Origin of the sequence: Achromobacter dolens, from assembly GCF_902859745.1 — a bacterium.
GTDB classification, from domain to species: domain Bacteria; phylum Pseudomonadota; class Gammaproteobacteria; order Burkholderiales; family Burkholderiaceae_B; genus Achromobacter; species Achromobacter dolens.
Genome location: NZ_CADIJW010000017.1, coordinates 57,061 through 102,365 on the forward strand (window position 1 = coordinate 57,061; position 45,305 = coordinate 102,365).

General features: G+C 68.7%; 46 protein-coding genes (1 of these 46 running past the window's edge). 25 read left to right on the forward strand and 21 right to left on the reverse strand.

The features are described from left to right. A protein-coding gene (gene prpR / locus HV783_RS14580) for a propionate catabolism operon regulatory protein PrpR (protein WP_082401928.1) crosses the window boundary here: on the forward strand, positions 1–158 show its 3' end. Its footprint begins 1,789 nt before the window's first position; 158 of the gene's 1,947 nt are visible here — the last part of the coding sequence; the start codon falls outside the window, past its left edge; the stop codon is at positions 156–158. A 1-nt stretch (position 159) separates the two neighbouring features. On the opposite strand, the gene HV783_RS14585 is transcribed toward prpR, so the two are convergent. Beyond that, positions 160–1,119: a Bug family tripartite tricarboxylate transporter substrate binding protein gene (locus HV783_RS14585; RefSeq protein WP_054502480.1), complete on the reverse strand. Its 960-nt coding sequence runs from the start codon at positions 1,117–1,119 to the stop codon at positions 160–162. A gap of 66 nt (positions 1,120–1,185) precedes the next feature. Then, positions 1,186–1,995: an amidohydrolase family protein gene (locus tag HV783_RS14590; RefSeq protein WP_054502481.1), complete on the reverse strand. Its 810-nt coding sequence runs from the start codon at positions 1,993–1,995 to the stop codon at positions 1,186–1,188. A gap of 72 nt (positions 1,996–2,067) precedes the next feature. Between HV783_RS14590 and HV783_RS14595 the strand changes: the two genes are divergently transcribed. Next, positions 2,068–2,970: a LysR family transcriptional regulator gene (locus tag HV783_RS14595; protein ID WP_081273488.1), complete on the forward strand. Its 903-nt coding sequence runs from the start codon at positions 2,068–2,070 to the stop codon at positions 2,968–2,970. Between the two features lie 151 nt (positions 2,971–3,121). Here the strand turns inward: HV783_RS14595 and HV783_RS14600 are convergent, their stop codons facing one another. The 5 genes from HV783_RS14600 to HV783_RS14620 all read right to left on the reverse strand — a co-directional run bounded on the left by HV783_RS14600 (position 3,122) and on the right by HV783_RS14620 (position 7,580). Further along, positions 3,122–4,258, reverse strand: coding sequence for a hypothetical protein (locus tag HV783_RS14600; RefSeq protein ID WP_175189367.1), 1,137 nt, complete (start codon positions 4,256–4,258; stop codon positions 3,122–3,124). A 231-nt stretch (positions 4,259–4,489) separates the two neighbouring features. Continuing rightward, complete coding sequence (locus tag HV783_RS14605; protein WP_175189368.1) at positions 4,490–4,795, reverse strand: hypothetical protein; 306 nt, start codon at positions 4,793–4,795, stop codon at positions 4,490–4,492. 67 nt (positions 4,796–4,862) lie between these two features. Continuing rightward, entirely contained in the window at positions 4,863–6,089 is a 1,227-nt protein-coding gene (locus tag HV783_RS14610) for a hypothetical protein (RefSeq protein WP_175189369.1), read from the reverse strand. Positions 6,090–6,230: 141 nt separating this feature from the next. After that, positions 6,231–6,860, reverse strand: coding sequence for a glutathione S-transferase family protein (locus tag HV783_RS14615; protein WP_175189370.1), 630 nt, complete (start codon positions 6,858–6,860; stop codon positions 6,231–6,233). Positions 6,861–6,962: 102 nt separating this feature from the next. Next, complete coding sequence (locus HV783_RS14620; RefSeq protein ID WP_064525189.1) at positions 6,963–7,580, reverse strand: TetR/AcrR family transcriptional regulator; 618 nt, start codon at positions 7,578–7,580, stop codon at positions 6,963–6,965. A 134-nt stretch (positions 7,581–7,714) separates the two neighbouring features. Here HV783_RS14620 and HV783_RS14625 point away from each other — a divergent pair, with 134 nt between their 5' ends. The 7 genes from HV783_RS14625 (at position 7,715) to HV783_RS14655 (ending at position 16,373) form a co-directional block, all read left to right on the forward strand. Then, positions 7,715–8,785, forward strand: coding sequence for an MBL fold metallo-hydrolase (locus tag HV783_RS14625; protein ID WP_175189371.1), 1,071 nt, complete (start codon positions 7,715–7,717; stop codon positions 8,783–8,785). Between the two features lie 398 nt (positions 8,786–9,183). Continuing rightward, positions 9,184–10,893, forward strand: coding sequence for a malate dehydrogenase (quinone) (gene mqo / locus HV783_RS14630; protein WP_175142320.1), 1,710 nt, complete (start codon positions 9,184–9,186; stop codon positions 10,891–10,893). Between the two features lie 152 nt (positions 10,894–11,045). Further along, positions 11,046–12,026, forward strand: a complete 981-nt coding sequence (locus tag HV783_RS14635; protein ID WP_244976927.1) for a hypothetical protein — start codon at positions 11,046–11,048, stop codon at positions 12,024–12,026. Positions 12,027–12,276: 250 nt separating this feature from the next. Further along, positions 12,277–13,602 carry an MFS transporter gene (locus HV783_RS14640; protein WP_054502491.1) on the forward strand — a complete coding sequence of 442 codons (1,326 nt, stop codon included), beginning with the start codon at positions 12,277–12,279 and terminating at the stop codon, positions 13,600–13,602. Then, on the forward strand, positions 13,599–14,618 hold the full coding sequence (locus HV783_RS14645; RefSeq protein WP_175189372.1) for a histone deacetylase family protein: 1,020 nt from the start codon (positions 13,599–13,601) through the stop codon (positions 14,616–14,618). Before HV783_RS14640 ends, HV783_RS14645 begins: the two co-directional genes overlap by 4 nt. Positions 14,619–14,682: 64 nt before the next feature. Continuing rightward, positions 14,683–15,654, forward strand: coding sequence for a LysR family transcriptional regulator (locus HV783_RS14650; RefSeq protein WP_054502493.1), 972 nt, complete (start codon positions 14,683–14,685; stop codon positions 15,652–15,654). Between the two features lie 92 nt (positions 15,655–15,746). Further along, positions 15,747–16,373 carry a glutathione S-transferase family protein gene (locus tag HV783_RS14655; RefSeq protein ID WP_054502494.1) on the forward strand — a complete coding sequence of 209 codons (627 nt, stop codon included), beginning with the start codon at positions 15,747–15,749 and terminating at the stop codon, positions 16,371–16,373. A 96-nt stretch (positions 16,374–16,469) separates the two neighbouring features. On the opposite strand, the gene HV783_RS14660 is transcribed toward HV783_RS14655, so the two are convergent. Then, a complete protein-coding gene (locus tag HV783_RS14660; RefSeq protein ID WP_175189373.1) occupies positions 16,470–16,937 on the reverse strand; it encodes a DUF6389 family protein in 468 nt (155 codons plus the stop codon). Positions 16,938–17,015: 78 nt separating this feature from the next. On the opposite strand from HV783_RS14660, the gene HV783_RS14665 reads away from it, so the two are divergent. From HV783_RS14665 to HV783_RS14675, 3 genes are all read left to right on the forward strand, one after another. Beyond that, positions 17,016–17,546: a GbsR/MarR family transcriptional regulator gene (locus HV783_RS14665; protein ID WP_054502496.1), complete on the forward strand. Its 531-nt coding sequence runs from the start codon at positions 17,016–17,018 to the stop codon at positions 17,544–17,546. A 109-nt stretch (positions 17,547–17,655) separates the two neighbouring features. Then, a complete protein-coding gene (locus HV783_RS14670; protein WP_175189374.1) occupies positions 17,656–18,912 on the forward strand; it encodes an SDR family oxidoreductase in 1,257 nt (418 codons plus the stop codon). After that, positions 18,909–19,382, forward strand: coding sequence for a DUF2269 family protein (locus HV783_RS14675; RefSeq protein ID WP_175189375.1), 474 nt, complete (start codon positions 18,909–18,911; stop codon positions 19,380–19,382). The genes HV783_RS14670 and HV783_RS14675 overlap by 4 nt, the downstream gene beginning before the upstream one ends. 89 nt (positions 19,383–19,471) lie before the next feature. Here HV783_RS14675 and HV783_RS14680 read toward each other — a convergent pair whose 3' ends face one another. The 10 genes from HV783_RS14680 to HV783_RS14725 form a co-directional block, all read right to left on the reverse strand. Next, entirely contained in the window at positions 19,472–20,452 is a 981-nt protein-coding gene (locus HV783_RS14680) for a Bug family tripartite tricarboxylate transporter substrate binding protein (RefSeq protein WP_054502498.1), read from the reverse strand. Between the two features lie 99 nt (positions 20,453–20,551). Next, positions 20,552–21,352, reverse strand: coding sequence for a 2-oxo-hept-4-ene-1,7-dioate hydratase (gene hpaH, locus HV783_RS14685; RefSeq protein ID WP_116793495.1), 801 nt, complete (start codon positions 21,350–21,352; stop codon positions 20,552–20,554). 49 nt (positions 21,353–21,401) lie between these two features. After that, positions 21,402–21,809 carry a nuclear transport factor 2 family protein gene (locus tag HV783_RS14690; protein WP_254603903.1) on the reverse strand — a complete coding sequence of 136 codons (408 nt, stop codon included), beginning with the start codon at positions 21,807–21,809 and terminating at the stop codon, positions 21,402–21,404. Between the two features lie 79 nt (positions 21,810–21,888). Then, positions 21,889–23,055 carry an NAD(P)/FAD-dependent oxidoreductase gene (locus HV783_RS14695; RefSeq protein ID WP_175189377.1) on the reverse strand — a complete coding sequence of 389 codons (1,167 nt, stop codon included), beginning with the start codon at positions 23,053–23,055 and terminating at the stop codon, positions 21,889–21,891. Then, positions 23,052–23,372, reverse strand: a complete 321-nt coding sequence (locus tag HV783_RS14700) for a non-heme iron oxygenase ferredoxin subunit (RefSeq protein WP_049073688.1) — start codon at positions 23,370–23,372, stop codon at positions 23,052–23,054. The genes HV783_RS14695 and HV783_RS14700 overlap by 4 nt, the downstream gene beginning before the upstream one ends. A 2-nt stretch (positions 23,373–23,374) precedes the next feature. Then, positions 23,375–24,643: an aromatic ring-hydroxylating dioxygenase subunit alpha gene (locus HV783_RS14705; protein WP_175189378.1), complete on the reverse strand. Its 1,269-nt coding sequence runs from the start codon at positions 24,641–24,643 to the stop codon at positions 23,375–23,377. Positions 24,644–24,665: 22 nt separating this feature from the next. Continuing rightward, positions 24,666–25,157: an aromatic-ring-hydroxylating dioxygenase subunit beta gene (locus HV783_RS14710; RefSeq protein ID WP_054472096.1), complete on the reverse strand. Its 492-nt coding sequence runs from the start codon at positions 25,155–25,157 to the stop codon at positions 24,666–24,668. A gap of 28 nt (positions 25,158–25,185) precedes the next feature. Then, complete coding sequence (locus tag HV783_RS14715) at positions 25,186–26,286, reverse strand: cupin domain-containing protein (protein WP_175189379.1); 1,101 nt, start codon at positions 26,284–26,286, stop codon at positions 25,186–25,188. Positions 26,287–26,353: 67 nt separating this feature from the next. Next, entirely contained in the window at positions 26,354–27,352 is a 999-nt protein-coding gene (locus HV783_RS14720) for an ornithine cyclodeaminase family protein (protein WP_175189380.1), read from the reverse strand. Between the two features lie 16 nt (positions 27,353–27,368). Continuing rightward, positions 27,369–28,220, reverse strand: a complete 852-nt coding sequence (locus HV783_RS14725; RefSeq protein WP_175189381.1) for a fumarylacetoacetate hydrolase family protein — start codon at positions 28,218–28,220, stop codon at positions 27,369–27,371. 217 nt (positions 28,221–28,437) lie between these two features. Here HV783_RS14725 and HV783_RS14730 point away from each other — a divergent pair, with 217 nt between their 5' ends. After that, entirely contained in the window at positions 28,438–29,172 is a 735-nt protein-coding gene (locus HV783_RS14730; RefSeq protein WP_054502507.1) for a GntR family transcriptional regulator, read from the forward strand. Positions 29,173–29,280: 108 nt separating this feature from the next. Here the strand turns inward: HV783_RS14730 and HV783_RS14735 are convergent, their stop codons facing one another. Then, positions 29,281–29,628: a hypothetical protein gene (locus tag HV783_RS14735; RefSeq protein WP_054502508.1), complete on the reverse strand. Its 348-nt coding sequence runs from the start codon at positions 29,626–29,628 to the stop codon at positions 29,281–29,283. 118 nt (positions 29,629–29,746) lie between these two features. Between HV783_RS14735 and HV783_RS14740 the strand changes: the two genes are divergently transcribed. The 12 genes from HV783_RS14740 to HV783_RS14795 all read left to right on the forward strand — a co-directional run bounded on the left by HV783_RS14740 (position 29,747) and on the right by HV783_RS14795 (position 43,132). Further along, positions 29,747–30,892, forward strand: a complete 1,146-nt coding sequence (locus HV783_RS14740) for an NAD(P)/FAD-dependent oxidoreductase (RefSeq protein WP_175189382.1) — start codon at positions 29,747–29,749, stop codon at positions 30,890–30,892. An 11-nt stretch (positions 30,893–30,903) separates the two neighbouring features. After that, on the forward strand, positions 30,904–31,311 hold the full coding sequence (locus HV783_RS14745) for a RidA family protein (RefSeq protein ID WP_175189383.1): 408 nt from the start codon (positions 30,904–30,906) through the stop codon (positions 31,309–31,311). A gap of 50 nt (positions 31,312–31,361) precedes the next feature. After that, positions 31,362–32,807 carry a M81 family metallopeptidase gene (locus tag HV783_RS14750; protein ID WP_175189384.1) on the forward strand — a complete coding sequence of 482 codons (1,446 nt, stop codon included), beginning with the start codon at positions 31,362–31,364 and terminating at the stop codon, positions 32,805–32,807. Positions 32,808–32,856: 49 nt separating this feature from the next. Beyond that, positions 32,857–34,434, forward strand: coding sequence for an ABC transporter substrate-binding protein (locus tag HV783_RS14755; protein ID WP_162876754.1), 1,578 nt, complete (start codon positions 32,857–32,859; stop codon positions 34,432–34,434). A 104-nt stretch (positions 34,435–34,538) separates the two neighbouring features. Further along, a complete protein-coding gene (locus HV783_RS14760; protein ID WP_049073665.1) occupies positions 34,539–35,474 on the forward strand; it encodes an ABC transporter permease in 936 nt (311 codons plus the stop codon). Between the two features lie 13 nt (positions 35,475–35,487). Next, on the forward strand, positions 35,488–36,363 hold the full coding sequence (locus tag HV783_RS14765) for an ABC transporter permease (RefSeq protein ID WP_054502511.1): 876 nt from the start codon (positions 35,488–35,490) through the stop codon (positions 36,361–36,363). Between the two features lie 8 nt (positions 36,364–36,371). Beyond that, complete coding sequence (locus tag HV783_RS14770; protein WP_254603904.1) at positions 36,372–37,385, forward strand: ABC transporter ATP-binding protein; 1,014 nt, start codon at positions 36,372–36,374, stop codon at positions 37,383–37,385. Further along, positions 37,382–38,371 (forward strand): ABC transporter ATP-binding protein, encoded by a 990-nt coding sequence (locus tag HV783_RS14775; RefSeq protein ID WP_054502513.1) that lies wholly within the window; start codon positions 37,382–37,384, stop codon positions 38,369–38,371. Before HV783_RS14770 ends, HV783_RS14775 begins: the two co-directional genes overlap by 4 nt. A gap of 27 nt (positions 38,372–38,398) precedes the next feature. Next, positions 38,399–39,853, forward strand: coding sequence for an N-acyl-D-amino-acid deacylase family protein (locus HV783_RS14780; protein WP_054502514.1), 1,455 nt, complete (start codon positions 38,399–38,401; stop codon positions 39,851–39,853). A 92-nt stretch (positions 39,854–39,945) separates the two neighbouring features. Next, the gene (locus HV783_RS14785) at positions 39,946–40,590 is read left to right on the forward strand and encodes a helix-turn-helix domain-containing protein (protein ID WP_054502515.1); all 645 of its coding nucleotides are present in this window, start codon (positions 39,946–39,948) and stop codon (positions 40,588–40,590) included. 342 nt (positions 40,591–40,932) lie between these two features. After that, positions 40,933–42,240, forward strand: a complete 1,308-nt coding sequence (locus tag HV783_RS14790) for an APC family permease (protein ID WP_064528516.1) — start codon at positions 40,933–40,935, stop codon at positions 42,238–42,240. A gap of 40 nt (positions 42,241–42,280) precedes the next feature. Next, on the forward strand, positions 42,281–43,132 hold the full coding sequence (locus HV783_RS14795; RefSeq protein WP_175189385.1) for an SAM-dependent methyltransferase: 852 nt from the start codon (positions 42,281–42,283) through the stop codon (positions 43,130–43,132). A gap of 31 nt (positions 43,133–43,163) precedes the next feature. Here the strand turns inward: HV783_RS14795 and HV783_RS14800 are convergent, their stop codons facing one another. Further along, entirely contained in the window at positions 43,164–44,312 is a 1,149-nt protein-coding gene (locus tag HV783_RS14800) for a zinc-binding metallopeptidase family protein (RefSeq protein ID WP_064528502.1), read from the reverse strand. A 16-nt stretch (positions 44,313–44,328) separates the two neighbouring features. Beyond that, positions 44,329–45,305 (reverse strand): S66 peptidase family protein (locus tag HV783_RS14805; protein ID WP_254603905.1); only part of this gene is annotated, 977 nt, incomplete at its 5' end.

Below are 45,305 nucleotides of genomic sequence, written 5' to 3' on the forward strand. Positions count from 1 at the left end.
ACTCGGAGCCGGGCGACCTGGCCTCGCACGGCCGGCGCCAGCAGGCGGCGCATGTGCGCGAGGTGCTGACCCGCTGCGGCGGCGACCGGCGCAAGGCCTGCGAACAGTTGGGAATCAGCCCGACCACGCTGTGGCGGTGGTTGCGCACGGGCGCTTGACTCATTTCGACGACAGCTTGAGCCCTTCGGCGACCTTGCCCAGTGCGGCATACTCCCGCTCGATCTGCGCGCGGAAGGCGTCGCCCGTCACGATGGCGATCTGTTCGCCCGCATCCTCGACAAAGCTGCGCGTCGCCGCGGATTGCGCCGCGGCGGTGAATGCCCGCTCCAGCGCCCGCACGCGCTCGGGCGGCGTATTCCTGGGCGCCAGAATGCCGCGCCACAGCAGCGTCTGTTCCTCACCCAGGCCCAGTTCGTTCAGGCTGGTGGCTTGCGGCAGCGCCGCCACTTTGTCGGCCGAGGTCAATTGGAGGCATTTGACCTTGCCGCTCTTCACGTAGGGCAGCACCGGGGGAATGGATCCCACATACATGTCGATGTGCCCGCCCAGCAACGCCAGCAGGGTGTCGCCAGCCCCTTTGTAGGGAATGTCGCGTTGATGGATGTCCTGGCGGTTGAAGATCCGTTGCGCCGCCAACTGTCCCGGGCCGCCCGCGCCATCGGTGCCGAACGTATAGCGATTCGGCGCCTTGCGCAGCAACTGCATCAGTTGCTTGCCGTCGTCCGCGGCGAAGTCGTGCTGCACGCACATGACGTAGGGCGCGCTGGTCAACTGGGCAACGGCAATGTAGTCCTTGGGCGTGTAGGAAACCGGCGTGGTGTGCGGCGCCACCGTCACCGGCCCCAGCCAGACCCCGGCGATCGTGTTGCCGTCGGGCGCGGCGCGCACCATCTGCGTGACGCCGATGCTGCCGCCGGCGCCGCCCACGTTGACCACCACCACCGGCGCGCCCAGATGCGGTTCGGCGTCCTTGGCCAACATGCGGAAGAAGCCGTCGGTGCCGCCTCCCGCCGTGGTGGGAACGATCAGGCGGATCGGCTCGGCGGCAAGGGCGCCGCCCGCGATCAGCGAGCCAAGGGCCAGGGCAAACGCCCGGGCGGTGAAGGAAAAACGGGGCATGGCGGTCTCCTGAGGTGGCGCCGCCTGAAAGCCGGCGCCACGGGTCGTTGATTGTTATGGGAAAAATCAGCCTTCAAAATCGAACAGCAGCTTCGGGGTATCGCGCAGGATGATGTCGCGCGGGCCCGGGTCGGGCAGCCAATCGCCCAGCCAGTCCAGGCAGCGCCCGTAGTCGACCTCGCTCTCGTGCGATACCCACGGCCAATCCGTGCCCCAGAGCAGGCGCTGCGCGCCGGCTTCGCGCAGCAGCAGGGCGCTCAACGCCGCCGCATCCTGGCCCGCCAGACGGTAGGGCGCGGACAGCTTGATCCAGGTCTGGCCTTGGGCAAGCGCTTCGCGCAACAGGCCCAGCGTCGGAAATCCCGGCGTCAGGCCGCCAAAATGGTCCAGGACCAGCCGCACGCCGCTGGCCAGGATCGGAGGGAGCACCGCGGCCAGATGCTCGCCTTCGACATAGACCTCGACGTGCATGCCGCGCTCGCGCAACCTTGGATAAAGGGCGCGGTAGGCGCGGCTGCCGCTGTCTGGCAGGGGCCGGCGGCGCAACCAGTTCAGGCGCACGCCGCGCACGCCATGGGCGTACAGCATGTCCAGCTCCGCGTCGCCGATCTCAGGCTCGACGAGGGCGGTGCCGCGCAGGCGGCCGCCCGCGACCTGCAATGACCGCAGCAACAGGCCGTTGTCGCTGCCGTAGAAGCTGGGCGCGGTCAGGACGCCATAGCGGATGCCGTGGGCGTCCAGGACTCGCAGGTACTCATCGACTTCGGCATTGTGCAAGGGCGCCGAATGGCGGCCGGCAACCAGAGGCAGATCGGTGCGCAGGACGTGGGCGTGGCAGTCCGCGGCGCCAGCGGGAAGATTGAGCGGGGGTGTCATGCACGGCATCCTATCAATAGGATTTACTTTCTTCTAATTAAAGTTCCTGGCGGTTATGTATAAAATTTCCTGATGAGACGATTTTCCATTCCCCAGATGGAGGCCCTGCTGGCGATCGCCCGGCTGGGTTCCTTCCAGGCGGCCGCCGAGCACATGAATGTGACCCAGCCGACCATTTCCCTGCGCATCCGCGAACTGGAATCGGCGCTGGGCGTACGCCTGTTCGAGCGCGAGGGCAGGCGAGCAGTGCTGACAGCGGAAGGGGTGCTGGCGCGGCGCTACGCCGAGCAGGCAGTCGGCGTGCTCGATGAACTGGAAACCCGCCTGCGCACCGGCGACCCCTTACAGGGCCGGCTGCGGGTGGGCGCGTCGGAAACCATGGCGATGGCGTGCCTGCCGGCCATCGTCCGGCAACTCGAACAGCGCTATCCGCGCCTGCAGGTCGAACTGACCATCGCCAACAGTCTGGTGCTCAGCGAGCGCCTGAACACCAACCAGCTCGATATCGCCTTTCTCATCGACGCCGGCGTCAGCCATCATTTGCAGGTTGAACCGCTGGCCTGGGCCGAGGTGGCCTGGATCGGGCTGGACCCGCGCCCGCGGTTGCGGGCAGTGGACCTGGCCGCGCAGAAATTATTCGTGGTGCCGCCGCCGTCCCCGCTGCACCAGGTAGTGGCCGCCTGGTGCAGCCAGGAACGCACGCCATTGCCGGAATTCAGCACCTGCACAAGCGTGGCCATCATCGTCGGACTGATAACCGCCGGCGTCGGCATGAGTGCGCTGCCGGTCAGCGTGATGGCCGATGCGCTGGCCAGAGGCACCGTGGTGCGCTACGAACAGGAGCGGCCGTTCGCTCCGCTGCGATTGTGCGCGGCATATCCGCGGGTGGCCGACATGGCCGGGCTGGACGCCGTGGTTCGTATCGCAAGGCAGGAACTGGCGCAGGCGCCGTATTTTTCGGTGATCGAGGCTTGAAATCGGGAAAGGCGCGGCGGTTGGACGGGATGGGAATGCACGCCGCTGTGGGTCTCGTCGTAATGCGCATAATGTATATTATGTAAAGTAAGATTATCTCCTCGGACCGCCGCGGCAGGAATCGCCGCGCCCCTATTTTGAACTGAGGCGATCACCGTCCCTGCAGCCGGACGAGCGCGGCCGAGAGGTCATCGCTCGCCTGGCCAGGCGCGGCATGGTCGAGCGTCTGCCTCAGCGGCGCGACGGCGGCCTGGCCCGTCCGAAGCAGCATTGCCTGCACGGATGACCGCAGCATCGGATCGTCACTGCGCAGCCGCGCGTCGATCGCCGCCTCGATCACCGCCGATGCAATTTCAGCCGGCAAAGGCCAAGATTCACCCACCACCGCCGCCATCATCGTCGCCTTGTCCACGAGCCGTGTGGCGTCGGCCTCCCCTTTGATCGAGCCCGCAAGATACAGCAGCCCGGCCGGGCCGCTCTGCGCGAGCGTGCGCCACACGACCCTGGAGGACGTGTTGGAGCGCGATACGGCATCGATCATCGCCTGTGCGATGGCGTCATCGGGCTTGGGAAAGCCGCCGAGCGTGACGATGAGGTGTTCACGCGCTTCATCGGAGGGAGCCCTTTCCAGTGCCAAGATCAGCTCGCGCACGATATCGCGATAGCCTGTGGACCCTGGCCCCAGCGTCTGGGCGATCTGGATGCGGACAGCGGGCGATGTTGATGCCGCGCTGGCGGCATCGAGTTTCAGGCGCACGTCGTCCGGCAAGGGCAGGCCTGCGGCGATCTGCGCCAGATCTCCCAGCGTTCTTTCATCCCGCGTGTCGCGGATGGCCTGAAAAACGGTCTCGGACGCGCCTCGAGTCGCGGTCCATAGCGCCGTCCGCGTTGAAGCACGATCCGGCTCCGCCTGCGCCTGCCGCAAATGCGCGAGCAAGGGGCCTGCCATGGCGGCGCGTCCAGGCGCGTCGGCCACGGCGAGAATCCTGGCCACCGCGTTCATGCGCGGCTGCGGGACATTGCCGGCCATGTCCCGCGCCATGGCCTGTATCAACGCGTCGGACAGGCCGACGCCGCCTTGACGGCGTTGCGAGAGAAACGGCGCCGTCCAGAGCTGTTCGGCCAATGCCTGCGCGGCCTGGGTTTTCTCGCCTTCGTCCTGCGCGGCCACATAGCGGCGCGCGATCTCAGCAAACCTGCGCTGGTGCTCCGCCGACAGTTCCTCGCGCGGCGGGGACTGCCGGGGCGGGTCCGGAAGACCGGCCGCGGCGGCTCCGGCGGCCGTCAATCCCAAGATGGCTGACAGCCCGAATGGCCGCAATGCCGGGCCGCATGCCCGCCACGCCGGTCGCCGCACGGCGAGCCTGCGCAGGTTGTGTGCCCATTGCCAAAGCGTGTTGATAGGTCAGGCTCCGTATTCAGGTAAGGACGCTGGTCACGCTTCCGGGTGGATACCCAGTGCGGCGAGAGTCCGTATATTAGCCGGCGCTCCTGGCGGTCGCCGGTCGCGCTACGGCACTCAGCCCGGATGGAACTTGTACAGCGCGCATGCCAGAAAACCCGCTGCCAGCGCGAGATGGATGGCAATCCCCTGCCGGCCTTGCAGGATCGACGCGGGCCGTCTTGCGCGGATCGCCCAGGCGAGCAAGCCGGAATGCGCCAGCAGCAGGCCGACCGGCCACAGCGCCAGGTAAAGCAGCACCCCGAGCGGGTCGGGGCCATAGCCGTCGCCATGGCGCGGCGCTTCATAGACGGCGGCGGCGACTGTCCAAACCGCGAGCGTCAGCAGGCTCACAATGAAACTTATCCGGTAGTACAGAAACAAGGGATCCCCTTTGTTTTTGTGAAAGCGTCATCGCTCCGGTCATCGCGCTCATGCAAGCGTTCTCGACTCAATTTCCCAGCAGCCGCACCGTCTGCGGGTTGTAGCCGGCATAGGCGCCGGCGCCGCAGGCGACGACCGCTCGCGCTTGCGGCGGCACGCCGGTGGCGCGCACGGCCAGCTCGCCGCCACGCAGCCGGAATTCCCGGAACCGCTCCGCGGCCACCGAGCCATCCGGCAGGAAATACAGCCGCACCCGTGGCAGCCCCTTGTCCGGATCCGCCTGGCTCGCGGCGCTGAAAGTGGGCACCACCGCCCTCGCCTCGTGCCAGCGCGAGGGATCTTCCAGCGTCTGCCAGCGCACGCGCAGCGGCTGTTCCAGGTCCAGCATGGCCGGGCTCCCGCCCCGTCCCGGGTCGCAGGGTTCGCCGGCCTGGCTGCGCGCTGCCTGGCCGCCCAGGTCCAGCGTCTGGCCATTGATTTCCAGGCGGGCGATTGCCTGCGTCGTGTAGTTGTCGAGGCTGACTATCGTCAGTCCCGGGGGGCGCGCGGCTGTCATGGCCTCCTCGGTCGTGCCGGCAAAGCGCTCGATGGTCGGCGCGACCTCGACGTGGTCGGCGTAATGGAAGTACTGATAGATCAGCAGCGCCGCCTCGCCGTAGGCGAATGCCGGCAGCAGCTTGTCCAGATCGGGCGCGGGCAGGCGCCGCAGAGGCAGGGAATCGCCGGCATTGCCATCCTGCGAGGAATACGCATAGCGCTCGATGTCTGGCTTCAGGTGCGCGCCGGCGTAGGGAAAGGTGCCAGCCGCCACCAGGTTCGCGCCGGGATAGCGGCGAAAGCGCGAGAACCGGTCGTTTTGCGCCGAAGCGGGTTCCATGTAAGGCGAGCCGCCGCCATCGTTCGAAGATGCGGCGCGATAGTCCAGCCAGAGCGTGCGGCCGCTGAAGTTGACGTGGTTTTCAGTGATGGCCGGGTTGGCATCGCGGAAACGGTCGGCGCCCGCCCGGCGCACGGTGTCGTCCACCGGCACGATCAGCAGCGCCAGCAGCGAGGGCAGGAACAGCAACGCGTGGACCCGGCCGGGCACCTTGCCGCGATCCCGCACCAGGTACGCGACCCAGGTCAGCGCCAATACGATGGCCAGCGGGCCGCCGTACAGAATGCCGTACGACAGCAGCGCCGCCATGCCCCAGCCGAGGTTGTCGCTGAAGACGGCGAGCAGGCCAAGCGAGGCCAGCAGCGTCGCCAGCGCGAACGACACGATGATGCCAAACAGATAGTTCGTGGTCTTCAATCGATCAGGCCTCGTCGGACTGCCCTGGCATGGGCGGCGGGGTCTTGGGGATGCGGCATGGGGATCCGGCCCCGGCAACGATAACAGAGGCCCGGATCTTGCCAGGACGAACCCCTCTAAGGCGTGCCGCGGGCGACCGGGTCAGGCCGGGTCGGCGCGTCCATCGGGCCAGGGATCGGCCCATGCCGGCAGGCGCGCCAGGCCATCGAGCCATTGCACGATGTTCGGGAACGGCGCCATCGGCATGGCGGATGTTCGCCAGTACGCCGCCATCGACGCGAGTTGGAAGTCGGCGATCGTCAGCCGGCCGCACGCGAAGTGATCGCGCCGCTGCAGATGCGTGTCCAGCACCGCCGCGTACCGGTTGAAATCCTTGCCCTTGCCCGCCAGTTGGCTCTCGTCCGGCGGCCCGATGCCGAAGGTGGGTTTGACGATGTGCTCGAAGTAGTACGGCGACACCGCCTGTGCCCAGTGGCAATCGTTCCACGACAGCCAGCGCAGCACCTCGATCTGTTCCCGCGCATCGGTCGGCCACATGTCCGAGCCGGCCTTGACGCACAGGTAGGCCATGATCGCCGACGATTCCCACAGCCGGTAATCGCCGTCCACCAGGGCTGGCGCCTTCATGTTGGGATTGATGGCGGCGTAGTCGGGGCGTCGCAGCGCGCCCGCCATCAGGTCCATCTCGACGAGTTCGGCCTCGATACCCAGGTGCTTGACCAGGGCCAGGACACGCCGTGGCGCCTGCGCCTGGATCCAATAGATCTGCATGGGTTGCTCCTCCGGGGTGTCGATAGGGTCACGACTTGCGAAACACCATACCCACGCGGCCGGCCTGGCGTCAAAGGACGTTGCATTGGGACACGGCCAACTTCATTCTCCGCGCCCGTAGCACCCCAGGAACATCGCCACCGCCGAATCCACCACCCGGTCGCGCTCGGCCGGGCCCAGGGGCGGCTGGCCCAGCGTGACCTGCGGCCAGAAGGCGAAGCTTTTGATCAGCCCCTGCAATTGCTGGCCGGCGAATTCCGGGTCGACGTCGGCCAGGCGGCCGTCGGCGATGGCGCCGCGGATCCAGGCGGTTTCGCCGCCCTCCTTCGCGCCCATGCGGCAGACGATGGCCTGGGCCCGTTCCGGCGTGTGGATGATCTCGGCCATGGCGACGCGCGCCAGGTCGATGAAGTTGGGGTCGCCCAGCAATTCCAGCTTGCGCATCAGCAGGTGTCGCAACTGCGTAGCCAGCGGCTGGTCGGCGCGATAGGTCACGCCGGCGTTGGCGACGCTGCGGTTCCACAGGTGTTCCAGCATCAGCCCGAACAGCTCGTCCTTGCTGGGAAAGTGGTTGTAGACGGTGCGCTTGGACACGCCGGCGGCGGCGGCGATGCGGTCCATGCTGGTGGCCTCGTAGCCCGCCGTGCGGAATTCCTCCACGGCGGCGCTGAGGATGGCCTCGCGCTTCCTGTCGGTAAGCCGCTGTGGAGCTTCTGCCATGGGAACGTCCTAAGGAAAAGATAGCGAAAATTTTACACTCTGCGGTGTACTTTCAAGGAAAACGAAATTACACTGATCAGTATACTTTTTGACGGACGCCCTGTCCGTTCCCCCTTCCCCGCCAGGACTCCGCCGTGACTCCCTCGACGCCCGACGCTTCCCCCAACTCGCCGTCCGGCCCCGCCGGCCCGACGCATCATCGTGACGGCCGATTCCACAACTCCCGGCCGCGCCCGTCGCTCGGATTCTGGCAGGGCCTCAAGCTCACCTGGGCGTTCCTGTTCGGCAAGCCGGCCGGCACGGTGCCCGACCAGCCGATTCCGGTGCGGCCGCTGACCCGCGCCGACCTGGGCGCGGCGCCCGACCGCAGCCTGTTCCGGTTGGGGCATTCGACGCTGCTGCTGAAACTGCGCGGCCGCTTCTGGCTCACCGACCCGGTGTTCTCGAAACGCGCCTCGCCGGTGCAATGGGCCGGCCCGGCGCGTTTCCATGCGCCGCCCGTCGACCTGGACGACCTGCCGCCGATCGCCGGCGTGATCCTGTCCCACAATCACTACGACCACCTCGACCGTGCCGCCGTGACCCGGCTGGCCGCGCGCACGGGCCGCTTCATCGCGCCGCTGGGCGTGGGCGACCAGTTGATCGCCTGGGGCATCGACCCCGCCAAGGTCGAGCAACTGGACTGGTGGCAGTCCACCGAAGTCGACGGACTGCGCCTGACCGCCACGCCGGCCCAGCATTTCTCGGGCCGGGGGCTGACCGACAGCGACCGCAGCCTGTGGGCCTCGTGGGTCATCGACGACGACGGCATGCGGGTATTCTTCAGCGGCGACAGCGGCTACTTCGACGGCTTCAAGGCCATCGGCGACGCGTACGGCCCGTTCGACCTGACATTGATGGAGACTGGCGCCTACGACAAGCGCTGGGCCTTCGTGCACATGCAGCCCGAGGAAACGCTGCAGGCCCACCTGGACCTGCGCGGCCGCTGGCTGCTGCCGATCCACAATGGCACCTTCGACCTGGCCATGCACGCGTGGCAGGAACCGTTCGAGCGCATCGCCACCCTGGCCTCCGCCCATGGGGTGGCGCTGACCACCCCGGAAATGGGCGAGCGGCTGGACCTGAACGCGCCGCATGCCGGATCGCCCTGGTGGCGCCTGGCCACGGCGCGCAAACCGCTCACCAGCCAGCCCGTCGCCGGCTGACGGCCGCGGGCCGCACCGCCCAAGGCGCACCGGCCCGGCGCCACGAACGCGTGGCGCCAATGCGTTTACAATCATGGCGCAATGCGTATTGCGCCAAAGCCAATGCCCGCGACCCGGGTATTGCGGCCAGACGAAGCCGCTTCGTCTAGTCTTGGGCCTGCACGCAAGACCTGACACGGGCTCCCGCCCCAGGGATACCCGGCCGCTTGGCCGGGCGCCGGGGCTCGTCAGGCACCCACCCAACCCTGTTCGCAACCTTCCCCGCCCCGGCTTGCCGCCTTGGACGCGTGGATCGCTGTTTGCGTGTTTGATCGCCCCGGAGGTGCCCACGCCCCTTTTTCTCCGTAGTGCCTACAACGACAACAACATAATCCTTTGAACCGTAAGGTCTAATACCCATGAGAAAGTTTCTCAAAATCGTGGGCAGCCTGGTGGTGACGGTGGTGGTCGCGGCCGCCCTGTTCCTGTACTGGCCCCTGCATCAACGTTCGGTCCCGGCAGCCGACAACGACAAGCCCCTGGACGCCGTGCTCGTCGGCGGCGGCATCATGAGCGTGACGCTCGCCACCTACCTGCAGGAATTGCAGCCGGACTGGCGCGTCGAACTGTTCGAACGGCTCGACGGCGTGGCGCTGGAAAGCTCCAACGGCTGGAACAATGCGGGCACCGGCCACTCGGGTTTCGCCGAGCTGAACTACACCCCCGAGATGCCCGACGGTTCGGTCGACATCAAGCGCGCCATCAACATCGCCGAGCAGTTCGAGATCTCGCGCCAGTTCTGGGCGCACCAGGTCAAGACCGGCCGACTCGGCCAGCCGTCGGACTTCATCAACCCGACCGGCCACATGAGCTTCGTCTGGGGCGATGACCGCATCGAATACCTGCGCAAGCGCCGCGATGCCCTGGTCAAGAGCCCGCTGTTCTATGGCATGGAATATTCCACCGACCCGGCGCGGATCCGCCAGTGGGCGCCGCTGCTGATGGAAGGCCGCGACGCCAGCCAGAAGGTCGCCGCCACCTACATGCCGCTGGGCACCGACGTGAACTTCGGCGTCATCACCAACCAGTTGACCCAGGGCCTGCAGCGCAACCCCAACTTCAAGCTGCAACTGCAGCATGAGGTCACCGCGTTGCGCCAGAACGGCGACAAGACCTGGAACGTCACGGTCAAGGACCTGAAGACCAACCAGGAGCGCACGGTGAAGTCGCGCTTCGTCTTCATCGGCGCGGGCGGCGCCTCGCTCAAGGTGCTGCAGTTGTCCGGCATTCCCGAATCGAAGAACTACGCAGGCTTCCCGGTGGGCGGCCAGTTCCTGGCCTTCGACGCGCCGGCCATCGCCGGCCGCCACGAGGTCAAGGCCTACGGCATGGCCGATACCGATTCGCCGCCGATGTCGGTGCCGCACCTGGATGCGCGCAAGCTCGACGGCAAGCCGGTGGTGCTGTTCGGCCCGTTCGCGCTGGCCACGACCAAGTTCCTCAAGCAGGGCTCGGCCTTCGACCTGTTCTCGTCGGTCAACCACAACAACGTCGCCAGCATGGTGGACGTGGGGCTGGAGAACCTGGACCTGGTCAAGTACCTGGTGGACCAGGCGCAACTGACCGACGCCGACCGCCACGCCCAGTTGCTCAAGTACTTCCCGCAGGCCAAGCCCGAAGACTGGCGCCTGGTGACGGCCGGTGAACGCGTGCAGGTCATCAAGCGCGATCCGGAGAAAGGCGCGATCCTGCAGTTCGGCACCGAAGTCGTGACCGACAAGGACAACACCATCGCCGCCCTGCTGGGCGCTTCGCCCGGCGCCTCGACCTCGCCGCCCATCATGCTGAACCTGCTGGCCAAGGCCTTCCCGCAGCAGATGGAAGCGGGCTGGAAGGCGCGCCTGAAGGAGATCATTCCGTCGTACGGCCAGAAGCTCAACGACAGTCCGGCGCTGACCAACCAGATCCGCGCCATGACGAGCCAGGTGCTGCACCTGCCGTACGTGGAAGTGCCGGTGCAGGATGCCGCGCCCGCCGCGCCGGCCGTGACGCCGGTGGCGCCCGCCGCCCGGGAGCCAGGCGCGCCGGCGCCAGGCCGCAATGCCAACACGGAAATGCAGGCGCTGTAAGGCCCGCCCCGCCCTCCCTCGCCGGAGGGCTTTTTTGCTCGCGATGCGGCTTGCGGGCACCCCCGCAAGCCGCATCGCGGCCGCGCTTTTACGCTACGCCGTCGCGGCGGATCGCCGGCGTCATTGTGCTAAGGTGCCCCATCGGCAACCCGATGATGACAAGCACAATGCGCCATCCCCTGATCCGCCCGCGCACGCCCTGCGCGGCCGTCCTGTTGTCGCTGTCCCTGGCCGCCATGGCCGGCCCGTCGCAGGCCCGCACGATCTACAACGACAAGGGCTTGCGGGTCGAGGAAACCGACATCGGCTTCCAGGACTACCTGGAAGGCAGGCGGCGCAACGCCAGCCAATACACCCTGGCCTACCAGCGCCAGCCGCTCTGCGGCAAGGGCGTCAAGCTGGGCGAGCGTTTCCTGCCGGCGGGCGACCCGCGCCGCGCGCGCGACTACTTCTGCGGCCCCGCCAAGCCGATCAACCCGCACGGGGTGCTGGCCTTTGTCACCCGCACCTCCGGCCACGGCAACCTGCTGTACCTGGATGTCGGCGGCGGCGATCTGCGCATCACCGACATCCCGGTGCAGAAGGAAGGCGACGGCGACAGCATCGGGAGCCTGGTGTTCCTGGACGCCGGCGAACCCGGCTGGACGCGCTACGAAAACGGCTGGTACGAGACCACGCTGATCCGCCACGAACCATTCCAGGCCGTGAGGCTGGGACCCGGCCGCCTGCTGGATATCGACAACGGCGTGGCCTTCCTGCTGGTGCCGCGCGACCAGGAGGTGCAGACCGTCAAGCCGGCCAGCCTGGGCCAGACCGCCAACGGCACGCCGGTGGTGATCGCCGCCGAGCTGCGCCAGCGGCCGACGCCCGTGCGGTTTCGCGCGGTGGACCTGGCCACTGGCCGCGAGCTGGCCAGCGTGGCCGCGGGCGATGCCTGCCTGGATGCGCCGAGCATGGATTTCTGGGGTACCGGCAGCGCTTCGTCGGCCCAGGTGCCGTATGCCGAGCTGGCCGTGTGGCGGTCGCGCAATCTGGTCTACGTGGCCGGGGCCAAGCCATCCTTGCGCCTGGCGGCGGCCAACGAACTGCGCCCGCTGGCCAATTGCCGGCGCGACTGGCAGCCGGCGCGCTGAGGCGCGTCCATGCCTGCCGCCCGCTTTACCGGGCGTACGGGGCACTCCCACGATCCCGCTGAACCGCTGCGCCAATCTCGGAGCGCGAGACGGACGCGGACGGTTCTGCGCGCATCGTCGCTCAATACTAGGGTTTCCACTCATAAATACGCTGAATTTCGCGGATAAGAATTCAGAATTTTTCTTATGCCAGGGGCGCGCGTATAACGGTTGGCGCAGCAATCTGAACCAACCTGCAAGAGAGAAAATCATGAGGGGAAATACCAAGACGGGCCACCAGCCGGTGCGCGCGTCGACCGCCGCATTCATCGGCACGATGATCGAGTGGTACGACTTTTATATCTACGCCACCGCCGCCGCGCTGGTGTTCGGCAAACTGTTCTTTCCGTCCGCCACTGGCTTTTACGGCACGCTGGCGGCCTTCGGCACCTTCGCCGTGGGCTTTTTCGCGCGGCCGCTGGGCGGCGCCCTGTTCGGCCACATCGGCGACCGCATCGGCCGCAAGAAATCGCTGGTCATCACGCTGTTGATGATGGGCACCGTGACGGTGCTGATCGGCCTGCTGCCGACCTATGCCTCGATCGGCTTCTGGGCGCCGGTGCTGCTGGTGCTGCTGCGCATCGTCCAGGGCGTTGCGGTGGGCGGCGAATGGGGCGGCGCGGTGCTGATGGCGGGCGAACACTCGCCCGACAAGAACAAGCGCACCTTCTTCGCCTCATTCGCGCAGCTTGGCAGCCCGGCCGGCCTGATCCTGTCGATGCTGATGTTCAAACTGGTGACCGGGCTGGACGATGCCGCCTTCCTGAGCTGGGGCTGGCGCGTGCCGTTCCTGTTCTCGGCGGTGCTGCTGGTGGTGGGCTTCGTGATCCGCCTGAGCGTCAACGAGTCGCCCGACTTTCTCGAGGAGAAGCAGGCCCAGGCCAAGCGCGCCAAGCCGGCCCGGGCGCCGCTGACGCAGGTGCTGACCGGCGCGCCGCGCCTGCTGGCGTTGGCCGTGGGCGCCAACGTGCTGGGCATCGCCGGGTTCTACTTCACCAGCACCTTCATGATCGCCTACACGACCCAGTACGTCGGCCTGAACCGCGCGGTGATCCTGGACTGCCTGCTGGTGGTGTCGATCATGCAGTTCTTCATCACGCCGCTGGCGGCCTATATCGCCAGCCGCGTCGGCAATCTGCGCTTTCTGGCGACGATGGCGCTGGTGTCGGTGTTCACGCCGTACGCCATGTTCAACCTGGTGGACCTGGGTTCGCTCGGATCGATCACGCTGGGCATCGGCGTGGCGGTACTGTTCATGGGCGCCTATTATGCGGTGATCGCCGGCTTTGTCAGCGACAGCTTCCCCACGGCGATCCGCTACACCGGGATTTCCATGGCCTACCAGTTGTCGGGCGCCATTTTCGGCGGCCTGACGCCGATGCTGGGCACGGTACTGGCCGAGAACTTCAAGGGCCAGTGGTGGCCGCTGGCCGTGCTGTTCTCGGTGATTTCGCTGCTTTCGCTGGTATCCGTGCTGTCACTGGGCGCCTGCCGCCAGCGTCATGTCCAACTGCAACCCGAGGCTCGACAAGCATGAAGGCGTACTTCCACGACGATCAGAAACTGCATCATCCGCAGACCTATTTCTCGCGCGGCAAGATGCGCACGCCGCAGGAAGTGCCGTCGCGCCTGGACGCGCTGGCGCAGGCGGCGCGCAACCTGGGCTTCGATGTGCAGGCGCCGGCCGACCACGGCAGCGCCGCGCTCGAGGCGGTGCATACGCCCGCCTACCTGCGTTTCCTGCAGAACGCCCACGCCGGCTGGAAGAAACTGCCCGAGGATTGGGGCGACGAAGTCGTCTCCAACGTCTTCGTGCGCGAACCCAACGCGCTGCGCGGCGTGCTGGCGCAAGCCGCCCGCTACCTGGCCGACGGCAGTTGCCCGGTGGGACCGCACACCTGGCATTCCGCCTACTGGTCGGCGCAATGCGCCATTGCCGGCGCCGACCGCATCGCGGCCGGCGACCGCCACGCCTACGCCATCTGCCGTCCGCCCGGGCACCATGCGCGCCGCGACGCGGCCGGCGGCTTCTGCTACCTGAACAACGCCGCCATCGCCGCCCAGCGCCTGCGCGACACCTACGGGCGCGTCGCCATCCTGGACACCGACATGCACCACGGCCAGGGCATCCAGGACATCTTCTACGAACGCAGCGACGTGCTGTACGTGTCGATCCACGGCGACCCGGAGAATTTCTATCCGGTGGTCGCGGGTTTCGAGGACGAGCGCGGCGCGGGCGAAGGCTACGGCTACAACCTCAACCTGCCGATGCCGCACGGTTCGCCCGAATCGGTGTTCTTCGACCGCCTGCGCGAGGCGCGCGCCGCGATCGAGCAATTCCAGCCGGACGCGCTGGTGCTGTCGCTGGGTTTCGACATCTTCGAGAAAGACCCGCAAGCCATGGTGGCGGTGTCGGAAGACGGCTTCGAACGGCTCGGGCGCGAAATTGCCGCACTCAAGCTGCCGACCTTGATCGTGCAGGAAGGCGGCTACTATATCGAGGGCTTGGAATCGAACGCCGCGCGCTTCTTCGCGGGGCTGGCCGGAACCTGAACATGGAACCGGCATGGCGGACGGAAACCGGCCTTGTCCTTTCGCCGGAATCCGCCACGCCGCCATGTGCCCTGCCCCCGCCCGCCCTGCCAACAGCCTGTCGCTCGCGCCCGAGCGCATGGACTGGAACCTGCTGCGCACCTTCATGTTCGTGGTGCAGGCGCGCGGCGTGGGCCGGGCGGCGCAGGCGCTGCACCTGAGCCAGCCCGCGGTCAGCCAGGCGCTCAAACGACTCGAGGACGCGGTGGGAGGCATGCTGCTGCACCGCCGCAACGGCGAGTTTCGCCTGACCGGCCTGGGCGAGGAGATCTACGCCGTGGCCCGCGACATGTACGGCGCCATGGCGCGCATCGAGACCGCCGCCTCGCAGGAGCGCGAGGAGGTCGCGGGCACGCTGCGGCTGCTGGTCATGAGCCGAATCCAAAGCGCGGCCTACGACGACTTCCTGGCCGACTTCCACCAGCGTCATCCCAGGATCGAATTCCACATCGAGGTGCTGCCCAGCGCCGACATCCTCGACGCCCTGTCCAAGCGCGTGCCGGCGCTGGGCCTGTGCCTGTGCCGCAAGCCGGTCGAGGCGCTGGAGCGCCGGCTGTTCCTGCGCCACCACTACGCGGTGGTCTGCGGCCGGCGCCATCCGCTGTTCTCGCGGCCGCGGGTGGGCATCGAAGACCTGATGGACCAGAACTTCGTCTGTTTCGCCAGCGACCAGATCGGCGACACGCTGTCGCCGCTGACCATCTTCCGCGACCAGCAGGGCTTCACCGGCCGCATCGTCGGCACCTCGCCGCACATCGAGGAGGTGCGGCGCATGGTGGTGGCCGGGATCGGCCTGAGCTTCCTGCCCGAGCACCTGATCGTGCCGGACGTGGTGAACGGCGAATTGCGGCGCCTGCCGCCCAACGAGAGCGTGGCCGAGATCGACGTGTTCCTGACCTGGCACCGGCAGCGCAAGCTGAGCGCGGCCGAGACGGCCTACCTGGAGGCGTTCGAGCGCTTCCTGGCGCGCACGCCCCTGGCGGCCCGCGCCCGCTGAGCGGGCGCTACCTCCCATAGGCGGCGCCGGCGGTTATGGCGATAATGACCCCTTGCGCTTTGCCACCCGTCACCACCGCTCAAGAGGACGCCATGTCTCGTTGGACCTTCTACACCGCGCCGGGCACCTGTGCCCTGGCCACCCACATCGCCTTGCAGGAAGCCGGCGCCGAGTTCGACGTCGTCAAGCTGGATTTCGGCGCGGGGCAGCAGCAAAGCCCGGAATTCCTGCGCGTCAATCCCAAGGGGCGGGTGCCGGCGCTGGCCACCGAGCATGGCGTGCTGACCGAAACGCCGGCCCTGCTTGCCTTCGTGGCGCAGCGCTTCCCGGCGGCGGGGCTGGCGCCGCTGGACGACCCGTTTGCGTTCGCCCGCCTGCAGGAACTGAACAGCTACCTGGCGTCCACCGCCCATGTGGCGCACGCGCACAAGCGGCGCGGCGCGCGCTGGGCCGACGACCCGGCGGCGCACGAAGCCATGCGCGCCAAGGTGCCGGAAACCATGACGGCCGTGGCCGCGTACCTGGAATCGCAGATCGCCGGGCCCTGGGCGCTGGGCGATCGCTTCAGCGTGGCCGACGCCTATCTCTACACCATCGGCACCTGGCTGGAGGGCGACGGCGTGGACATGGCGCGCTTTCCGGCGCTGACCGCCTACCTGGCGCGGGTCGCGGCGCGGCCGGCGGTGCAGCGCGCCCTGGCACAGGCCAAGGCCGAATAAGGCGCGCCCGACCAAGCCGGGTTCGAGCAAGTCGGGGTCGAACAAGGGCGTCTGAATAAGAAGCGTCCCGACAAGACTCGCGGCGCGCGGGCCGGCTCAGCGCTGGGCCGGCGCCGCGTCCGCCGACAGGCTGCGCGGCGTGGTCGTGCCGTAGTCCTCGTCCGCATAGATGCAGGCCGGCAGCGGTGAAACCGCCCGGCCGCCCCGCTCCCACAAGGCCTCGATCCAGTCGGCCGCGGTGTCGGCGATGACGTCCTGCACGCAGAAGCCGGGATCGCGCCCGAACATCGGCACCGGCGGCGTCAGGCCGGTTTCGCCGTGCACCACGTCAAACAGGTTGCGGTGGCCTTCGATGGCCTTGTTCAGCACGTACAGGTCGGGCCCGTCCAGGCCGATGACCACGGAGAACGTGCCCTCGCCGTCCTGGTCGGGGAAGATGCCGAACTGGATCTCGCGCGCCTTTTCCGGCAGGCGCGGAAACAGGCCGGCCAGCACGCGCAGGGCGCCGTCGGAGTGGGCATCGAGTTCACGCCGCAAGGCAATTTGGTAATCGTGTTGGTTCATGCCGCGAGCTTAGCGGATCACGGATATTTCTGTTATTTCTGTCTTGACAGAAATAACAGAAATATCTACAGTGGCCCCATGAAACTGACTCCGATCGCCGAACGCTTCATCCTCCATTGGGGCGAAATGGGTTCACGCTGGGGCGTGAACCGCACCGTGGCGCAGATCCATGCCCTGCTCTACCTGCTGGGCCGGCCTGTGCCCGCCGAGGAAATCGCCGAGACGCTGGGCGTGGCGCGCTCGAACGTCAGCAACAGCCTCAAGGAACTGCAGGCCTGGCGCCTGGCCAAGGTGGTGCACGTCATGGACGACCGCCGCGACCATTTCGAAACCTCCACCGACATCTGGGAGCTTTTCAAGCTGATCGTCGAGGGCCGGCGCCAGCGCGAGATCGATCCCACGCTGACCATGCTGCGCGACACGCTGGCCAGCCCCGAGATGGCCGACGAGACCCCGCTCACCGCCCAGCGCGTGCGCGAGACGCTGGATTTCCTGGAGATTCTCACCACCTGGTCGGACGAAATGCTGCGCATGAAGCCCGACACTTTGATGAAGACGCTTGGCATGGGCGCCAAGATCAGCAAGACAATGCGGCGCACCAAGGGTTGACGACGTGGCGGGACCTCGATCCCGCCTTTTTTTGTCCACATATTTCTGTCTATACAGAAATATCAGAAATTAAAGAATCGATGATGCAGACTCACGGAGGGCGGAATCCATGAACATCCTGGTATGCGGCGCGAACGGTTTCATCGGCCGGGCGTTGTGCGAGGCCCTGGCGCGCGATGGCCACCGGGTGCTCAGGGGCGTGCGCCAGCCCCGGCGGCAGGACGAGATCGCCGTGGACTACCTCTCCGACACGACACCCGAAGACTGGGTGGACCGGTTGCGCGGCATCCACGTCGTCATCAACGCGGTTGGCATCCTGGTCGAAGGCGGCGGCCGCGATTTCGACCGCATCCATCGCCGCGCGCCGATCGCGCTGTTCGACGCCGCGGTCCTGGCCGGCGTCAGGCAGGTGCTGCAACTGTCGGCGCTGGGCGCACAGCGCGGCGATACCCCCTACTTCCAGAGCAAGCGCGCGGCCGACGACCATTTGCGCACCCTGCCGGTCGCGCATCACATCCTGCGGCCGGCGTTGGTCTATGGCGAGCATGGCGCGTCGGCGCGTTTTTTCCGCGCCGTGGCGTCGCTGCCCTTGCACCTCCTGCCCGCCGGCGGGCGACAGGCGTTGCGGCCGATCCACGTCGACGAACTGGCCGAAATCGTTGTCCGGCTGGTGCACGGCGCGGCGGACGCCCCGGCGGTGCTGGACCTGGCGGGCGGCACCGAAGTCAGCTTCAAGCGCATGCTGGCAATCTACCGTCAATCGCTGGGGTTCCCCGCCGCGTGGACCCTCGCCGTGCCCGGCGCGCTGATCAGCGCCAGCGCCCTGCTGCTCGATCGCGTGCCCGGTTCGCTGCTGACGCGCGACACCTGGCGCATGCTGCGCGCGGGCAACAGCGCCGACCCGTCCGCCACGGCGCGGGCGCTGGGACGGATGCCGGCGGGGCTGGAGACCTTCATCCCCGCCGCCGAGGCGCCCGCGTTGCGTCAGCAGGCCCTGGCGGCCTGGCGGCCCGCGCTGCTGCGCAGCGCGCTGGCGCTGATCTGGCTCTGGACCGCCGTGTGCAGCGCCTTCGTCTATCCGGTGGAGGGAAGCCTGGCGCTGCTGGCGCCGGTCGGCCTGCACGGATCGGCGGCCCTGGCGGCCCTCTACCTGGCCGCGGCGCTGGACGGCGCGCTGGGCATCGCCACCCTGTGGCGGCCCGGACGGCGGCTATGGGCCGCGCAACTCGCGCTGGTGCTCGGGTACTCCGCGGTGATCGCCATCGCGCTGCCGGAATTCCTGTGGCATCCCTTCGGTCCGCTGCTGAAAAACGCCGCCGTCATCGCGCTCCTGTTCATTCTGCTCAGCGAGGAAACCCAATCATGAACGCCTATCTCACAATCAAGACCCTGCACATCCTGTCGTCCGTCCTGCTGGTGGGAACCGGTTTCGGCACGGCGTTCTACCTGTTCTTCGCCAACCGCACCGGCTCGGTGCCGGCCATCGCGGCGGTCTCGAAGCTGGTGGTGCGGGCCGACCTGTGGTTCACCACGCCGGCCGTGGTGGTCCAGCCGCTGTCCGGATTGTGGCTGGCGCATGCCGCCGGCTGGAACTGGACCACGCCGTGGATCGCCGTGTCGATCGGGCTATACCTGTTGGCCGGCGCCTGCTGGCTGCCGGTGGTGTGGCTGCAGTACGAAATGGCGAAGATGGCGGACGGCGCCCACGCGGCCGGCGCCGTGGCGCTGCCGGCGCGCTACTGGCGCTTCGCGCGCTATTGGGAATGGCTGGGTTACCCGGCGTTCCTGGCGATGGTGGCGGTGTATTTCCTGATGGTGCTCAAGCCAGCGCTATAGGCGCCGGGCAATCCGGCCCCAGCGGCTGGCCCTGCCCCACCCCTGTGGCGAGACCCGCGCCGGGCCGGCGCGGATCACGCGCGCCGGGTTCAGTCGATGGCGGCGCCGGCCGTCTTCACGACCTTGCCGAGCCGCGTGTACTCCTGGGCGCCGAATTCAGCCAGCGACTGACGCGTGGTCGGCGACGGGATCGCGCCGCGCGATTCCAGCGCCTGCTTGACCTCGGGACGCGCCAGGGCGCGCCCCACGGCGGCGTTGAGCTTGTCGAGGATCGCGGTTGGCGTGCCCTTGGGCGCATAGAGCCCGTCCCAGGCGAAAAACTCGTAGCCTTTGACGCCGGCCTCGCTCATGGTCGGGATATCCGGATTCGAGCGCACCCGTTCCGGCGTGGTCACGCCCAGCGCGCGCAGCTTGCCCGCCGCGATCTGGCCCGACACGTTCGGCATGACGTCGATCAGTAGCGAAACGCGGCCGCCCAGCAGGTCCGTCATGGCTGCGCTGCCGCCCTTGTACGGGATGTGCATGATCCTGACCCCCGCCATCTGGTTCAGCAGCTCACAGGCCAGGTGCGATGAGGTGCCGTTGCCGGCCGAGCCACAGGTCAGTTCGCCTGGATGCGACTTGGCGTAGGCCAGCAGTTGCGCCAGCGACTTGAAGCGCTCGTCGCTGGCATTGACCACCAGCGCTGCCGCGATCACGGTAAAGCGCGAGACCGGCTCGAAGTCACCCGGCGCATAGCCCGGCGACTTGTACAGCCAGTGATTGGTTGCCTGGGTGCCGTTGGTGCCGTACGACAGCGTGTAGCCGTCGGGATTGGCGCGCGCCACGATGGCGGTGCCGATGTTGCCGCCAGCGCCAGGCCGGTTCTCAATGATGATGGACTGCCCGAGTTCGCGCGACAGTGGCTCGGCCACCAGCCGGGCCAGGGTATCGCCGCCGCCGCCGGCGGCGAACGGCACCACCAGCGTGATGGCGTGGCTGGGCCAGGCGGCCGATTGCGCCGAGGCGGGATTCGCGGCCAGCGACAGGCAGGCGGCCGCGAGGCAGAGCGAGGTCTTGATGAGGGTCATGGTTTGTCTCCTTGGGGGTCGGGACCGCGCGCCCATTGGTTTTGGTGTGGCGGGCGCGCGGGGCAAATCTCGGATCGGTCGGTGACAGGCCTCCGGTGGTCAGGCGAAGCGGCAACTGACCGCGCCGAGCCGGCCGTAGTCCACGTGAAAGGTGTCGCCCCGCTGGGCAAACACGGGCCGCGTGAATGAGCCGCTCAAAATGATCTGGCCGGCTTCGAGCGCCACGTCATGGGTGGCCAGCTTGTTGGCCAGCCACACCACGCCGTTGGCGGGATGGTTGAGCACGCCCGCCGCCAGGCCGGTTTCCTCGATCACGGCGTTGCGCGACATCATGGCGCCGACCCAGCGCAGGTCCACCTCGCCGACCCGCACCGGCCGGCCGCCCATCACCACGCCGGCGTTGGCGGCGTTGTCGGCGATGGTGTCGAAGACCTTGCGCGGCCGCTTGCTGTCGGGGTCGATCTGGTGCGAACGCGCGTCGATGATTTCAAGCGCGGGAATCACGTAGCGCACCGCGTCCAGCACGTCGAACAGCGTCACGCCCGGCCCCTTGAGCCGCCGCTCCAGGATGAAGGCCAGCTCGACCTCGACCCGGGGCACGATGAAGCGGTCGTGGGGGATCTCGGCGCCGTCGTCGAACAGCATGTCGTCCAGCAAGGCGCCGTAGTCGGGCTCGTCGATCTGCGAGGACAGTTGCATGGCGCGCGAGGTCAGACCGATCTTGTGGCCGACCAGCCGGCGGCCGCCGGCGATCTTGGCCGCCACCCATTCGCGCTGGATGGCGTAGGCGTCGGCGATGGTGATGTCGGGATGTTCGAGCGAGAGCTGGCGCACCTGGGTACGGCTGCGTTCGGCCTGGTCCAGTCGCTGGGCCAGCGCCTTGATGGTCGCGGCGTCCATGGAGGTTCCTTGGGGTGTCATGGGATTTTCCGGCAGGGTTTGGGGAATGTCATTCGGGCGGCAGGTGGCGCCGGCTGCGCTTTTCCGCCAGCAGCCAGTCCTGGCCGCTGGCAACCAGCCGGTCCTGGCAGTCGCGGATGGCAACCAGGCGCGGCGCCCCGCCCTGCACTTGCGGATCGCTGTCGTAGGCGGTGAGGAAATAGCCGACCCTGGCCTGCGACCCGCTGTGTTCGAGCAGGCGCAGGTTGGTGATGACGTGGCAGGTGGTGCGCTGCGGCGCGCGCGCCTCCAGGGCCGCCAGCACCTCGCGCGGCCCGGTCAGCAGTTGGCCCTGGCGCAGCCAGGTGCCATCTGGCGCCATCAGCGCGGCGGCGGCCTCGTGGCGTCGGGTGTCCAGCGCGTGGAAAAAGGTCAGGACGACCGCCTCGCAGGCGGCCTTGGCGTATTCGGTCTGCATTCGGTTCTCCATCAGGGTGTCAGTCGATCCGGGCGCTGGACAACGGCGCGTCGGCGCGCGCCAGTTGCGCGGGGTCCACCTAGGTGCCTTGCGCGATCCACTGGCGCAACTGGCGCAGTTCGCGCGCCGCGTTCACCGCCACGGCGCCGATGACGCGGCCGCCATCGTCCAGCGCCACCGACAGCAGCGCCCGCGCGTCCGCCTGGGGCCGCAGCACTTCGCGGGCGGCGCGCGCCGGAAAGCCGGCGATCTGCACCATGGCGTCGTACTGTTCCGACCAGACCGCGCCGCTGGGCTGGTAAGGCTGGCCGGCATCCAGCGCCGACAGCGCCGCCGCCGCGCCCTGGTCCTGGGCGTTCTGCCAGGATTCGAGGCGGAAGGGGCCGCCGCCGGCGGGCGCGGCCACCGCCACGTCGCCGGCGGCCAGCACATCGGGCGCCGACGTGCGGCAGTATTCATCGACCAGCACGCCGCGCTCGCATGCGATGCCGGCCTCGCGCGCCAGGGCGTCGTTGGCCTGCATGCCCACGCCCAGCACCACGGCGTCCGCTTCCAGTCGGCTGCCGTCCGCCAGCTCGACGACGCCGCCGCCTTCGGGTCGCGCATGCACCGCGCGCAGGCTGGCGTTCAAGCGCAGCGCCACCCCCTGCCCGGCATGCAGCGCCGCCAGGTGGGCCGAGACGCCGGGCGGCACGCTGCGGGCGCACAGGCGCGGCGCCTGCTCCAGCACCGTGGTGGCGCAGCCCGCCTGGCGAGCGGTGGCGGCCACTTCCAGGCCGATCCAGCCGCCGCCGGCAATGACAATGCGGCGGCCGGGGCCCAGGCGGGCCCGCAGGCGCAGGGCATCGTCGCGGGTGCGCAGCACATGCACGGCCGCGGCGTCGGCGCCGGGCAAGGCCGGCACGATGGGACGGCCACCGGTGCACAGGATCAGTTTGTCGTAGCTGAGCGTGGCGCCGTCGGACGTCTCGACCTGATGGCGCTCGGGCCACAACCGCGTTGCCGCGACGCCGGGCCGGAAGGTGATATCCAGTTCGGCCAGCCGTTCCAGGGAAAACAGCTCGGTGCTTTCAGGCGCCGCCTGGCCGCCCAGCACCGCCTTGCTCAAGGGGGGCCGCTCGTAGGGCGCGTGCGGTTCATCGCCCAGCAGCACGATGCGGCCGGCGTAGCCGCGGCCGCGCAGCGTGGCCGCCGCCCAGCCGCCCGCCTGCCCCGCGCCGACGATGACGATGGCGCCCGCTTTCACGGGGCCTCCGCGCTCAAATAGATGGTGCCGGCCTCGACCCGCACCGCGTAGCGGCGCAGGTCGGTGGTGACGGGCGGGCATTGGGGCTTGCCGCTACGGATGTCGAACACGCCCTGGTGCAAGGGGCATTCGATGGTGCCGTCTTCCATATAGCCGTCGGCCAGGCTGGCGTTGCCGTGCGGACAGCGGTCCTGGGTGGCGCAGATATCGCCCTGCAGGTCGTACAGGCACACGGCCTCGCCATCCAGCGCGACGCGCAGCGTGCCAGTGTCGGGAGAGATGTCGCCCACCTGGGCGACCGGGGTCCAGGTCGTCATGGTCACAGCCCCATCGCGTTGCGGTAGTAGTCGTAGAACGAGCGGATCAGCACTTCGGTCACCATGTAGTCGGCCGGCTCGGTGTCGCGGCCGCCCATCTCGACGATGCCGCGCGCCTCGGGGTAGCCGGTGACGCCGATCTGCACCTGGTTCAGCATCTCGCTGTCGTCCATCGAGACGAAGCCGGCCGGGCCCAGCAGGTTGGCGTGCTTCAGGCGCAGGCGGGTCATTTCCTCGTCATCGTCCTCGTAGCCGTAGTAGGTGAAGACGAGTTCATGCTCGGTCGGGCTGCGCGGGATCACGTGGCGCGTCTTGAGCGAATTGGCCTGGATGCCAAATTGCGCGGCGGGAAAGACCCAAGCGCCGCCGACCCGGCCGCGGTTGAATTCCGCGCGCGGGGTGACGGTTTCCAGGTCGAGCAGCTCCAGGTCGTCGCGGAAGCGGCTCATCTCGCTGGTGGCCTCGGTCTTCTTCTTGCCCTCGTTGTGCGACACCATCACGCTGTGGGCGCCGCCGCCGGTGGGAATGCACTCGGACTTGGAATCCGCGCGCCACAGGCCGAAGGTGATGTAGAAGGTGTGCAGCAAGGTGGCGTGGTACGGGTCCTTCAGGTTCTCCAGGTACATCTTCCAGTTGCTGGGGATGAGCTGGCGGCTGTAGCCCAGCAGCTTGAGCTTCTTGCCCGGCAGCATGTGGTCGATCTCGGCCAGCACCTCGGGGCCGCAGTAGTCCTCGAAACTAGGCGCATCGTCGGCGAACGTCGCCCAGATCGAGCCGCCGCGGTTGACACTGCGCAGCTTGCGGATGCCGTTCTGCCTGGGGTCGAAGTCGCGCGGCATGCCGCCCTTGCCCATGGCGCCGCGGCGGAACGGGACGCCCTGCAGGTTGCCGTCCAGGTCGTAGTTCCACTGGTGGTATGGGCAGGTGAAGTCGGTCACCTTGCCGGTGTTCTGCCAGCAGATCTGGGCGCCGCGGTGGGCGCAGCGGTTCTCCAGCACGTTGATCTCGCCGCTTTCGGTGCGCACCATGATGACCGGGCGGTTGCCGATCCAGTTGCGCTTGTAGCAGCCAGTCTCGGGCACTTCGCACTCCAGGCCGACGTAGTTCCAGGTGCGGCCGCCGAAGAAGACGTCCATTTCCTTCTGGAAGATGGCGGGGTCGGTGTAGACCCAGTTGGGAATGCGCGTGTAGCCCTCCTTGGGCCAGCGGCGCTCGATGTGGATGGGGGCCGCGGCGGGAGTTTCCAGCACGGCGGAATCGGAACAGGTCATGGCGGGTTTCCTGGCAGCGGGATCAGAGGGGAACGATGAGCGAGGTGCGCACGCGGTAGTTGTCGTAGACGCAGTCGCGGCGGGCCAGCAGCGGGCCTTGCGGCGTCAGGCGCAGCTCGTCCAGGTAGCGGCCCACCATGTTCAGCGTGGGCTCGCGGTCGGACAGCGACTCCATCACGGCGAAGTTGGCCTGGGCCACGATGCGCTCGCCCTGCGCCTGGATGACGCGCACGCCGCTGATGAAGTGGCGCAGCGAGCGCGGTTCGAACATGGTGGTTTCGCGCAGCGCGGTGACGCGGTCGCGCAGCATGTTCTTGTTCATGCAATAGATCAGGCCGAGCGGCAGGCCGGCGTCGTGGTTCTCGCGCGACAGCACGCGGTAGTGGCAGTCCTCGGTGAAGAAGTCGGGCCATTCCTCCAGCCGGTCTTCGTCCAGGCAGTAGGCGTAGTCGTCGTAGAAATCGCGCAGGCGGGCGCGCAGCGAGGTGTCGTCGGGCAATTGGATCTGGGTCATGGGAATTTCCGGAATGCGAGCGGCGCGCTCAGGACGCGGCGGCCAGTTGCGCCAGGTTGCTTTCGAAACCGCCCTGGCTGCCGAGCGCCAGGATCGGTTCCTGCATGCGCTCCTGCCAGATCAGCGATTCCATGGCGATCTGCAAGGGATGGTCCTGCACCGTCAGGGCCGAGGTGGTCGCGGTGCCCGAGTGGTGCGAATGCATGGCCCAGCCGGGCGCCGACAGGATCAGGTCGCCGGCCTTCCAGTCCAGCCGCACGCCGTTGACCTTGCTGTAGCCGTTGCCGCGCAGGTAGTAGTTGATGGCCGACGAGCTGTGGCGGTGCGGCACGTGGTGGTTGTCCGGCGGCGACGATGAAATCGTGGCGAAGAAGCTGTGGGTGGTGCCGATGCGGCGTTCGGTGGCCGGGTTGTACAGCACGAACAGGCGCCGGCCGTTATAGCCGCGCGCCATGTCCTCGACACTGGGCAGGTGGCGCGAGACCGCCGCCCAGGGCCAGTGCAGCGCCTTCGATTCGAGCACGTCGATGTCGATCAGCCACTCGTAGCCCATCAGCCAGGCGCCTTCCGGCGTGATCTGTTCGCGCAGCGCCAGGTCACGCGCGCGCACCGACTCGGGCGAGCGGGCGGGCGCCGGGCGGGTGTTGGCGTCGGCCGGCGGCACGTCGCCCTCGAATTCCTCGACGTAGTGGATCTCGAGCTTTTCCAGCAGCGGCGCGTTGGAGTACGACAGCCGCACCCAGGGCGTCTGGCCGTCATTGCGGTACGAATGCACCTGCATCGCAGGCGTGTTCCACACGTCCCAGCGGCTCACCGCGATTTCGCGGCCGGCCACCGTGGCCACGCCTTCGCCGCTGATACAGATCTCCAGCATGTTGGAGTTCTTGCGCAGGTTGAAGGTGCGTTCGCCGGGGTTGACGACGTTGATGGTGACGTCCGTGCCAGGGGCCAGGCCCAGACCTGGCGCGGTCGCCAGCGGATGGGCGATGAGCGAGGCGCGGCGGCCGTTGGCGGGGCGCGGCGCGTCGATCAGGCGGGCGATCTCCAGGTCGATCTCCTCCTTGGGGATCACGATCGATGGCCATTTGTTCTGCTCGCGGGGCGCGGCCCCGCTGACGTCGATGAACATGTCTATCTCCTGTTGCCGGCGGGCGGTGCGCGCCGGCGTCATGGTGCTTTGAAGGGGGTAATCGAAATCAGGGCTGCGCCAGCAGCAGGTTCTCGCGGGTCTGCGGCGGCAGGGCGACGCCCAGCCCGTGATCGCGGGCGTGCTCGTACGCCACCTGCGCCATCGCCAGGTCCGACAGGCCCATGCCCATGCCCTTGAACAGCGTCAGCCGCGCATCCGGCGCGCGGGTCTCGCCGCGCGCCAGCAGGTCGCCCAGCACCGCCACGCCGTCCCACGGCGCGCCGTCCGCGCCATAGCGTTCGCGCAGTTCGCGCGAGCCGCGCCGGGCGTTTTCCAGGTCGTCCACCACCACGCGGTCGGCGCGCTCGAACACGTCCTGGCTGAATTCGGCCTTGGCCGGCAGGATCGCGCCCACGGCGTTCAGGTGGCGGCAGTCGGCCAGCCGGGCCGCGTCGACGAAGGGCTCGACGGCGCGGGTGATCAGCGTCACGATCTCGGCGCTGTCCAGCGCGTGTTCCAGCGTGGGCGATTCCTCGATCGTGAAGGCGTACTTGCCGGACACGGCATCGACGAAGGCGCGGCGCTTTGCCTGCGTCGGGCTGTAGACCCGCACGCGCCGCAGCTTGCGCACCGCGGCCAATGCGGCCAGTTGCGTCACTGCCTGCGGTCCGGTGCCGATCAGGGCGGCCTGCGTCGCGCCCTCGGGCGCGAGGGCGCGGGTCGCCACGCCGCTGATGGCGGCGGTGCGCAGCATGCCCAGCGCGCGCGCCTCGATCACCGCCCGCAGCAGGCCGGTGTCGGCGTCGAACAGGCTGAACAGCGACCCGCCGCCCGCCTTGGTGTGGACCCAGGTCTTGAAACCGGCATAGCCGCCGGGGCCGGGCCGCACCGAGCCCAATGCATGCATCGAGCTGCCGTCGCCCCAGGTGGCCAGCGCCTTGGGCACGTTGCGCGCGCCCTCCTTCGCCTGCGCCACCAGCATGCGCTGCAGCGCGTCGATGGCGCGCGGGATGGTCAGCGCCGCGACCACGTCTTTTTCGGTGAGATACCGCAATGCCTCGGTCATGCCTGTGTCCTTCGTGTCAGTGGGGGTGGACGGGTTCGTCCGCCACCGTGTTGCGCAGCGTGCCGACGCCCGGCACCTCGATCTCCAGCGTGTCGCCGGCCGCCAGGAAGCGCGGTGGCTGGCGGCTGGAACCGACGCCTTCCGGCGTGCCGGTGGCGATCACGTCGCCGGGCGCCAGCGGCGTGAAGGCGCTGATGTAGGCGATCAGTTCGGGAATCGGGAAGATCAGGTCGGCCAGTTCGCCCTGCTGCACGGTCTCGCCGTTCAGGCGCGTCTGGATGCGCAGGCCCGCCGGGTCGCCGATCTCGTCGGCGGTGACCAGCCAGGGGCCGATCGCGCCGCTGCGCTCGAAGTTCTTGCCGGGCGTGACCTGGGCGTTGTGCTTCTGGAAGTCGCGCACCGAGTTTTCGGCCATGCAGGTGTAGCCGGCCACGTGGGCCAGGGCGTCGCCCGGCGCGATGTGGCGCCCTGCCCGGCCGATCACCACCGCCAGTTCGCCCTCGTAGTCGAAGCGGTCGGAGGCGCGCGGCTTCCAGACCGGCGCGCCGTGGCCGACGAAGCTGTCGGGATAGCGGGCGAACAGCGAGGGATGGCGCGGCAGCTCGCGGCCGGCCTCGGCCACATGGCGGCCGTAGTTCAGGCCGACGCAGAGGATCTTGCGCGGCGCTGGCACCGGCGGCAGCCATTGCAGGCCGGCCAGCGCAATGCCGGGGCCGTCCTGGCCGGCCGCCGCTTGCGCGATGGCCTCGATGCCCGCCGCCAGCGCAGTGGCCAGATCGGGCCAGTACCGCGTCAACGGCACGACCTCGGCGTCGCGCAGCACGCCCCAGGCCGGCTGGCCCGCATGCTCGAAGCTGATCAGCTTCATCTTGTCTCCTGTCCGTGGGCGATCTCCCTGGCATGCAATTGAGTGACGCATTGCATGCATTCGGTGGCTTTTAAGTGCCTCGACCGCTGTTTTTCCGAATTATTGCATGCAATTTTGATAAATCGCAAGGTCGGATTGTTTTTTTGATGCGCGATTGCATGCAATTTTGTAGGTACACTGGAGGCCCCTTCAGATACGTTTCAGCCGACGATCCGCTATGGCCGCTCAGATCGACAAAGTGATTTCCGAACTCCGGGACATGGTGCTTTCCGGCGCCCTGCAACCCGGCGAACGCGTGGTGGAACTGCAGTTCTCGGCGCGCCTGGGCGTGTCGCGCACGCCGCTGCGCATCGCGCTGACCGAGCTGGAAAAGGAAGGCCTGCTGGAACGCCTGCCTTCGCGCGGCTTTCGCGTGCGGGCCTTCACCGTCGACGAGATCGGCGACGCGGTCGAAGTGCGGGGGGTGCTGGAAGGCATGGCGGCGCGGCTGTTGGCCGAGCGCGGCGCCAGCGCCGAGGTGCTGGAGCAGTTGTCGCAGGCGGTGGAGGAAGGCCGCGCCCTGCTGGCGCCGGCGCGGCGCGACCCCAAAGCCACGGTGGACGCGCGCGCCTGGGGGCAGATCAACCGCCGCTTCCACGAGATCCTGTGCGAAGCGGCCGGCAACCGCGCCCTGCTGTCGGCGCTGGAACACAACAACAAGACGCCGCTGGCCGGCCCGGCCGCGCTGACGCTGCCGTCTACGCCGTCGCAGTTGGAGACGCCCTTCGTGTTACGGGCGCAATCGGATCACGAGGACCTGCTGCGGGCGATCACGCGGCGCGAGGCCGCGCGCGCCGAGAACCTGATGCGCGAGCACGCCTACCGCAGCCGCGAGAACAAGCGCGTGCTGCTGGAATCCCTGCGGGGGGGCGTGGCGGGCGTGGCGCAACCGGCCGATAGCGCGGCGGCTTAGCGCCCTGCGGCCTCGCGGCATGCGCGCGGCCCCGACCCGTCTACATGGCGCAGGGCAGCCCGGCGGCGGGGAACGTCGGTGCGATGGGGCCGCCAGGCCAGGCTGCGTTCAGAACAGCCGGCGCACGCGCTCGCGGATGGCGCCGGCATAGGCCCAGCACCACACCGCCAGCGCCAGCATCGCCACCGTGAAATAGGCGCGCGCCTCCAGCGGCACCGGATTCAGGCGCGACAGCGTCGGGAACGGCTCATAGCCGATGAAGTCGCTGGCGGCCAGCGCGCTGAACAGCAGCGCCAGCACCGGGCCGGTGAAATGCGGGCGTTCGCCGCGGGTCCGCGGATCGGCCCGGAATCGCCAGTGGAACAAGCGCAGCAACTGGATCACGACGGCGGCCAGCGGAACGACCAGGGCAAGCTGCAGTACGAGCAGCGCAACGATGACTTGAGTGGGAAGCATGGCCGCGATTTTACGCGGCCTCGCGGCGCGCTACGGGACAACCCCTATTACTGCGCGATATGCAAACAACTATCGTATTCGAGAATTATCAAATAAGAGAATTCTCGCTTCCGACAAAATGGCCGCAGACCCTACTTACGATTACGCCGTCATCGGCGCCGGCATCGCCGGCGCTTCCGTGGCCTACCGCCTGAGCGCGGCCGCCTCCGTGGTGGTGCTGGAGCGCGAGGCACAGCCCGGCTACCACTCCACCGGCCGTTCGGCCGCCATGTTCATGGAGACCTACGGCACCGCGCAGATCAAGGCGCTGACCCGCGCCAGCCGCGACTTCTACGAACATCCGCCGCAGGGATTCTGCGAGCATCCCCTGCTGAGCCCGCGCGGCGTGCTGTACATCGCCGCGCCCGACCAGCAGGACCTGCTGCGCGAGGTCTACGACGAATTCCGCAGCCAGTCGCCCAACGTCACGCTGATCTGCGCCGAACAGGCGCTGGCGCGCGTGCCCTGCCTGCGGCCTGACCAGTTGTGCGGCGCCATCGAGGAGCCGGACGCCCGCGATATCGACGTGCATGCCTTGCACCAGGGCTTCCTGCGCGGCATGACGCGCCAGGGCGCGGTGCTGCACAACAACGCCGAGCTGGTTGCCGCCACGTACGAGGACGGCGCCTGGACCCTGACGCTGGCCGGCGGCGAGCCGCTGCGGGCGCGGGTGTTGGTGAACGCGGCGGGCGCCTGGGCCGATCAGGCCGCCGCGCTGTGCGGCGTGCGGCCGGTGGGCCTGCAGCCCTGCCGCCGCACCGCCTTTACTTTCACCGGGCCGGACGACGTCGACTTCGCGCACTGGCCGGCCGTGGTCGGGGTCGACGAGAGCTTCTATTTCAAGCCCGACGCCGGCCAGTTGCTGGGCTCGCCCGCCAATGCCGATCCGGTGCCGGCGCACGACGTGGTGCCCGAGGAACTGGACGTGGCTACCGGCATCTACCGCATCGAAGCGGCCACCTCGCTGACCATCCGCCGCCCGCGCCACACCTGGGCCGGCCTGCGCTCGTTCGTGGCCGACGGCGATTTCGTGATCGGATGGGATCCGGCCACGCCCGCCTTCTTCTGGCTGGCGGCCCAGGGCGGCTACGGCATCCAGTCCGCCGCCGGCGTCTCGCGCCTGGCCGCCGACCTGCTGCTCGACCTGCCGTTGAACGACAGCCTGACCGCGCAGGGGGTCGACCCCGCGCGCCTGTCGCCGGCCCGTTTCTCCCCTTCCCGATAGGAGCCCGTTCCATGAGCCAAGCCATCCAGCGCCTGCCCAGCAGCCTGCCCTTCCCCTTCTCACGGGCCGTGAAGGCCGGCGGCTTCCTTTTCCTGTCGGGGCAGGTGCCGATGAGCGCCGCCGGCGAGGTGGTGCGCGGCGACATCCAGACCCAGACCCGCGCGGCCTGCGAGCGCATCGTCGAAAGCCTGGCGGCCGGCGGCGCGCGGCTGGACCAGGTGGTCAAGGCCACCGTGTGGCTGTCGGACATGAGCCATTTCGCCGGTTTCAACGAGGTATACAAGGAATTCTTCGGCGCGGCGCTGCCGGTGCGCTCGACGGTGGCGTCGGCGCTGGCGCTGAACGTCGACGTGGAAATCGAAGTGCAGGCATATATCGGAGATGACCCAAGCGGGCAGGACGAAAGCGGGCAGGACTGAAGTTCGACACGGCGGCAAGAACGGACAACCCTAAAGCACGGAGCGATCGCATGAAGATTTTTTCCGGGTCCCTGGCGACCGAGACCAATACCTTCTCCCCCATTCCGACCGGCCTGTCGGCCTATCGGTCGCGCGGCTACTACCCGGCCGGCCAGCACCCGGACCGCATGCAGATGTTCTCCGGCCCCCTGTGGGCCGCGCGCCAGCGCGCCCAGGGCAAGGACTGGACGCTGATCGAGGGCATGACGGCGGGCGCGACGCCGGCCGGCCTGACCACCCGCCACGCCTACGAGACCCTGCGCGACGAACTGCTGGATGACCTGCGCCGCGCCGGCAAGGTCGACATCGCGCTGTTCGGCCTGCACGGCGCGATGGTGGCCGATGGCTATGATGATTGCGAAGGCGACCTGCTGCGGCGGGCGCGCGAGATCGTCGGCCCGGACACGGTGATCGGCGCCGAGCTGGATCCGCACTGCCACCTGACCGACGCCATGGTGAACAGCGCCGATTTCCTGGTGTGCTTCAAGGAGTACCCGCACACCGACATCCTGGACCGCGCCTACGACCTGGTCGACCTGTGCGTGGCGCGCGCCGAGGGCCGCATCAAGCCGACGCGCGCGGTCTTCGACTGCGAAATGATCTCCATCATGCACACCAGCCGCGAGCCGATGCGCGGTTTCGTCGACCGCCTGCTGGCGATGGAAGGCAAGGAAGGCGTGCTGTCGGTGTCGATCGCGCACGGCTTTCCGTGGGGCGATACGCCCGACATGGGCTCCAAGGTGCTGGTCTACACCGATGGCGACGCCGGCCAGGCCGAACGCCTGGCGCGCGCGCTGGGCGAGGAGATCATCGCTTTCCGCGACCAGTTGGCGCCGCCCTACCCCGGCGCCGAAGAGGCGCTGGACCAGGCGCTGACGCTGGCCGATTTCCCCGTGGTGCTGGCCGACTCGGCCGACAACGCCGGCGGCGGCGCGCCCAGCGACGCCACCTTCATCCTGGAACGCGTGCTGGCGCGCGGCATCCAGGACGTGGCGACCGGGCCGTTCTGGGACCCGGTGGCCGTGCAGCTCTGTTTCGAGGCCGGCCAGGGCGCGCAGATCAAGCTGCGCATCGGCGGCAAGGTGGCGCCGGTGTCGGGCCAGCCGCTGGACCTGGCCTGTGAGATCGTCGCGCTCAAGCGCGACGCCATCATGACAGGGCTGGCCGGCACGCCCGCGCTGCTGGGCGACGTGGCCGTGGTGCGCAGCCAGGGCGTGACCATCGTCATGACCACCAATCGCACCCAGGCCATGGACACCGACCTGTTCACGCAGTTCGGCGTCGATCTGGGCGCGATGAAGCTGGTCATCCCGAAGTCGTCGCAGCACTTCTACGCCTCGTACTCGAAGCTTGGCCGCCACGTCATCTACGTCGAGACGCCCGGCGCCATCACGCAGGACTACAACGCGCTGCCGTTCACCAAGCGCAAGTTGCCGAAATGGCCCTTCAAGGGCTGATATCCAACCATTGCCCACGCAGGCAACCGGACAAAACAAGGGGATGACCATGATGAAACGATTCAGCCTGCTGGGCGCCGCCGCCTTGCTGGCCTGCGGGCTGGCCGCGGGCCAGCCGGCCCAGGCCCAGGCCAAGACGCTGCGGATGGTGCCGCACGCGGACCTGAAGACGCTGGACCCGCTGTTCAACACCGCCTATATCACCCGCAACCACGGCTACATGGTGTTCGACACGCTGTTCGCGCAGGACAGCCAGGGCCTGCCCAAGCCGCAGATGGTGGAAAGCTGGACCGCCTCGCCCGACGGCAAGGCCTGGACCTTCAAGTTGCGCCCGGGTTTGAAGTTCAACGACGGCACCCCGGTGACCGCCGAGGACTGCATCGCCTCGCTGCAGCGCTGGGCCAAGAAGGACACGATGGGCCAGGCGCTGATGGCCGCCGGCGCCGAACTGGCCGCCACCGGTCCCGACAGCTTCTCGCTGACGCTCAAGCAGCCATTCGGCCTGGTGCTGGACGCGCTCGCCAAGCCGTCGGGCATGCCGCCGTTCATCATGCCCAAGCGCCTGGCGCAGACCGACGCCAACACCCCCGTCACGGAAATGGTCGGCTCCGGCCCGTTCCTGTTCAAGCGCGATGAGTGGGTGCCGGGCAACAAGGTGGTGTACGTCAAGAACCCGGCCTACGTGCCGCGCAACGAACCGGCCGACGGCCTGGCCGGCGGCAAGGTCGCCAAGGTCGACCGGGTCGAATGGATCTACATTCCCGACGGCAATACCGCCACGGCCGCGCTGATGAACGGCGAGGTCGACATGATCGAGCAGACCACGCCCGACTTCCTGCCGGTGCTGGAAAGCAACCCGGACATCAAGCTGAACACCTCGGTCGCCACCCAGGGCATGGCCATCGTCAACGCGCTGCATCCGCCGTTCGACAAGCCGCAGGCGCGCCAGGCGCTGTACTACCTGTTCAGCCAGAAGGAAATGCTGGCGGCCATCGGCTATCCGGAGAAGTACCGCGTCGACTACTGTGCCACGCTGTACATCTGCGGCTCGCCGCTGGCCACCGACGCCGGCGCGGCGCCCTACGCCAAGCCCGACCTGGCGCGCGCCAAGCAACTGCTGCAGGAGGCCGGCTACAAGGGCGAGAAGATCGTGGTGCTCTACCCCACCGACCACATCAGCGCGCCCGCTGTCATGGTGCTGACGCAGAACATGAAGAAGGCCGGCCTCAAGGTCGACCTGCAATCCATGGACTGGGCCTCGCTGGCGGCGCGCCGCCTGAAGAAGGATCCGCCCGAGCAAGGCGGCTGGAGCCTGTTCGTGACCTGGGGCGGGTACTACGACGCCAGCACGCCGCTGACCAACCCGTGGCTGTCGGCCGCCTGCGGCAACAGCCTGCCGGGCTGGCCCTGCGACAAGGAGCTGGACGCGCTGCGCACGCAGTGGATCCAGGAACCCGACGCCGCCAGGCGCAAGGACATCGCGGCGCAGTTGCAGGCCCGCGCCTACGAGTCGGTGCCGTACGTCATGTGGGGCGAATTCAAGCCGGTGTCGGCGATCCGCGGGCTGTCGCACACGGAGCTGATGAAGACCGGCATCCCCGTGATGTGGAACGTGGAAAAACCATAACGCGGCGCGGGGCCGCGCGTGATCGCCACGCGCGCCCCGCCCCTGCACAATCAGGCCGCCGCCCAGCGCCCCGTGCGCGCCGCGCCAGGCCGGGGGAACCCAGCGTGAAATACATCCTGCGCCGCATCGCGGCCGTCATTCCCGTCATGGCCGTGGTGGCGGTCGTGGTGTTCATGTTGATCCACCTGTCGCCGGGCGACCCGGCGGCGGTGATCGCGGGCGACAACGCCACCACCGAGGACGTCGAGAAGATTCGCCAGAACCTGGGCCTGGACAAGCCGCTGCTGACGCAGTTCGGCATCTGGGTCGGGCATCTGGCCACCGGCGACCTGGGCACCTCGATCGCCACCCAGATGCCGGTGGCGCAACTGATCGGCCAGCGCATGGGGCCGACCCTGTCGATCGCCATCTTCACCATGCTGTTCGCGGTGCTGGTCGCCGTGCCGCTGGGCGTGCTGGCGGCCTGGAATGCCGGGCGCTTGCTGGACCGGCTGGTGATGATCGGCGCGGTCTGTGCCTTCTCGGTGCCGGTGTTCCTGATCGGCTACAGCCTCGTGTACGGCTTTTCCATCAAGCTGGGCTGGCTGCCGGTGCAAGGCTACAAGCCGCTGGCCGACGGCCTGGCGCCATATCTGCGGCACCTGGTGCTGCCCTGTCTGTCACTGGGGCTGGTGTACATGGCCCTGCTGACCCGCATGACCCGCGCCACCATGCTGGAGGCGCTGTCGGAAGACTACATCCGCACCGCGCGCGCCAAGGGCCTGGCGGCCGGCCCGATCGTCTGGCACGCGCTCAAGAACGCCGCCAACCCCATCGTCACCACCATCGGCGTCGGCGTGGCGCTGCTGATCGGCGGCGTGGTGGTCACGGAAACCGTGTTCGCCATTCCCGGCCTGGGCCGCCTGACCATCGACGCCGTGCTGCGCCACGACTACCCCGTGATCCAGGGCGTGCTGCTGGTCGCCTCGGGCATCTACGTGCTGATCAACCTGCTGGTCGACCTGAGCTACCGCCTGTTCGACCCGCGCATCCGCTATTGAAAAGGGGCGATCCATGACCACCACCACCCTGCCCCTGGCCGCGGCGCGCCCGCGCTGGCGCCGCGCCGGCCGCTCGCTGCGCCGCCACCCGATGCTGTACGTCGGCTGCGCCATCCTGCTGGCGCTCGCGCTGATCGCGCTGGCCGCGCCCTGGCTGACCGCGGTCGATCCGCTGGACATCAACCCGATGGCGCGCATGAAGCCGCCGTCGGCCGAACACTTCTTCGGCACCGACGCGCTGGGCCGCGATGTCTATGCCCGCACCTTGTGGGGCGCGCGCGTATCGCTGCTGGTTGGCGTCGTGGTCGCGCTGGTGTCGACCGCGGGCGGCGTCCTGCTGGGCATGCTGGCCGGCTACTTCCGCCGCCTGGACGCCGTGATCATGCGCATCATGGACGGCCTGATGGCGATTCCGGGCGTGCTGCTGGCGATCGCGCTGATGGCCACGCTCAAGGGCGGCCTGGGCACCGTGATCGTGGCCATCGTGGTGCCCGAGGTGCCGCGCGTGGTGCGGCTGGTGCGGGCCCTGGTGCTGACCATCCGCGAGCAGCCCTATATCGAGGCGGCGGTGGCCGCCGGCACGCGCGTGCCGGCCATCCTGCTGCGCCACATCCTGCCCAACCTGTTCGCGCCGCTGATGGTGCAGGCCACCTTCATCGCGGCCTCGGCCATCCTGACCGAGGCGGTGCTGAGCTTCCTGGGCGTGGGCATCCCGCCGCAGATCCCGAGCTGGGGCAACATCATGGCCGAGGGCCGCAACTTTGTCGCGGTGGCGTTCCACATCATCCTGTATCCGGGCCTGTTCCTGGGCGTGGCCGTGCTGGCCGTCAATCTGGTAGGCGACGGGCTGCGCGACATGCTCGATCCGCGCCTGGCGAAAAAGCTGTAGGAGCGCGCATGCCATCCCAACCTGTCCTGCAAGTGAATGACCTGACCACCTGTTTCGACGGCGACGAGACCACGGTGCTGGCCGTGGACGGCCTGTCGTTCGACCTGATGCCGGGCGAGACCCTCGGCCTGGTGGGCGAATCCGGCTGCGGCAAGAGCGTCACGTCGCTGTCCATCATGCGGCTGCTGCGCACGCCCGGGCGCGTGGCGCGCGGCAGCGTCGAATTCGACGGCCGCGACCTGCTGGCCCTGCCCGAGAAGGCCATGCGGGCCGTGCGCGGCAACCAGTTGTCGATGATCTTCCAGGAGCCGATGACCTCGCTCAATCCGGTCTTCACGATCGGCCGCCAGATCAGCGAGCCGCTGATGCTGCACCAGGGCCTGTCGCGGCGCGAGGCCATGAAGCAGGCCGAGGCGCTGCTGGAGCTGGTGCAGATCTCCGATCCGGCGCGGCGCGTGCACGAATACCCCTACCAGCTATCCGGCGGCATGCGCCAGCGCGCCATGATCGCCATGGCGCTGGCCTGCCAGCCCAAGGTGCTGATCGCCGACGAGCCGACCACCGCGCTGGACGTGACCATCCAGGCGCAGATCCTGCACCTGCTGCGCGACATCCAGGCGCGGCTGGGCACGGCCATCGTGCTGATCACCCACGACCTGGGCGTGGTGGCGCAGATGTGCCAGCGGGTCATCGTCATGTACGCCGGCCGCAAGGTCGAGGAAGGCAGCGTCGACGACGTGCTGGACCGCGCCGCCCATCCCTATACCCAGGCGCTGATCCGTTCGCTGCCCGACTTCGTCGACGGCCAGGACCACAGCGCCCGCCTGGCCGAGCTGCCCGGCATCGTGCCGGTGGTGACGCCCGAATCGCGCGGCTGCGCCTTTGCCGCGCGCTGTCCCCAGGCCCTGCCGCGCTGTGCCGACGAGACGCCGCCCGAGGTCGCCGCCGGCGACCGCCACCGCGTCTGGTGCTGGGCGCGCCAGCCCGCGCCGGCCGCCACGATGGAGCAAGACCCGCGATGAACCTGCACGACGCCCCCTTTCCCGCCGCCGTCGCCACGGCGTCCGCCGCCCCCATGCTGCAAGTGACCGACCTGAAGAAGCACTTCCCGCTGGAGGGCGGCAAGGTGCTGCGCGCCGTGGACGGCGTGTCGCTGTCGGTGGCGCGCGGCCAGACCCTGAGCCTGGTGGGCGAGTCCGGCTGCGGCAAGTCGACCACCGGCAAGTGCCTGATCCGCCTGACCGATCCCACCGCGGGCCGCATCCTGCTCGAAGGCGCCGACCTGGCCGCGATGAACAGCGGCCAGTTGCGCGCCATGCGGCGGCGCATGCAGTTCATCTTCCAGGACCCGTTTTCGTCGATGAACCCGCGCATGCGGGTGCGCGACATCATCGGCGAGCCGCTGCGCAACTTCGGCTACGGCCGCGAGGCCATCCGCGAACGGGTGGCGCAGTTGCTGGCCCGCGTCAGTCTGCGCCCGGACGCCGCCGACCGCTACCCGCACGAGTTCTCCGGCGGCCAGCGCCAGCGCATCGTCATCGCCCGCGCCCTGGCGCCGGAACCAGGCCTGATCGTCTGCGACGAACCGGTCTCGGCGCTGGACGTGTCGGTGCAGGCGCAGGTCATCAACCTGCTTATGGATTTGCAGCGCGACCTGGGCCTGACCTATGTGTTCATCTCGCACGACCTGAGCGTGGTGCGCCACATCAGCCACCAGGTGGCGGTGATGTACCTGGGCAGGATCGTCGAGACCGGCACCCGCGACGCGGTCTTCAACCACCCGGCCCACCCCTACACCCGCGCCCTGCTGGCCGCGGTGCCCTCGGCCCGTCGCGGCGAACGCGCGCCCGTCGCGGTGCTCAAGGGCGAGATTCCCAGTCCGCTGGCGCCGCCGTCCGGTTGCGCCTTCCGCACCCGCTGTCCGCAGGCGCAGGCCCGCTGCGCCCAGGAAACGCCCGTGGCGCGCCCGGTCGGCGCCGGCCAGTTGGTCGCTTGCCATTTCGCCTGAGCCGCCTCGACATTCACCGGAGATCCCATGACTTCATCCGAATCGCAGCCTTTCGACTACCTGTTTGTCGGCGGCACCGTCATCGACGGCGCCAACACGCCAGGACGGCGCGCCGACCTCGGCGTGCGGGGCGACCGCATCGCCGCCATCGGCGACCTGTCCGACGCCCCGGCGCGCCACCGGATCGACGTCGCCGGCCAGGTGCTGGCGCCGGGATTCATCGACTCGCACACCCACGACGACAACTACCTGCTCAAGCGCCGCGACATGACCCCCAAGATATCCCAGGGCGTCACCACGGTGGTCACGGGCAACTGCGGCATCAGCCTGGCGCCGCTGGCGCACGCCAACCCGCCGGCGCCGCTCGACCTGCTGGACGAAGGCGGCTCGTACCATTTCGCGCGTTTCGCCGACTATCTTGACGCCTTGCGCGCCACGCCCGCGGCGGTCAACGCCGCCTGCATGGTGGGCCACTCGACGTTGCGCGCCGCCGTCATGCCCGACCTGCAACGCGCGGCCACCGACGCCGAGATCGACGCCATGCGCGCGCTGGCCGAGGAAGCCATGGCCAGCGGCGCCATCGGCATTTCCACCGGCGCCTTCTACCCGCCCGCGGCCCGCGCCACCACCGAGGAGATCATCGAGGTCTGCCGCCCGCTGAGCACGCATGGCGGCATCTACGCCACCCACATGCGCGACGAAGGCGAACACATCGTGGCGGCGCTGGAGGAAACCTTCCGCATCGGCCGCGAGCTGGACGTGCCGGTGGTGATCTCGCACCACAAGGTCATGGGCCAGCCCAATTTCGGCCGCTCGCGCGAGACGCTGCCGCTGATCGAGGCCGCGATGGCGCGCCAGGACGTGTCGCTGGATGCCTATCCCTACGTGGCCGGCTCGACCATGCTCAAGCAGGACCGCGTGCTGCTGGCCGGCCGCACCATCATCACCTGGTGCAAGCCCTTTCCCGATCTGAGCGGGCGCGACCTGGACGAGGTCGCGGCCGAGCGTGGCAAGTCCAAGTACGACGTGGTGCCCGAGCTGCAGCCGGCCGGCGCCATCTACTTCATGATGGACGAACCCGACGTGCAGCGCATTCTGGCGTTCGGCCCCACCATGATCGGCTCGGACGGCCTGCCGCACGACGAGCGCCCCCACCCGCGGCTGTGGGGCACCTTTCCGCGGGTGCTGGGCCACTACGCCCGCGACCTGGGCCTGTTCCCACTGGAGACGGCGGTCTGGAAGATGACCGGCCTGACGGCCCAGCGCTTCGGCCTGGCCGAACGCGGGCAACTGCGGCCGGGCTACTTCGCCGACCTGGTGGTGTTCGATCCCGCCACCGTGGCCGATACCGCCACCTTCGAGCGGCCGACCGAACGCGCCGCCGGCATCCATTCGGTGTATGTCAACGGCGCGCCCGTCTGGCGCGAGCAGGCCTTCACAGGCCGGCATGCCGGCCGCGTGCTGGCGCGCACGCCCGCCTGAGCCTCGCCGCCTTATACAATCCGGCGTACGCGCGGCGGGGCTTGCGGGCCCCGCCCCTCCTTCGCCAACTCCCTAGACGCCCGGACCGCTACATGGCCCCTACCCGCAAGACGGCCCCACCCGACATCGTGGGCAAGGAAGTAATGGGCGCCCGCCTGCGCGCCGAGCGCAAAGCCCGGAAAATGACGCTGCAGGCCCTGTCGCAAGCCAGCGGCATCGCGGTATCGACGCTGTCCAAGGCCGAGCTGGGCCAGATCGCCCTGAGCTACGAGAAATTCGCCGCGCTGGCGCGCGCGCTGGACATCGACATGACGCGCATGTTCATGCTGGGCGACGCGCCCCAGGCCGAGGTGGCCCCCACCTACGTCAAGAACAAGCTCAGCGACGCCCGCGACTACGCCACCGACAACTACCACTACCGGCTGCTGATGGGCGAATACCCGGGCAAGAAGATGATGCCGATGCTGGCGCTGATCGATTCGCGCAAGGTAGTCGAGTTCGAGGACTACATCCGCCACCCCGGGCAGGAATTCGCGCTGGTTTTGTCAGGCAAGGTCCGCATCCAGTTCGAGAACGGCGACAGCGTGGTGCTGAACCGGTTGGAGTCCGCCTATTTCGACAGCGGCATCGGCCACGTCTACCTGTCGCTGAGCAAGAAGCCCGCAGAAGTGCTGGCGGTCTGCAGCGACCTGGATGAAGTGCCGTCCCGCCTGAAGCCGGTGTCGCCCAAAAACTAGCCCTCGAGGAGCAGACCCCCAAGAAGCAGCCCCCCAAGAAGTAGTCTCCCAAGAAGTAGTCCCTTTCGCTGGCCCGCCTCCCGGCGGGCGCTCCCCCGCGCCTGGCCGAGGCCGGCATCGGCTACGGGAAATCCCGTAGAAACTTTCCTTCCCCGCCCGGGGTCACTCTTTATTCAGCTAATTGTCAGACTTAGCGCCTGACACGCCGCACGCTCGTGCGCTGGCGATCCCCGGGAGAATTCGATGCCGCCTTTGCCCCGTTCCTTGCGCCCCAGCCCCAGCGCAGCCGGCGCGGGGAGCGGCGCGGGCGCGCACGCGCTCGGCCCGCCCGGTTTGTCGGTGATGGATGCAACCGTGGTGCTGGTGGGTGTGGTGATCGGCATCGGCATCTTCGGCTTTCCGCCGCTGGTCGCGCAGCACGCCACGTCCGAGGCGATGTACCTGGCCTACTGGGCCGCGGGCGGACTGGTGATGCTGGTGGGCGCGCTCTGCTATGCCGAACTGGGAGCGGCCTATCCCGGCGCGGGCGGGGAATACCTGTATCTGTCGCGCGCCTGGGGGCCGCGGGTCGGCCTGCTGTTCGCCTGGGCGCGCTGCACCGTGATCCAGACCGGCGCGATCGCCGTGGTGGCCTTCATCTATGGCGACTACGCGCAACAACTACTGCCACTCGGCACGCATGGGGCCACCGTGCACGCGGCGCTGTCGGTGATCGGACTGACCGCGCTGAACGTGGCCGGCACGCGCCATTCCAAGCGCCTGCAATGGCTGTTCACGATCCTGACGCTGGTCGCGCTGACGGCGGTGCTGGGCGCCGCCCTGTTCACCGCCTCGCCCGCCGCCCCCGCGCCGGCGCCGCTGGCCGGTAACGCCGCCGGGCTGATGGGCATGGGCATGGTATTCGTGCTGCTGACCTACGGCGGCTGGAACGAGGCCGCCTATCTCAGCGGCGAGCTGCGCAATCCCGGCCGCAACATGGCGCGCGTGCTGCTGATCGGCACCGTGGTGGTGACCGGCGCCTATCTCTTGACCAACCTCGCCCTGCTGGAACTGTTCGGCCTGCAAGGGCTGCGCGACACGCCGGCGCTGGGCGCGGCGGTGATGCAACTGGCCGCCGGTCCGTATGCCGCCGCCCTGCTGAGCCTGGTGATCTGCGCCACCGCGCTCAGCACCATCAACGGCACCATCATCACCGGCGCTCGCGTCTATTACGCGCTGGGCCGCGACGTGCCGCGGCTGCGCGCGCTGGCCGGCTGGAGCGAACGCAATGAAACGCCGGTCAGCGCGCTGTTGGCGCAAGGCGTCATCACGCTGGCCCTGCTGGCGGTGGGCGCCTTCAGCCACAACGCGGTGCAGACCATGGTGGCCTACACCGCGCCGGTGTTCTGGCTGTTCATGTTGCTGGTGGCCGCATCGGTATGGCGCCTGCGGCAGCGTGACCCCGCGCGCGCCCGGCCGTTTCGCGTGCCCCTGTATCCGCTGACCCCTGCCCTGCTGGCGCTGACCTGCGCCGGCCTGGTCTATTCCAGCGCCGCCTACGCTGGCGCCGGGGCCCTGATCGGCCTGGGCGTGCTGGTGCTGGGCGTGCCGATGCTGCGACTGCTGCGCCCGCACGAAGCGCGCGACCTGGACAGGCGTGGTCCGCAATGAGCCGCCCCTCCCGCTTTTCTTTGCCCTAGGAGTCTTCATCATGCAACGTGCCCATTCGTCCCATTCGCCCGCCCACCGCTGGCCCCTCATGGCATCGGCGCTGGCGCTGGCCCTGTCCCTTGCGGTGCTGGCCGAGGCCCGCGCCGATGCCGCCAGCCCGCGGGCTGCCGCGACCGAAGACTACGTGCCCGATGTCGGCCAGGATGGCAAGGACGTCATCTGGGTGCCGACTCCGCAGACGCTGGTGGACAAGATGCTCGACATGGCCCAGGTCACGCCGCAGGACCGCCTGATGGACCTGGGATCCGGCGACGGCCGCACCGTCATCACCGCCGCCCAGCGCGGCCTGACCGCCAAGGGCATCGAGTACAACCCCGACCTGGTGGCGCTGTCGCGCAGCAATGCCGCCAAGGCGGGCGTGTCCCGCCGCGCCACCTTCGAGGTCGCCGACCTGTTCGAAACCGACCTGTCGCAGGCCGACGTCATCACCATGTTCCTGTTGTCGACCATCAACGAGAAGCTGCGGCCCAAGCTGCTGGAGCTGCCGCCGGGCACCCGCATCGTGTCCAACACCTTCCGCATGGGCGACTGGGAGCCGGATGCCTCCGAAACCGTCACCGAGGCCTGCCAGACCTACTGCAACGCGCTGCTGTGGGTGGTGCCGGCCAGGGTCGACGGCCGCTGGCAGGTGGGCGGCCGCACGCTGCAACTGGAACAGCGGTACCAGATGCTGTCGGGCAAGCTCGGATCCAGCGAGATCTCGGACGCGCGCATGGATGGCCGCACCATCTCGTTCACCGCCGACGGCATACGCTACACCGGCGAAGTCAACGGCGCCACCATGCAGGGCAGCGCCGCCGGCAAGGGCGAATGGTCGGCCCGTCGCATCTAGGGCGGTCGCCCCGCGGGAGCCGGACGCGGCGTCAGCGCGGCGCGGTCTGGATCACCCGGTGCACGAACTGCAGCTTGCCCACCACCGCGGCGGGCAGCACAAAGGGATAGAAGTCGCGCTGGCCCATGCTGCGCGACAGCTCGTTGAGCACGCCGGTCAGCGCCACCCAGCCATTGACCAGATCGAGAAAGCGCTGACCTTCGGGATCGTCCGGGTCGTACAGCGACGCCCGGGTGAAGGGATCGCTGGCCTGGTCCAGCGGCAGCCGCGCCATGCCGAAGCTGAAGGCGGTGTCCAGCGCGTCCATCATGTGCAGGTAGTGGGCCCAGGTCTCGGCCCAGTCTTCCCAAGGATGCGACGAAGCGTAGGCGCTGATGAAGCGCTGCGCCCAATCGGCCGGCGCGCCCTGGTCGTAATGGCGCCGCAATGCCTGCGCGTAGTCATCGCGCTCGTCGCCGAACACCTGGCGGAATGGCGCCAGCCAGGGGCCGCCGGCCACCAGCCGATCCCAGTAGAAATGGCCGATCTCATGGCGGAAATGCCCCACCAGCGTGCGGTACGGCTCGTGCATCGCCTCACGCACCTGGACCCGGTACGCGTCGTCGGCCTCGTGGATATTGAGCGTGATCAGCCCCTGGCCGTGTCCCGTGAGCAGCGGCGAGCCATCGTCGGGCGGCGCCAGCAGGTCGAACGCCAGCCCGCCGTCGCCCGGCGTGCGCGCCCGCGGGATCGGCAGTCCCAGCGTCAGCAGTTGGGCGATCACCTGGCGCTTGGCGCTCTCGACCTTGCGCCACAGCGTCCCGTTGCCCGGCACCGACAGGTCGGGAATGGTGCGATTGAGGCCGCAGGCGATACAGAGATGATCGGCGCGCGCGGCCGGCAGCAGCCAATTGCAGGCAGCCGGCGACGAAAAATTGGCGCAGCGCTTGAAGATTCTGCCGCGCACCCGCCCGGCCTCGATCCAGGCGCCTTCCGTCTTGCCCGGGTCCAGCGCGACGATGTGGCCGTGGCGCGGATCGAAGCCCAGTTGCCGGTGGCAGTTAAGGCACTCGGTGTTGTTGAAGAACACCCGCTGGCCGCAGACACACTGGAATGCCTTGGCGCGGGCGTGACGCTGCCGCGGACGCCGGCGCTCGGGCGCGTTCAACTGGCGGCTCAGGGCATCGAAGAAAGGATTCATGCGACCGGTCTCCGGGCTACAGCGGCGCGGCCTGGACCGCCACCGCCTGTTCCAGCCGCAGGCCGCGCCGCTGGGTGTCCAGCGTCACCAGCGCGCCGAGGGGCAGCGTCAGGTTGGGGTCGCCATGGCCGCTGGGCCAGGCGGCCAGCACCGGGATGCCGCGCGCCTGGAATTGCTCCAGCAGCAGCGGGAACAACAGGCTCTGGCCGACCGCGTCGCCCCCCGGCAGCCCCAGCCGGGTGAAATTGCCGGCCAGCACGCCCTTGATGCGATCGAACTTGCCTGCCGCGCGCAACTGCGACAGCAACCGGTCGATGCGCGGCAGCGCCTCATTGACATCCTCGATGAACAGGATCGCGTCCCGTGTCGCGATCTCGTGGCGCGAGCCGATCATGGCCGCGACCAGCGCCAGGTTGCCGCCCACCAGCCGGCCGCTGGCCACGCCGGGCGCCAGCACCACCGGGTTGGATTCCGGCGGCGCGTCGATCCAGCCGCCCTGCCCGATCTGGCCGCCGACCATCGCCAGCACGTGGCTGGCGGTTGGCTCCTGTTTACCGGCCACCAGGTCCTGAGCCAGCATCGGCCCGTGAAACGTCACGAAGCCCGCGTGACGCTGGATCGCCAGGTGCAGCGCAGTGATGTCGCTATAGCCGATGAAGGGCTTGGGGTGCTGGCGCAGCAGGCCGATATCGAGCCGATCCGCCAGCCGCCAGGAGCCGAACCCGCCCTGCAGGCACCACACCGCGTCAATGGCCGGATCGGCAAAGGCCGCGTGCAGGTCGTTGAGCCGGGCGTCGTCGTCACCGGCCAGGTAGTCGTACGGCGCGTCGCCGCGGGTCAAGGCGGCCGGCATGATGCGCGGGTCGTAACCGCGCGCCTGCAGCCATTCGGCCGCCTCGAAAGCCGCGCCCTCGGCGGCGGAGGCCGGCGCCACGATGGCAACGCGCCCCCCCGGCCGCAGGGCTGGCACGGGCGCATCGCGCCGCGGCGCCG

Coding starts and splice junctions, on each gene's coding strand:
- HV783_RS14700 (WP_049073688.1), bottom strand. CDS start 23,372: ATGACGACCTGGACCCCGGTCGCCCAGGTGGGCGACATCTCTCCCGAC.
- HV783_RS14665 (WP_054502496.1), top strand. CDS start 17,016: ATGAAACTGACTCCGATCGCCGAACGCTTCATCCTCCATTGGGGCGAA.
- HV783_RS14750 (WP_175189384.1), top strand. CDS start 31,362: ATGAAGATTTTTTCCGGGTCCCTGGCGACCGAGACCAATACCTTCTCC.
- hpaH (WP_116793495.1), bottom strand. CDS start 21,352: ATGGACGCCGCGACCATCAAGGCGCTGGCCCAGCGACTGGACCAGGCC.
- HV783_RS14790 (WP_064528516.1), top strand. CDS start 40,933: ATGGATGCAACCGTGGTGCTGGTGGGTGTGGTGATCGGCATCGGCATC.
- HV783_RS14585 (WP_054502480.1), bottom strand. CDS start 1,119: ATGCCCCGTTTTTCCTTCACCGCCCGGGCGTTTGCCCTGGCCCTTGGC.
- HV783_RS14705 (WP_175189378.1), bottom strand. CDS start 24,643: ATGACCTGTTCCGATTCCGCCGTGCTGGAAACTCCCGCCGCGGCCCCC.
- HV783_RS14680 (WP_054502498.1), bottom strand. CDS start 20,452: ATGACCCTCATCAAGACCTCGCTCTGCCTCGCGGCCGCCTGCCTGTCG.
- HV783_RS14800 (WP_064528502.1), bottom strand. CDS start 44,312: ATGAATCCTTTCTTCGATGCCCTGAGCCGCCAGTTGAACGCGCCCGAG.
- HV783_RS14720 (WP_175189380.1), bottom strand. CDS start 27,352: ATGACCGAGGCATTGCGGTATCTCACCGAAAAAGACGTGGTCGCGGCG.
- HV783_RS14770 (WP_254603904.1), top strand. CDS start 36,372: ATGCCATCCCAACCTGTCCTGCAAGTGAATGACCTGACCACCTGTTTC.
- HV783_RS14755 (WP_162876754.1), top strand. CDS start 32,857: ATGATGAAACGATTCAGCCTGCTGGGCGCCGCCGCCTTGCTGGCCTGC.
- HV783_RS14775 (WP_054502513.1), top strand. CDS start 37,382: ATGAACCTGCACGACGCCCCCTTTCCCGCCGCCGTCGCCACGGCGTCC.
- HV783_RS14740 (WP_175189382.1), top strand. CDS start 29,747: ATGGCCGCAGACCCTACTTACGATTACGCCGTCATCGGCGCCGGCATC.
- HV783_RS14670 (WP_175189374.1), top strand. CDS start 17,656: ATGAACATCCTGGTATGCGGCGCGAACGGTTTCATCGGCCGGGCGTTG.
- HV783_RS14595 (WP_081273488.1), top strand. CDS start 2,068: ATGAGACGATTTTCCATTCCCCAGATGGAGGCCCTGCTGGCGATCGCC.
- HV783_RS14735 (WP_054502508.1), bottom strand. CDS start 29,628: ATGCTTCCCACTCAAGTCATCGTTGCGCTGCTCGTACTGCAGCTTGCC.
- HV783_RS14725 (WP_175189381.1), bottom strand. CDS start 28,220: ATGAAGCTGATCAGCTTCGAGCATGCGGGCCAGCCGGCCTGGGGCGTG.
- HV783_RS14690 (WP_254603903.1), bottom strand. CDS start 21,809: ATGCAGACCGAATACGCCAAGGCCGCCTGCGAGGCGGTCGTCCTGACC.
- HV783_RS14615 (WP_175189370.1), bottom strand. CDS start 6,860: ATGCAGATCTATTGGATCCAGGCGCAGGCGCCACGGCGTGTCCTGGCC.
- HV783_RS14710 (WP_054472096.1), bottom strand. CDS start 25,157: ATGACCCAGATCCAATTGCCCGACGACACCTCGCTGCGCGCCCGCCTG.
- HV783_RS14785 (WP_054502515.1), top strand. CDS start 39,946: ATGGCCCCTACCCGCAAGACGGCCCCACCCGACATCGTGGGCAAGGAA.
- HV783_RS14795 (WP_175189385.1), top strand. CDS start 42,281: ATGCAACGTGCCCATTCGTCCCATTCGCCCGCCCACCGCTGGCCCCTC.
- HV783_RS14730 (WP_054502507.1), top strand. CDS start 28,438: ATGGCCGCTCAGATCGACAAAGTGATTTCCGAACTCCGGGACATGGTG.
- HV783_RS14715 (WP_175189379.1), bottom strand. CDS start 26,286: ATGTTCATCGACGTCAGCGGGGCCGCGCCCCGCGAGCAGAACAAATGG.
- HV783_RS14645 (WP_175189372.1), top strand. CDS start 13,599: ATGAAGGCGTACTTCCACGACGATCAGAAACTGCATCATCCGCAGACC.
- HV783_RS14655 (WP_054502494.1), top strand. CDS start 15,747: ATGTCTCGTTGGACCTTCTACACCGCGCCGGGCACCTGTGCCCTGGCC.
- HV783_RS14620 (WP_064525189.1), bottom strand. CDS start 7,580: ATGGCAGAAGCTCCACAGCGGCTTACCGACAGGAAGCGCGAGGCCATC.
- HV783_RS14765 (WP_054502511.1), top strand. CDS start 35,488: ATGACCACCACCACCCTGCCCCTGGCCGCGGCGCGCCCGCGCTGGCGC.
- HV783_RS14590 (WP_054502481.1), bottom strand. CDS start 1,995: ATGACACCCCCGCTCAATCTTCCCGCTGGCGCCGCGGACTGCCACGCC.
- HV783_RS14675 (WP_175189375.1), top strand. CDS start 18,909: ATGAACGCCTATCTCACAATCAAGACCCTGCACATCCTGTCGTCCGTC.
- HV783_RS14745 (WP_175189383.1), top strand. CDS start 30,904: ATGAGCCAAGCCATCCAGCGCCTGCCCAGCAGCCTGCCCTTCCCCTTC.
- HV783_RS14640 (WP_054502491.1), top strand. CDS start 12,277: ATGAGGGGAAATACCAAGACGGGCCACCAGCCGGTGCGCGCGTCGACC.
- HV783_RS14650 (WP_054502493.1), top strand. CDS start 14,683: ATGTGCCCTGCCCCCGCCCGCCCTGCCAACAGCCTGTCGCTCGCGCCC.
- HV783_RS14635 (WP_244976927.1), top strand. CDS start 11,046: ATGATGACAAGCACAATGCGCCATCCCCTGATCCGCCCGCGCACGCCC.
- mqo (WP_175142320.1), top strand. CDS start 9,184: ATGAGAAAGTTTCTCAAAATCGTGGGCAGCCTGGTGGTGACGGTGGTG.
- HV783_RS14780 (WP_054502514.1), top strand. CDS start 38,399: ATGACTTCATCCGAATCGCAGCCTTTCGACTACCTGTTTGTCGGCGGC.
- HV783_RS14660 (WP_175189373.1), bottom strand. CDS start 16,937: ATGAACCAACACGATTACCAAATTGCCTTGCGGCGTGAACTCGATGCC.